Annotated in this window: 50 protein-coding genes, 2 tRNA genes and 1 other RNA gene; 40 read left to right on the plus strand and 13 right to left on the minus strand. The window is 58.3% G+C overall.

All coding sequences use genetic code 11. From position 1 onward, the window contains the following. Positions 1-640 precede the first annotated feature (640 nt). From wecC to F4V58_RS03250, 3 genes are all read left to right on the plus strand, one after another. Positions 641-1,894: a UDP-N-acetyl-D-mannosamine dehydrogenase gene (wecC, locus tag F4V58_RS03240; protein ID WP_075733311.1), complete on the plus strand. Its 1,254-nt coding sequence runs from the start codon at positions 641-643 to the stop codon at positions 1,892-1,894. 445 nt (positions 1,895-2,339) lie between these two features. Further along, positions 2,340-3,278: a hypothetical protein gene (locus F4V58_RS03245; RefSeq protein ID WP_150385695.1), complete on the plus strand. Its 939-nt coding sequence runs from the start codon at positions 2,340-2,342 to the stop codon at positions 3,276-3,278. Position 3,279: 1 nt separating this feature from the next. Next, positions 3,280-3,777, plus strand: a complete 498-nt coding sequence (locus F4V58_RS03250; protein ID WP_075733315.1) for a Panacea domain-containing protein — start codon at positions 3,280-3,282, stop codon at positions 3,775-3,777. A gap of 251 nt (positions 3,778-4,028) precedes the next feature. Here F4V58_RS03250 and F4V58_RS03255 read toward each other — a convergent pair whose 3' ends face one another. Beyond that, a complete protein-coding gene (locus F4V58_RS03255) occupies positions 4,029-4,739 on the minus strand; it encodes a hypothetical protein (RefSeq protein WP_245803026.1) in 711 nt (236 codons plus the stop codon). Positions 4,740-4,986: 247 nt separating this feature from the next. Between F4V58_RS03255 and F4V58_RS03260 the strand changes: the two genes are divergently transcribed. From F4V58_RS03260 to F4V58_RS03285, 6 genes are all read left to right on the plus strand, one after another. Continuing rightward, complete coding sequence (locus F4V58_RS03260) at positions 4,987-6,054, plus strand: hypothetical protein (protein WP_075733317.1); 1,068 nt, start codon at positions 4,987-4,989, stop codon at positions 6,052-6,054. 145 nt (positions 6,055-6,199) lie between these two features. After that, positions 6,200-6,276, plus strand: a tRNA-Ile gene (locus F4V58_RS03265). Positions 6,277-6,425: 149 nt separating this feature from the next. Then, positions 6,426-7,445, plus strand: coding sequence for a trimeric intracellular cation channel family protein (locus F4V58_RS03270; protein WP_075733319.1), 1,020 nt, complete (start codon positions 6,426-6,428; stop codon positions 7,443-7,445). A gap of 103 nt (positions 7,446-7,548) precedes the next feature. Beyond that, positions 7,549-7,821, plus strand: coding sequence for a hypothetical protein (locus F4V58_RS03275; protein WP_075733321.1), 273 nt, complete (start codon positions 7,549-7,551; stop codon positions 7,819-7,821). A 64-nt stretch (positions 7,822-7,885) separates the two neighbouring features. Beyond that, positions 7,886-9,433 (plus strand): SIR2 family protein, encoded by a 1,548-nt coding sequence (locus F4V58_RS03280; protein WP_075733323.1) that lies wholly within the window; start codon positions 7,886-7,888, stop codon positions 9,431-9,433. Positions 9,434-9,499: 66 nt separating this feature from the next. Further along, positions 9,500-10,300, plus strand: a complete 801-nt coding sequence (locus tag F4V58_RS03285; RefSeq protein WP_075733325.1) for a serine hydrolase domain-containing protein — start codon at positions 9,500-9,502, stop codon at positions 10,298-10,300. 27 nt (positions 10,301-10,327) lie between these two features. Here the strand turns inward: F4V58_RS03285 and F4V58_RS03290 are convergent, their stop codons facing one another. Continuing rightward, positions 10,328-11,236: a CE1 family esterase gene (locus F4V58_RS03290; protein WP_075733327.1), complete on the minus strand. Its 909-nt coding sequence runs from the start codon at positions 11,234-11,236 to the stop codon at positions 10,328-10,330. A gap of 281 nt (positions 11,237-11,517) precedes the next feature. On the opposite strand from F4V58_RS03290, the gene F4V58_RS03295 reads away from it, so the two are divergent. After that, complete coding sequence (locus F4V58_RS03295) at positions 11,518-11,913, plus strand: hypothetical protein (RefSeq protein WP_075733329.1); 396 nt, start codon at positions 11,518-11,520, stop codon at positions 11,911-11,913. Here F4V58_RS03295 and F4V58_RS03300 read toward each other — a convergent pair. Continuing rightward, the gene (locus F4V58_RS03300) at positions 11,883-12,182 is read right to left on the minus strand and encodes an acyl carrier protein (protein WP_075736454.1); all 300 of its coding nucleotides are present in this window, start codon (positions 12,180-12,182) and stop codon (positions 11,883-11,885) included. The genes F4V58_RS03295 and F4V58_RS03300 overlap by 31 nt on opposite strands. Before the next feature lie 18 nt (positions 12,183-12,200). On the opposite strand from F4V58_RS03300, the gene F4V58_RS03305 reads away from it, so the two are divergent. Further along, complete coding sequence (locus tag F4V58_RS03305) at positions 12,201-13,193, plus strand: alpha/beta fold hydrolase (protein ID WP_075733331.1); 993 nt, start codon at positions 12,201-12,203, stop codon at positions 13,191-13,193. A 182-nt stretch (positions 13,194-13,375) separates the two neighbouring features. On the opposite strand, the gene aceE is transcribed toward F4V58_RS03305, so the two are convergent. Continuing rightward, entirely contained in the window at positions 13,376-16,129 is a 2,754-nt protein-coding gene (gene aceE / locus F4V58_RS03310; RefSeq protein ID WP_075733333.1) for a pyruvate dehydrogenase (acetyl-transferring), homodimeric type, read from the minus strand. A 252-nt stretch (positions 16,130-16,381) separates the two neighbouring features. On the opposite strand from aceE, the gene F4V58_RS03315 reads away from it, so the two are divergent. The 3 genes from F4V58_RS03315 to F4V58_RS03325 all read left to right on the plus strand — a co-directional run bounded on the left by F4V58_RS03315 (position 16,382) and on the right by F4V58_RS03325 (position 19,019). After that, a complete protein-coding gene (locus F4V58_RS03315) occupies positions 16,382-16,792 on the plus strand; it encodes a DUF3052 domain-containing protein (protein WP_075733335.1) in 411 nt (136 codons plus the stop codon). 66 nt (positions 16,793-16,858) lie between these two features. Continuing rightward, a tRNA-Val gene (locus tag F4V58_RS03320) sits at positions 16,859-16,931 on the plus strand. 186 nt (positions 16,932-17,117) lie between these two features. Next, positions 17,118-19,019 carry a solute carrier family 23 protein gene (locus F4V58_RS03325; RefSeq protein WP_075733337.1) on the plus strand — a complete coding sequence of 634 codons (1,902 nt, stop codon included), beginning with the start codon at positions 17,118-17,120 and terminating at the stop codon, positions 19,017-19,019. Positions 19,020-19,277: 258 nt separating this feature from the next. Here F4V58_RS03325 and F4V58_RS03330 read toward each other — a convergent pair whose 3' ends face one another. Together F4V58_RS03330 and F4V58_RS03335 are read right to left on the minus strand one after the other, a co-directional pair. Next, positions 19,278-20,333, minus strand: a complete 1,056-nt coding sequence (locus tag F4V58_RS03330) for an SURF1 family cytochrome oxidase biogenesis protein (protein WP_075733339.1) — start codon at positions 20,331-20,333, stop codon at positions 19,278-19,280. Positions 20,334-20,337: 4 nt separating this feature from the next. After that, positions 20,338-20,832 (minus strand): low molecular weight protein-tyrosine-phosphatase, encoded by a 495-nt coding sequence (locus tag F4V58_RS03335; RefSeq protein WP_075736456.1) that lies wholly within the window; start codon positions 20,830-20,832, stop codon positions 20,338-20,340. 46 nt (positions 20,833-20,878) lie between these two features. On the opposite strand from F4V58_RS03335, the gene F4V58_RS03340 reads away from it, so the two are divergent. The 5 genes from F4V58_RS03340 (at position 20,879) to F4V58_RS03360 (ending at position 26,008) form a co-directional block, all read left to right on the plus strand. Beyond that, positions 20,879-22,018, plus strand: a complete 1,140-nt coding sequence (locus F4V58_RS03340) for a Nif3-like dinuclear metal center hexameric protein (RefSeq protein ID WP_075733341.1) — start codon at positions 20,879-20,881, stop codon at positions 22,016-22,018. Then, positions 22,019-22,726, plus strand: coding sequence for a zinc ribbon domain-containing protein (locus tag F4V58_RS03345; protein WP_075733343.1), 708 nt, complete (start codon positions 22,019-22,021; stop codon positions 22,724-22,726). A gap of 2 nt (positions 22,727-22,728) precedes the next feature. Beyond that, positions 22,729-23,991 (plus strand): bifunctional RNase H/acid phosphatase, encoded by a 1,263-nt coding sequence (locus F4V58_RS03350; RefSeq protein WP_075733345.1) that lies wholly within the window; start codon positions 22,729-22,731, stop codon positions 23,989-23,991. Between the two features lie 16 nt (positions 23,992-24,007). Beyond that, positions 24,008-24,404: RNase P RNA component class A (gene rnpB, locus F4V58_RS03355), an RNA gene on the plus strand. A 215-nt stretch (positions 24,405-24,619) separates the two neighbouring features. Continuing rightward, positions 24,620-26,008, plus strand: a complete 1,389-nt coding sequence (locus F4V58_RS03360; RefSeq protein ID WP_075733347.1) for an RNB domain-containing ribonuclease — start codon at positions 24,620-24,622, stop codon at positions 26,006-26,008. On the opposite strand, the gene F4V58_RS03365 is transcribed toward F4V58_RS03360, so the two are convergent. Continuing rightward, positions 26,005-27,303: a galactokinase family protein gene (locus F4V58_RS03365; RefSeq protein WP_249041140.1), complete on the minus strand. Its 1,299-nt coding sequence runs from the start codon at positions 27,301-27,303 to the stop codon at positions 26,005-26,007. The two genes, F4V58_RS03360 and F4V58_RS03365, sit on opposite strands and share 4 nt — an antisense overlap. 107 nt (positions 27,304-27,410) lie before the next feature. On the opposite strand from F4V58_RS03365, the gene F4V58_RS03370 reads away from it, so the two are divergent. Then, the gene (locus F4V58_RS03370) at positions 27,411-27,602 is read left to right on the plus strand and encodes a hypothetical protein (RefSeq protein ID WP_075733351.1); all 192 of its coding nucleotides are present in this window, start codon (positions 27,411-27,413) and stop codon (positions 27,600-27,602) included. 120 nt (positions 27,603-27,722) lie between these two features. Here the strand turns inward: F4V58_RS03370 and F4V58_RS03375 are convergent, their stop codons facing one another. Further along, positions 27,723-29,462 carry a CYTH and CHAD domain-containing protein gene (locus F4V58_RS03375; protein ID WP_075733353.1) on the minus strand — a complete coding sequence of 580 codons (1,740 nt, stop codon included), beginning with the start codon at positions 29,460-29,462 and terminating at the stop codon, positions 27,723-27,725. Positions 29,463-29,551: 89 nt separating this feature from the next. Continuing rightward, positions 29,552-30,541, minus strand: a complete 990-nt coding sequence (locus F4V58_RS03380) for a DUF2786 domain-containing protein (protein WP_075733355.1) — start codon at positions 30,539-30,541, stop codon at positions 29,552-29,554. Between the two features lie 330 nt (positions 30,542-30,871). Here F4V58_RS03380 and F4V58_RS03385 point away from each other — a divergent pair, with 330 nt between their 5' ends. The 6 genes from F4V58_RS03385 (at position 30,872) to F4V58_RS12455 (ending at position 37,759) form a co-directional block, all read left to right on the plus strand. Further along, positions 30,872-31,357 carry a TM2 domain-containing protein gene (locus F4V58_RS03385; RefSeq protein ID WP_084559666.1) on the plus strand — a complete coding sequence of 162 codons (486 nt, stop codon included), beginning with the start codon at positions 30,872-30,874 and terminating at the stop codon, positions 31,355-31,357. Between the two features lie 52 nt (positions 31,358-31,409). Then, positions 31,410-32,747: a glutamine synthetase family protein gene (locus tag F4V58_RS03390; RefSeq protein WP_075733356.1), complete on the plus strand. Its 1,338-nt coding sequence runs from the start codon at positions 31,410-31,412 to the stop codon at positions 32,745-32,747. A 5-nt stretch (positions 32,748-32,752) separates the two neighbouring features. Further along, positions 32,753-35,809, plus strand: a complete 3,057-nt coding sequence (locus F4V58_RS03395; protein WP_075733358.1) for a bifunctional [glutamine synthetase] adenylyltransferase/[glutamine synthetase]-adenylyl-L-tyrosine phosphorylase — start codon at positions 32,753-32,755, stop codon at positions 35,807-35,809. Positions 35,810-36,706: 897 nt separating this feature from the next. Beyond that, positions 36,707-37,072 carry a hypothetical protein gene (locus F4V58_RS03400; RefSeq protein ID WP_084559667.1) on the plus strand — a complete coding sequence of 122 codons (366 nt, stop codon included), beginning with the start codon at positions 36,707-36,709 and terminating at the stop codon, positions 37,070-37,072. Next, complete coding sequence (locus tag F4V58_RS03405) at positions 37,073-37,510, plus strand: hypothetical protein (RefSeq protein ID WP_075733362.1); 438 nt, start codon at positions 37,073-37,075, stop codon at positions 37,508-37,510. An 81-nt stretch (positions 37,511-37,591) separates the two neighbouring features. Further along, the gene (locus F4V58_RS12455) at positions 37,592-37,759 is read left to right on the plus strand and encodes a hypothetical protein (protein ID WP_157105755.1); all 168 of its coding nucleotides are present in this window, start codon (positions 37,592-37,594) and stop codon (positions 37,757-37,759) included. Here F4V58_RS12455 and F4V58_RS03410 read toward each other — a convergent pair. After that, positions 37,756-39,027, minus strand: coding sequence for an MFS transporter (locus tag F4V58_RS03410; protein ID WP_150385696.1), 1,272 nt, complete (start codon positions 39,025-39,027; stop codon positions 37,756-37,758). The two genes, F4V58_RS12455 and F4V58_RS03410, sit on opposite strands and share 4 nt — an antisense overlap. Positions 39,028-39,066: 39 nt before the next feature. On the opposite strand from F4V58_RS03410, the gene thrC reads away from it, so the two are divergent. The 6 genes from thrC (at position 39,067) to F4V58_RS03440 (ending at position 43,317) form a co-directional block, all read left to right on the plus strand. Further along, a complete protein-coding gene (gene thrC / locus F4V58_RS03415) occupies positions 39,067-40,500 on the plus strand; it encodes a threonine synthase (protein ID WP_075733364.1) in 1,434 nt (477 codons plus the stop codon). 7 nt (positions 40,501-40,507) lie between these two features. Beyond that, positions 40,508-40,696 (plus strand): hypothetical protein, encoded by a 189-nt coding sequence (locus tag F4V58_RS03420; protein ID WP_075733366.1) that lies wholly within the window; start codon positions 40,508-40,510, stop codon positions 40,694-40,696. 3 nt (positions 40,697-40,699) lie between these two features. Continuing rightward, on the plus strand, positions 40,700-41,233 hold the full coding sequence (locus tag F4V58_RS03425; RefSeq protein WP_075733368.1) for an NUDIX hydrolase: 534 nt from the start codon (positions 40,700-40,702) through the stop codon (positions 41,231-41,233). A gap of 270 nt (positions 41,234-41,503) precedes the next feature. Next, positions 41,504-41,836 carry a helix-turn-helix domain-containing protein gene (locus tag F4V58_RS03430; protein ID WP_075733370.1) on the plus strand — a complete coding sequence of 111 codons (333 nt, stop codon included), beginning with the start codon at positions 41,504-41,506 and terminating at the stop codon, positions 41,834-41,836. Positions 41,837-41,875: 39 nt separating this feature from the next. Continuing rightward, positions 41,876-42,697 (plus strand): ImmA/IrrE family metallo-endopeptidase, encoded by an 822-nt coding sequence (locus tag F4V58_RS03435; RefSeq protein WP_075733372.1) that lies wholly within the window; start codon positions 41,876-41,878, stop codon positions 42,695-42,697. Next, positions 42,694-43,317 carry a PIN domain-containing protein gene (locus F4V58_RS03440; protein ID WP_075733374.1) on the plus strand — a complete coding sequence of 208 codons (624 nt, stop codon included), beginning with the start codon at positions 42,694-42,696 and terminating at the stop codon, positions 43,315-43,317. The genes F4V58_RS03435 and F4V58_RS03440 overlap by 4 nt, the downstream gene beginning before the upstream one ends. Before the next feature lie 233 nt (positions 43,318-43,550). Here the strand turns inward: F4V58_RS03440 and F4V58_RS03445 are convergent, their stop codons facing one another. After that, a complete protein-coding gene (locus F4V58_RS03445) occupies positions 43,551-43,928 on the minus strand; it encodes a hypothetical protein (protein WP_075733376.1) in 378 nt (125 codons plus the stop codon). Positions 43,929-44,183: 255 nt separating this feature from the next. Continuing rightward, positions 44,184-45,467 carry a thymidine phosphorylase gene (locus F4V58_RS03450; protein WP_075733378.1) on the minus strand — a complete coding sequence of 428 codons (1,284 nt, stop codon included), beginning with the start codon at positions 45,465-45,467 and terminating at the stop codon, positions 44,184-44,186. 266 nt (positions 45,468-45,733) lie between these two features. On the opposite strand from F4V58_RS03450, the gene F4V58_RS03455 reads away from it, so the two are divergent. The 3 genes from F4V58_RS03455 to F4V58_RS03465 all read left to right on the plus strand — a co-directional run bounded on the left by F4V58_RS03455 (position 45,734) and on the right by F4V58_RS03465 (position 48,670). Further along, a complete protein-coding gene (locus tag F4V58_RS03455) occupies positions 45,734-46,150 on the plus strand; it encodes a cytidine deaminase (RefSeq protein WP_075733380.1) in 417 nt (138 codons plus the stop codon). 82 nt (positions 46,151-46,232) lie between these two features. After that, a complete protein-coding gene (locus F4V58_RS03460) occupies positions 46,233-47,447 on the plus strand; it encodes a NupC/NupG family nucleoside CNT transporter (protein ID WP_075733382.1) in 1,215 nt (404 codons plus the stop codon). 263 nt (positions 47,448-47,710) lie between these two features. Further along, a complete protein-coding gene (locus F4V58_RS03465; protein ID WP_150385697.1) occupies positions 47,711-48,670 on the plus strand; it encodes a hypothetical protein in 960 nt (319 codons plus the stop codon). 136 nt (positions 48,671-48,806) lie between these two features. Here the strand turns inward: F4V58_RS03465 and F4V58_RS03470 are convergent, their stop codons facing one another. Further along, complete coding sequence (locus tag F4V58_RS03470) at positions 48,807-49,784, minus strand: sugar-binding transcriptional regulator (RefSeq protein ID WP_075733386.1); 978 nt, start codon at positions 49,782-49,784, stop codon at positions 48,807-48,809. A 295-nt stretch (positions 49,785-50,079) separates the two neighbouring features. Between F4V58_RS03470 and F4V58_RS03475 the strand changes: the two genes are divergently transcribed. The 5 genes from F4V58_RS03475 (at position 50,080) to F4V58_RS12465 (ending at position 57,352) form a co-directional block, all read left to right on the plus strand. Further along, on the plus strand, positions 50,080-50,511 hold the full coding sequence (locus F4V58_RS03475) for a helix-turn-helix domain-containing protein (protein WP_075733388.1): 432 nt from the start codon (positions 50,080-50,082) through the stop codon (positions 50,509-50,511). A gap of 450 nt (positions 50,512-50,961) precedes the next feature. Then, positions 50,962-51,594 (plus strand): DUF3039 domain-containing protein, encoded by a 633-nt coding sequence (locus F4V58_RS12460; RefSeq protein ID WP_169833302.1) that lies wholly within the window; start codon positions 50,962-50,964, stop codon positions 51,592-51,594. Between the two features lie 172 nt (positions 51,595-51,766). Continuing rightward, the gene (locus F4V58_RS03485; RefSeq protein ID WP_075733392.1) at positions 51,767-54,694 is read left to right on the plus strand and encodes a DEAD/DEAH box helicase; all 2,928 of its coding nucleotides are present in this window, start codon (positions 51,767-51,769) and stop codon (positions 54,692-54,694) included. Positions 54,695-54,700: 6 nt separating this feature from the next. Continuing rightward, the gene (locus F4V58_RS03490; protein ID WP_075733394.1) at positions 54,701-55,822 is read left to right on the plus strand and encodes a restriction endonuclease subunit S; all 1,122 of its coding nucleotides are present in this window, start codon (positions 54,701-54,703) and stop codon (positions 55,820-55,822) included. 741 nt (positions 55,823-56,563) lie between these two features. Further along, positions 56,564-57,352: an RNase H family protein gene (locus F4V58_RS12465; RefSeq protein WP_169833304.1), complete on the plus strand. Its 789-nt coding sequence runs from the start codon at positions 56,564-56,566 to the stop codon at positions 57,350-57,352. The last annotated feature ends 69 nt before the right edge of the window (positions 57,353-57,421 follow it).

Here is a 57,421-nt window from a genome sequence, read left to right on the forward strand (position 1 = left end):
CTGACCCGAAATCGTGCCCCTGAATCGTGAGCAAGGTTGTGACACTGTTCGTGAGCAGAGCTATGACATCGTGTGTGAGCAAAGCTCTGACACATCACATTCCGGGTAGATGGTACCGTTCAAAAATTTTTATATAGCAACGACAAACTGCGGCCTGTGCACAGCTATTTCATAATGCATTCGATCCGCTAGAACCATAGTTCGCGTGTTACATGTGAAGGCCATGCAGGGTTGCTGATAACAACCACCGAGAACCTGCCTGGCATTATATGCAACGCCTATCTGGTTTAGGGCTGGACAGTGACGTAGCTAGATCCAAGAACCACACGATAGGCCTCTCGGTATGAAAAGGTCGCATTTAGCCCTTTTGGTCCGTCCCGGCCCAGGTATGGACTCCAGGATGCGCGGATCCGCCATTGTCAGAACCAAGGAAGTTAACTAACCCAGTTAGCCTGCCGGAAGTTTAATCAGCTTTTTAGCAGTACCATCTACCCGGTCCCGGCAGCGTTAGACAAAAGGGGAATCTGCCTAATGCTAAAGAACAGATTCTAAAACTCTTAGGGTGTATACTTACTGGCGTCCATGCGCCTCCTCGGAGCGGCTGCGCGTTAAAGTTAACCTAAATGAAAGATTTTTTCTGATGACTCAACTCCATGTCGCCTTTGTGGGGCTCGGCTATATTGGCCTCCCTACTGCCGTAGTTATGGCTAATTCCGGTGTGAACGTAACGGGCATCGACGTTAACGAACCTAATGTAGAGAGGATTAATCGGGGAGAAGTCACCATCGTAGAGCCCGGCCTCGAAGATGGGTTGAAGAAGGCGCTAGCGTCAGGGAACTTCCGTGCAACGACATCGCAGGTTCATGCGGACGTTTACATTATTGCCGTACCGACTCCCTTTACTGAGACATACGACGTCGACATGAAGTACATCTACTCGGCAGCTGAGGCTATCGCCCCTCAGCTTGAAGGTGGGGAGATTGTGATTTTGGAATCTACTTCTCCTCCGAAGACCACATTCAAGATGTCCAGGAAAATCCTTGATTTGCGTCCAGATTTAGCTGCAGATGGAGAGGCTAACCCCGAGGGGAAGCCAGTTGTCTACTTCGCGCACTGTCCTGAACGTATTTTACCGGGGCACGCCATGGAGGAGCTTCGGACGAATGACCGCATTATTGGCGGGCAGACCCCAGAGGCAACCAGGCGGGCAACGGAGGTATATGCCACGTTTTGCGAGGCCGAGCTTTTGCCAACCGATGATGTCACAGCAGAGATGGCGAAACTGACTGAGAATTCATTCCGTGATGTGAACATTGCTTTCGCGAACGAACTCTCCCTAATCGCTGACAAGCTAGGCATAGATGTTTGGGAGCTAATTAACCTCGCCAACCACCATCCGAGGGTGAACATCCTCCAGCCCGGCCCCGGTGTCGGGGGCCATTGCATCGCCGTTGATCCATGGTTCATTGTGGCCGCCGATCCGGAGAATTCGAAGCTTATTCACACGGCCCGAAAAGTTAATGATTCAAAGCCTGCGTGGGTGATTAACAAGGTTCGGGAGCAGCTTGAGGCAACCCCAGAATCCAAGGTGGCCATCCTGGGGCTAGCGTTTAAAGCCGACATCGACGATCTCCGCGAATCCCCGGCCCTCAACATCGCGGTGGACATCGCCGAAGAGTTGCCGGAGACGACCTTCTTCGCTGTAGAACCCAACGTGTCTGAACTTCCAGCACGCCTGAAAGGCTTTGACAACGTAGAGTTGAAAGAATATTTCAAGGCGATTGAAGAAGCTGACATACTCCTCCTGCTTGTCGACCATAAGGAATTTAAAGAGATTCCGAGAGATGTTCTCCAGGGCAAGCAGATCATTGATACGAAAGGTTTGTGGAAATAGAAATTAGCACCCCCTTTTCTAGGCTCTGAAAATGGGAAAGGGGGTCTTGATGCGCCGACTTTCCATCTTCGGAGTAGCTGGCTTCGACCCATCTTCGCTGGCAAGGCCATTAACGTGATCCGTAATTTACCGGTCCCGGTGCTGGCCTAGGAAGATCCCTAGTAGACTCCCGCCGCCGAAGCCTGCCTGAACTAGAATCCAGGCTATGCCTCTGCTCGGCCACTTCAGCGATTCCCCGTTGGGGATTTCCACCTGGGTGTTGGCGGAGTCTGCTGGCGGGGGTTGCGAGTGCAAGAAATCAAAATGTCAATCTTAGTGTTGAGGTATAGCAATGAGCGTGGACAACAGGATTAGTATCAAGTAAAATTAGTCGAAATCTTCGCTTGAATAGCGGAAAATGGTGGTGGAGAAAATGCCCCGCACTATCTGCCGGGACAGGGGGAACATGGCAGAAAAGCTAAGTGATGCACCGATTGGTGCTATTCGGCAAAATTTTGACTTCTTTCTGGGCGTGCTGGCGGGAACGCTCTCGCCTTTCGGAAGCATCTTGGTTGCGCCACAGCTAACTTTGATTGTGCAGCATCAGGATCCTGACAATTGGTTTCTCTTCGCAGGGGGAATTTGGCTAATGCTTTGTGGGTTGGCGGTAATTCCCTTATGGCTAGGAAAGCGTAAAAAGGACAAGGTTGAGAATGGGATTACCGGAAGGTTCGTAAACCACGTCGACGAGTGTGTTCGCGCGATGACGGACTATAGCCGCTCGGGAAAGAGTGCGTCCGACGCCGCGACCTTGTACCAGAAGTTAACTACGGAAGCCACGTATATTATCGGCCATCGAGCCAGAGTTTGTTTGTACTGGCGGAGGTCAGCGGAAGGGCGCTCACCGGACCGGTACGAGCTGGTACGTGAAAACGCTGGAGAGCGGAACCCTAGAGCGCGAGCGCGTTCCTATTTCAAGTTTGAAGACGGAGACCATGACAAGGGCGTCCGGGATTCAGAGAAGGCAGCCAACTTGAGCTTCCTGAATGCAATGGATGGAGCAGCGGAGCGGATCGTTGTCCAGAATGTTAAGAAGCCTCCATCGGGATTCAATGTCCATCCCAATCCTGCAAACGGATATCAATCCTTCATCTTGGTTCCAATCCGGTCAGTGGAAAAGAGCATTGCGGATCGGAGGACCGTGGGAGTTCTTACAGTTGATTTTCCTGGTAGGAAGATAATCACAGAAGAAATCGAATTAGTCACCGCTGCTATCGCTGAAATGTTCAGTGATAGTCTCCGTAGCTCCCAGGATTTCGCGTTCCGGCAGGTAGTCGAAGTGCCAAGGGAAAGTAAAAAGGCAGCCATGGTAGAGTTTTTAAAATCAGAAGGAGGGAGTGATTAAGATGGCCACCGCTGCAGCTGTTTCCAATTACATTCTGGGCAAACTTGCCCCAGGTCGAAGCCTCGACGTTGTTAAGCTTCAAAAGCTTCTTTACTTCTGTCAGGGATGGTCCCTGGCCATCTATGGTAAACCTCTTTTTCCGGAAGATTTTGAAGCCTGGCGGCGGGGCCCAGTTGTCAAGGAAATTTACAAACAACACCGCCAGATGTATCAGGTCCCGCAGGGCTTTCTCTTCGGAAATGCGTCCTGTGCAGAGGATTTGGAGGGGGAAACCACTAGTCTTACTGAAGAGGAGAGGAAGGTCGTTGAGCTAGTTGTCAACGATTACGGTTCACTCAATACTTTCGCGCTGGTTGACCTAAGTCATATTGAGGGTGGCCCCTGGAGCGCAGTACACCGTGCAGACGGGACGCCCGCGCAAATCTCCAAGGAAGCCATTAAAGCCTACTTTGACAAGGAACTAGCAAGGGTCCGGAGGACTGGGCAATTATTGCCGTGACGTAGGTGGGTCAACTAGGGACGGGCGAGTGCCGAAAGTTTAAAGTTATTTTCCGGTCTTATCGAACGCCATCTTAAAGTACACGCCCAGTGGCATTTCAAGTCGCGCGTTGATCCTGCGGATACCTAGGGCGGTCTGTGATTCTCATTACGGCGGTGGGGGCCGGTCAAGGCTCGAGAACAGGGAGGTTCGTAGGTGCCGCTGCGGGGGTGGCATCGGCATATCTTCTGCAGAGAAGGGCCGGGAGCCGGTTACTTGAAGCTAAATTCCACCTTCGCTTCTGGCTCGATTCCCTTGATTATGCCCTCGTAGAAGTCTTTGGCTTGGGCGCGCAGGATGTCCTCGTTGTCCAGGATGTGCTTTTTCTTGGTGTCCTCATCGAGGATCTTGTTGACTTGTTCCAGGGAGTCAATTTCTGGGGTTACCCAGCTAAGTAGGCCTTTGTCTTCAACAGCGACTTTGAAGGTTTCATCGGAATGCCCGATGAAGACAAACCGGGGGACCACCACCTTGTAGCTGTTATCGCCAGTTTCAATAAGCTTGACGTCCTGGCCATCAATTCCAATCTGAGCGCGGTAGTTGTACTGCACAAATTGAGTGCGGCTGCTACCCGGCAATTCCACGCCAAGAACCTCACGGGACTGAGATGCCTCATTAATACCCTGAATTCCAAGGGAGAGCAGGACTATCTTCTCCTCACGCTGGATAGACTCCACCGTCAAGGTGTTGTGCCGTTCAGCGATAACCTCAGTGGGTTTGTCCGGTATCACGGACACGAACAAGCCGCCAGCAGCGATAGCGCCGCCGATGACCGCAGAGACCAGCGCCGTTCCCCAGTGCCAGCCCGAGCGTTCAACAGGCACAGGAACCTGCATGGAGTACTGCTCCGGAACGTTGTGCGATGTTTCCGGGGTAGGGCGGAAAGTCTCATAAGGGCTCTGCGGTTTGGGCTGGTTATCCATGGGCTTCATTCTATTGCAAAGTCTTCTATTTCAGGCAAGAAAGCATTGCCTTTGAGGGGCATCTTAGAATGCCCACCTAACGGCAGATGACCGGGAGGGTGCCCGTGTAACGGAGTTGGAAAGAACAGTTGCAAAGTCCGCGCATAATCCCCAAGGGCCACGCGCCGGCGGGGATGCTTGTAAACTTTAAATATAGTTTGATAATCGCATCCGAAGCCGTACCCCGTTCCTTTAGGAGAGAAAAACAGTGGCCTCCACAGAGAAAGACCCGTCCAACGCCCCAGACGTCAATCCGCAGTTGGCGGCTGAGCCCTCCCCAGACTTTGAGGGCATTGCTGACAAAGACGCGCAATGGGAAGAACCAGGGGAGGGGTCAGAAGGAGATCCGGGGCGCGATAACCTGGCCTATGCGCGAACATTCCTTCAGCACACTCTGCGGTTTAAGAAGGCCCGTATTGACCGCGAGCAGTTCCTGCGCGCCGAACTCCGCAAGCGCGGTTGTTCAGATGCGCGGATAGCCAAAGCTATCTCCAGTACCCCCCTAGAAGCGGGAGTATCCCTAGCGACCCTCGATGAGATCGCCCAAGACGCAGCGGACTTTGAAATCAAGAAATCATCCGCAATCTCCCTTGGCTCGGGCCTTCCCGGCGGCTTGGCGTTATTTGTTTCCGTTCCAGCTGATATCACCCAGCAGTACATCTTCAACTTCCGGATAATGCAGAAAGTTGCCTATGCTTACGGTTGGCAGTCCTTCCTGGAGGACTCTAAGGACGTTGACGATGAGACACTGAATACGATGCTGATGTTCTTGTCCGTCATGCTGGGAATCACCGGGGCGAACCGTGCGTTGGGGCAGTTCTTGCTAAACACAGTAGGACCGGCGGTTGGGAAGAAGATCACTAATACGGCTCTGATGAAGACCGTCTGGTACCCGGTGCTTAAGCGGACGCTACGGTACGTGGGCGTGCAAATCACCAAGAATAGTTTGGGTAAAGCTGTAACAAAGGCCATCCCGGTGGCGGGCGGCGTTGTCTCCGGAGGGCTCACCTTTGTCTCCTTGAAACAGCAGTCTGCCCGGATTATTGAACAATTACGCGAGCTGCCCCCGCCAGGTATGGATGCTGAAGAGTACACGAGGCTCAAAGCGCAGGCGGAAGATTTTGAGCAGGATTCCGAGGAAAAGCAAAGCCGCCTGGTAGGTTCCGTGAAGAAAGCCTCAGCGGCTATCCAAGAAGGTTCCGCCGGTGTCACAGACAAAGCGCGTGGTATCCGCAACAGGTGGTCAAAGCGTTCTAAGGACCACCCAGAAAGTTAGCTTCCAGGGCACGCAGGAGTCCCAGCTCAAAGCGGGTAGGGAGGCCCTAAAGTAGTCCCAATTAGCACTCCCGGCTGTGCTACTAATAAGATGGGGAGCGCACTCCCGCTACGCGGGTAGAGCCACCCGTGCCAGGCACGGGGATGGGGCTGTAGCTCAGTCGGTTAGAGCCGTGGACTCATAATCCATTGGTCGCGGGTTCGAGCCCCGCCGGCCCCACCATATGAAGTCTCGAGACATCGTTCCGCCTGGTGTCTCGAGACTTTTCTTTATTAGGGGCGATGAAATGGTGGTGTCGTGCCAGGCTGGTATCGCGGGATAGCGCGGCCGTGAGTTCGCAAAGGCTGGCTTTGGCTTTACAATGGGGGACCATGATGGATGTTGACCCGCTGATTCAATCGCTCTACCGGTGGTCGGACGTATCTGGGGTGTTGTTGATGGGGATCATCGGCGGCACTATTGCGCGCAAGGCAGGATACGATATCGTCGGCTTTTTCTTTATTGCTATGTTCTCCGCCCTGGGCGGCGGCATGATCCGCGACGTGCTCATCAACCAAGGAACCGTGGCCGCCATGGCCACCCCCGAATACCTCTACCTCGCCTTCGCCGGCGCACTCATAGCCCGGTTCACCTACTTCAAAGGCAAGACCTGGGAGCACATTGAAGCTCACGGAGACGCCATAGTCTCCGCACTGTGGGCCTGCACCGGAACCGTCAAAGCGCTGACCTTCGGTTTGCCAGTCATCCCGTGCATCATGATGGGCGTATTCACCGCCACAGGTGGATCCATGATCCGCGACATCTGCATGGGCCGCGAACCAGCCGTCTTCGGTGGCAACCGCCCAGCCGTCATCCCCGCCGTGGCAGCAGGGCTAACAGTGCTCATAGCCGACCATTTTGGAATGCTGGTGTGGGGCATGCTCATCGGGCCAGTAGTCAGCACCTTCCTGACGCTACTGGGCTACTGGGCCGGATGGCGGCTGCCCACCCGGCAAGAATGGGCACCCGTTAACGACACCGCAGCGCAGGTGGCCGTGCTGGCAAAGAAAGCAGAAGGCAAATCCCGCGCAGTCGGACGCCGGCTGGAACCGCACAAGCTACGCTCCTGGCGGCACAAGCAGATGGAAAAAGCCCTGCAGCGCCGGATTGAGCAAGAAGTTCGCTCCGGAACCCGCCGCTCCGTAGCTACCGCGGACGCCACCGAAATCATGGAATCATTCCACGAAGACGTCAGCCAACTAGAAAACGAAGGCATTGGCGTAGATTTATCCGGTAACTCCTACGATCCGGAGAACAAGAAAAACCGCGAGACCCTAGACGCCATCCTGGCAGACGAAAAGCTCACCGATGAGCTAGTGGAGCGGTTGGTGCGGAAGAATCAGGAGAAGTAAGAAGATGAGGGGTTCTAGGCGCGGGTCTGGCATTTGCGCTACACTTGGCTCATCTGTACCCGTTGGCCCTGGAATCTATTGAAAAATATCGAAAGGAAGTAAAATGAGCACTGCTTTTGGTAACGAGCTCCTGGAGCAATATTTCGAGGATTTGTCGCCCCTGCTGACTGATGAAGAGAGGCAAAAGATCAAGGATTCTGTGGCGAAGAATAAGCTGGATGCCAAGCCAACCTTGCGGGAATTGTTGAGGGTGCATTGGAGGATTCTGTCCGATAAAGACGAGAATTTGGATTTCAAAACCCAGGTTGAACGATTGAAAAAGATAGAGGCGTTCTCAGACGGGCTTGTCAAAACTATTCGATTTGCTCGTCTCTAGAGCAAGACTTTGAAGGCAGCTTCTGCACCGGGGAGTGGGTGGCAGGGCTGAGTAGGGGGGAATTATGCAACGCTTGGGAAAGCTACTCGCGGATGAATGTTTCAAAAGTTACCTATTTCAGATCTTAGAGAGTAAGAATCTCGTTGTTTACGCAGGCGCGGGGTTGACATTCGACAAGACCGACCTGAATTGGGCAGGGTTAGCGCGGGCGCTACTGGCGGAAAAGCGACTGCATCCGATGGCGGTGGAGGAAATAGCCACGGGAAACGATGACTCGCTGGCAACTTCGATCGCCGCTGGACTCTACTACACTTCTGAATCAGCCACAGACGAAATTCACTACTCGGACGAGCTAAAAACGGTTCTACAGGACGCCCTCTACGACCCAAAGAAAGAATGGTCCCATGGAGAGTTAAGTGAGGCAGTTGCCGAGTTTGTCGTGATGCGGGAAGCGGCTGGTTTGAAAACCAAGGTTTTGACAACCAATTACGACACTTTTCTAGACAATGCTCTTGAGACGGCACGAAGAAACACTAGAAAATGGCTTCCTGGGACAACGGCGCGAAAAGATTTAGTTACCGTCAAGCACCTTCATGGTCGGGTTCCTGCTGATAATTCTGGTACATTCGTGGCGCCGGTTTTGTCTGAACTTGATTACGCAAAATCGAGGCAAGCCACCTTTGAGGCCATCACTAAGGAGTTAAGGTCACACGATTTTCTATTTGTGGGCTGCAGTGTACAGGATACCGCGTTGATTGAGGCCCTCTACGAACAAGCAAATAGTGGGGGTGAAAAGCATCAAATTTGGCTTCTTGAAAGGGCTCCTGAGGAAAGAATATCCGATCAAAGTGTGGGGGCAGAAGTGCGGGAATCGCTCGAAAAGCGCTTCAGCACTTTAGGTATTACACCTCTATTTTGCAGCTACTACTATGAAATTGGGCAGTTCTTTTGGGAGCTAGCCTCAGCCACCAGAGACCCCGACTCGGTGAACACGGAAGACTATCAATCCCCAATCGAAAGATTGTCGAGATGGTCTGATAATCGTAATATTTTTGAAGTCCCGTTTGACGTCCAGAAGGATGTTCAAGGCATGTTGCAAAAAATTGCCAGCAGAATCAGAGAAAATCTTGAAAAGGTTCTGGGCAACGAGCAGTCGAGCCCTCTCACGACAGGAAAGTTCAGTGTCAAGATTGAAATTTGGGCGTTGGATTTGGCAAAAAATTCGGTTGAGCCGTTGCGACTATGGGCATCCTCGGATGCCGTCTGGGACCATGCTGCCGGGACACGGGCGCGGCCAATCGCAGAGACCGACACTGATTATGCAGCTAGTCGTGCTTTCCGTGACGGCAGGCCGACCGTGGAAGAGATTTCCCCCAAAGATACCCGGAGTAGGTGGAGGACGCATGTAGCTTTCCCAAAAAGGAACAAACTATCGCAGAATCCGTCTAACGTGCCCATTGGATCTGTGGTTGTGTCGATAACCGACCACCTAGCTGATGAGTCCCTCAGTGCGGCCATGAAATCTAATCCGGTCCTGGCAAAGGATATCCTTCCTCGCATAAAAGATCTTGTAGAAATCATTCTGTTCACCGATTTGCTGGCTTACAAGTAGGCCCGTAGCCGTAATCAGGTGGATTGAAGGTGTTCGACCAGTCTGGACGCTGGTAAATTGGGGACAATGAAACCCTTTGAAAAAGTAGCTGATTTTCCCGTCCCGAATGTTGCCGCAGCATTGGTGAGCCCTGATGGGGTGCGGACGTTGGGGGAGGTGGACCGGCGCTTTGAGGTGGCATCGGTAACCAAGCCCGTTGTGGCTTACGCCGTCATGGTGGCGGTCGAAGAAGGCGCGGTGGAGCTAGACCAGCCGGCCGGGCCGGAGGGGTCTACCCTGCGGCACCTTCTGGCACACGCCTCCGGAGTGGGGTTTGATAGCCGCGAGCCGCAGAAAGGCGTAGGAGAGCGCCGGATTTATTCCTCCGCCGGCTACGAGTGGGCCGCTGAAACGGTTGAAGGCGCCACCGGCATCAAGTTCCCCGAGTACCTGCACCAAGCTGTATTCGAGCCCCTAGGCATGAATTCTAGCGCCTTGGAGGGCTCCGCCGGGCACGGGCTGCGCACCACCGTTTCAGACCTGGTGGCGTTCGCGAAAGAAGTGCAGAACCCCCAGCTGTTGCACCCCAGCACAGTCGCCGAAATGCGCACCTTACAATTCCCCGGACTGCGCGGAATTGTCCCCGGCTACGGCAACTTCAAAGACTGCGCGTGGGGGCTGGGCTTTGAAATCCGGGCCGGCAAAGATCATTGGATGGGCGAATTGCCTGCGGAAACGGTAGGGCACTTTGGAATGACGGGCACCTACCTGTGGATTGCGCCGGATGACACCCACGCCATGGTCATGCTGAGTGACAAGGACTTTGGGGACTGGGCCAAGCCACTGTGGGCGGAAACCAACACCGCTATCTGGCAGGCGCTGGGCTAGTGGCGCTGGGCTAGTGGGGGCGTTGTGTTAGTGGTGGTGGCGCTGGAAGAAGTCCCAGACGGTTTGGGAGGTGTTAGGCCGGCCGGGGAACCAGGTGTGGCCGCCGCCGCTGACGCGGATAAGCCGGGTTTCGGTGCAGCCGCGGTAGACAAAGGTGTCGTAGCCATCACCGGGCGTGTACGTGATGTTAGCTGCGCTGGTGTCGCAGCCATTCCGTTGCCCAAGCATGGCCCACGTGGCGCGGGTGTTGATGAAGCGCCCGCCACGGCCCATCCCGCTGGTGCGGTAGTTGATAATGGGGTCATCGGTGCCGTGGATGAGCAACGTGGGAACACGGGAGGTGCAACCGCGGAATACAGCTTCATAAGAAGCAGTGGCAACACCGGCAACCGCCGCGAAAATATCCGGGGATTGGCAGGCGTTGGACATGGCCATTGCGCCGCCGTTGGATAACCCGGCGGCATAGATCCGAGCGCGGTCAACGTGATAGCGGCCGGCAACATCTTCAAGAATGTTGCGAGTGAAGGTAACGTCCTCGCCGCGCCTGGTAGGGGCGTAAGACGGTCCCTCCCAGCCGTAGTTGCCCAGGTGGTTTTGCAACGGGAGGGGATAGATGACAATGGCGTGGCCGCCCGCAGTTGTGGCCAGTTTCATGTAAGAGGCGGCCTTTTCCGCGCTGTGCTCGTAGCCGCCGTAGGCAAAAATGACCGGGTAGGCGGTGGAGGGGTTGTAGTTACCAGGGATGTACGCGGTGTATGCCCGGGTGCCCAGTTGGTAGTCAATCTTGGTGGGGGCAGGGGCGTTGAAGATTCCGGCGGCGGAGGAAAGCTGGCCAAGGTTGGCGGATTGAGCCGCAGCCTCCGGAGTGGAGGCGGTGGAGCTAAATGCCAGGGCAGCGGATAGGACGGCCGCTGTGGCAAGAGTCTTGAAGTACATTGGAAGAACAGTACTGGACAGGTGGGGTGCGGCCGAGCAAATGTGATGATCTCGTTGCGCTGTAACAACCAGTCCGAAAATGCCACCGGCGTATGAAGTTTCAACTTCTGGTTGAGTAAATGGGGGGTTAAACCAGGTGTTTAGGGTTGCCGTTGGGGCACGTGGGGTAGAAAATGGTACAAGATACGCACGGTAATTGCACTGCTGTGATTCTGAATTTTAACCGCAAGAGTTCGTTGGGGAAGACGAAGCTCGTCTTATCTGGTTGAAACAAGGAGTTGATGGCGTTGCTGGGCACAAACGTGGCACCAAGCGTACACACTACCGGCGCCGCCGCACCCGCGGCCCAGCCGGCCTCATCCGGCGTGCTCACAATCGAGAGCATGCCGGCCCACCTGCGCAGCGTAGTGGAAGACCTGATGGTCAGCTACCTGCGCAGCGAATCCACCTGGGAAGTAAGCGGCCAAGACCCGCTAGAAGCCCAGTGGTGTACCCGTTGGTACAAAGACTGGCCTGGCCATGACCTGGCCGCCCTGGCCGCCGGGCGCAGCGCAGCGCGCCACGGAGTTGGCTGCCGGCAAGTCATCACGGGAACGCGGGAGGAACTAAAAGCCCTCGATGAGGCGGTTGCAGCTTTGGCACAAACTCACGGGTTCTCAGCGTGGGTGTCAATGTAGGCAACCACGTCACCCACCGTGTTAAAACCCTGCGCGGTGGCTTCATCAACGCGCACACCAAATTTCTGCTCAACGCGCACGGCAAGTTCAATAAGGTCCAAGGAAGTTACCCCAATATTGTCCAGACGGTCCTCCCTGGCGGGCTCATCCCCGCCGGTCACGGAGGAAATCAGGTGCGTTAGTTCCCCATAAGTGTCCTTGGGGGTGTCCTCCTTTTTTGGAGAAGAATTTAAATGAGCCCGGAGCTGTGCGGAGAGATCGTTTGCCATAAAGCTATTGTAGAAGTTATGCACTCTCAAGGACGGACTAAAGCCGTTATTACTTTTTGGACGTCAAGCCTGCGCCCTTCAAAACGCAGCGCCATGACGCCCCTACACACCCGCAACCGGGAACCCGGGCTAACGCAGCTGGACGTGGAGGACAAAAAAGACGGCATAGCCTACTTTGAGTCCGGGCCGGCGGACGCCCAAGTCACCGTGGTGTTCTTCCACGGCTATGGGCTGTCGTCTGAGAGCTTCTACGACCAGGTGAAATTCCTGCGCAAGGAATTTCCACAGGTGCGCGCCCTGCTCGTGGACGTGCGCGGACATGGGCTCTCCGACCAAGTACCCATTGACCAATACACGGTGGACGGCGCCGCTGAAGACGTCCTGAAAATAGTCGCCCACCGCGCCCAGTCTGGCAAGCTCCTGTTAGTAGGACATTCCCTGGGTGGCATGGTGGTCCAAAGCTTCATCCGCTGCGCGCCGCAGGACGTCTACGACCGGATAGACGGCGTGCTGCTCATATCCAGCGCCATGCAAGCCTTCGCCCATGGTGGCTTGGCCAGCTTCCTGCGCTCCGGCGTAGCCCGGTGGCTGTTTAACTCCGCACAGCGACTTCCCGGCAAAGTAAACCGTATCCGGTGGAACGTCGCGCGCGTTGTTGCCCCCGCCTTCGCCGCGCTGCTTACCGGCTTCCCGCAAATGGAGCGCCTGCAATTCCACGTAGACATGATTCTAGACACCCCAGTAACCGCCTTCGCCGGTTTCTTCGATGACCTAGTTCACCACGACGAATTCCTCTCCGCGCTGCGCCTCAAGAAACTGCGCGGGGTCATCATGGTGGGGTCCATGGACATTGTCACCCCCTTCTGGCAGTCGGAGATAATCCAAAAGCACTGGCCCAAGGCAGAACTACACGTGGTTGAACGCGCCGGGCACATGGTTATCCTCGAAGAACCCCAGGAAGTATCAGCGGCCCTAGGTGGCCTGCTCCGCGACGTCGTGGCGGAAGACTAGCCTGCGCGCCCAGTGGGGCGTTGGGCCGGTTGGCAGTATGGCCGGTTGGCGGTTCAGCGGTTGGCGGTTGGCGGTTCAGCGGTTGGTGGTTTGGCGGTTGGCGGTTTGTAGGCTTGAAAGAGGCGTGCAAAAGCCCCCACCGAAGTGGGGGCTGGTTGCGCGCCTTTAGGCGTTAGGGAAGGTTACTGGTCTTCGCTGTAATCCTCGGTGACGCTGGGGTCATCCAGGTCAAAGTCAGCGGCAGCCTTTTCCACTACGGAACGCTCAATCTTGCCATCGCGTGCCAAGCCGTCCAGGACAGCAACAACAATGGACTCAGCGTCATTGTTGAAGAAGCGGCGGGCGGCAGCGCGGGTATCGGAGAAGCCAAAGCCATCCGTGCCCAGCGTGATGTAGGTGCCCGGAACGAACGGGCGGATCTGCTCCTGCAGGTCGGTGGTGAAGTCGGAGACGCCCACAAACGGGCCTTCGAAGCCCTCAAGCTGAGCGGTAGCAAAAGCCTTCTCTGGCTCCTGGCCGTTCTGCAGGGCAGCCTTGGACTTGGCCGCGCCGTCGCGAGCAAGCTCAACCCAAGAGGTAACGGAGAACAACGACGCCTTAACGTCAAACTTCTCCGCCAAGATTTCCTGAGCACGCAGGCCCTGGTGTACGCCCACGCCCGAGCCAAGGATGTTCGCCGGGATGGAGCCCTTCTCAGCGGTGCTGTAGTGGTAAATACCGCGGTGCAGGCCCTCAACGTCCAGGTTCTCTGGCTCAGCAGGCTGATGCACGGGCTCGTTGTACACGGTGAGGTAGTAGATAACTGCCTCGTCGTTCTCACCGTACATACGGTCAATACCGCGCAGGGCCAGGTGAGCGATCTCGTAAGCGAAGGCAGGATCGTAGACAATCACGGCGGGGTTGGTGGAAGCCAACACCGGGGAATGTCCATCCATGTGCTGCAGGCCCTCACCGGTCAGCGTGGTACGGCCGGCGGTGGCACCAATCAGGAAGCCGCGGGCCATCTGGTCCGCTGCAGCCCAGAACGCGTCACCAGTGCGCTGGAAACCGAACATGGAGTAGAAGATGTACATCGGAATCATTGGCTCGCCCTGGGTGGCGTAGCTGGTGGCGGCGGCGGTAAAGGACGCGGCCGCACCCGCCTCAGTCAGGCCCTCAGCCAAAATCTGGCCATCGGTTGCCTCACGGTAGGACAGCATGAGGTCATGGTCCACCGGAGTGTAGTTCTGGCCAGAGGGGTTCCAAATCTTCAGAGTTGGGAACCAGGAGTCCAAACCAAAGGTACGCGCCTCATCCGGCATCATAGGAACAATGCGCTTGCCAATTTCCTTGTCACGCATGATCTCTTTGAAGGTACGGACCAAAGCCATGGTGGTGGCAACTTCATTCTTGCCAGAGCCCTTGCGCACGGAACGCAGCTTGTCAATAGAAGGTACCTCTAGCCGCTTGAAGTCCACGCGGCGCTCAGGCAGGAACCCGCCCAGCTCCTTACGGCGCTCCAGCATGTACTGGATTTCTGGCGCGTCCTTGCCAGGGTGGAAGTAAGGAGGATTGTAAGGATCCTTCTCCAAGACCTCATCAGAGATGTCAATCTCCTGCTTGTCGCGGAAGGTCTTCAGGTCCTCCAGTGAAATCTTCTTCATCTGGTGGGTAGCGTTGCGGCCCTCAAAGTTGTGGCCCAAGCCGTAGCCCTTGATGGTGTGAGCCAGGATGATGGTTGGCTTGCCAGAGCCACGGTTTTCCAGTGCCTTGGAGAAGGCAGCGTAGATCTTGCGGTAGTCATGGCCACCACGGCGCAGCGCCCAGATGTCAGCGTCAGACATATCTTCCACCAGCTTCAGCGTGCGCTCATCGCGGCCAAAGAAGTGCTCGCGGACGTAGGCACCATCATTTGCCTTGAAAGTCTGGTAGTCACCGTCCGGGGTGGTGTTCATAATGTGAACCAAGGCACCCTCATGGTCAGCTTCAAGGAGCTTGTCCCACTCACGGCCCCAGATGACCTTGATGACGTCCCAGCCAGCGCCGGTGAAGAAGGACTCCAGCTCCTGGATGATCTGCGTGTTGCCGCGAACCGGGCCGTCCAGGCGCTGCAAGTTGCAGTTAACAATGAAGGTCAGGTTATCCAGACCGTACAGCGGTGCCATCTGGATTAGGCCGCGTGATTCCGGCTCATCCATTTCGCCGTCACCCAAGAATGCCCAGACGTGCTGCTCTGAGGCGTCTTTGATACCGCGCATGGTGATGTACTTGTTGAAGCGTGCCTGGTAGATGGCGTTAATTGGGCCCAAGCCCATGGACACCGTGGGGAATTCCCAGAACCATTCCATGCCACGTGGGTGAGGATAAGACGGAATGCCGTTGCCCTCACCGCGGGAGTGCTCCTGGCGGAAGCCGTCCAGGTCCTCCTCACTCAAGCGGCCCTCAAGGAACGCGCGTGCGTAGATACCGGGGGAAGAGTGGCCCTGGAAGAACACCTGATCTCCGCCGGAGGGATGATCCTTGCCCTTGAAGAAGTGGTTGAAGCCCACCTCATAAAGTGGAGCGGAGCCGGCGTAGGAAGAAATGTGGCCGCCTACTCCAATCCCGGGGCGCTGGGCGCGGTGCACCATGATGGCGGCGTTCCAGCGAATCCAGCGACGGTAGCGCCTCTCAATGTCTTCATCTCCGGGGAATTCGGGTTCAAACTCCGTGGGGATGGTGTTAACAAAGTCGGTTGAGGTCAAAGAAGGCAGTGGAACGCGCTTTGCCGTTGCGCGCTCTAGCAGACGCAACATCAGGTAACGCGCACGCTCTGGAGAAGTTTCCTCCAGCAAGCCATCCAAGGACTCCATCCATTCGCGGGTTTCCTCTGGATCCGTGTCGTGCAAGTAAGACGCAACGCCGTCGCGGATCATGGGGAAGTTGGAGTCGCCCTTGAGCTCTTCCTGTTTTGCCATTAGTGGAACCTCCGAAAAATTCTGCGGCGAGTTCTCACCGCTGGTGGGGACAGTTTGTTTACTAGGATACGCCCTTGCGCAGTGATACCACCTTCATGGGGTTAAAGACTGCTAAAAAACCTGGAAGCAAGCCTAAAAAGAGCCGGTTTTCCTACGTCTGAGAGCCCGTTGTGCCGCCGGCGGACAACCGGATTACGGCAAGCCTAGGGGATATGGAGAATTTTGCGGCACTTCCCGGTAAAATGGCCTCTTATGACAACACAACAGGAGGATTACGCTCGCAGGCTGGGTATCACCGAAGGCCAGATCGTTTTGGAACAAGGCTGGGACGAAGACTGTGAAGCCGCAATCTCTGAATCCATTGAAGACGTCCTAGGAGACGACTTCCTCGAAGAAGAAACTGATGATTTAGTAGACGTCGTGCTGCTGTGGTGGCGCGAAAGTGACGGTGACTTGGTTGACGGGCTAGTAGATGCCGTCCGCCCACTGGGGGACAACGGCCGTGTGTGGCTGCTGACCCCCGGCACTGGACAAGCAGGGGAGTTGAGCCCGGGCGAAATTTCCGAGTCCGCTCAGCTTGCTGGTTTGGTGCAAACAACGGCTGACCGCCTGGGTAACTGGCAGGGATCTTGCCTGGTAGCTCGCGGTTACACCAAGAAGTAAAGGGCCAATTTTGCATTTTTCTCCGCTATCGGGCTAATATATTTCAAGTGCCACAGAGGCACGGATGCGGCTTTAGCTCAGCTGGGAGAGCAATTGGTTTACACCCAATAGGTCGGGGGTTCGAGCCCCTCAGGCCGCACAGAATTTAAAGCCCCGAAACACCATGAAAATGGCGTTTCGGGGCTTTTACGTGCGCGCCACCGCCGCCAGGGAGCGGTCCCGTACCAGCGCTATCGGCCGAGAAATCACGATTAAGTGTCGCTCAGCGGAGCGGACTAAACTGCAAGGCAAAGCCTTCTCTTAACTCTCTAAGGAGCACCTTGCAGTGACCGCACCCGCTATTCATCCCGTTGACCAAGTGCCCGGCGCCGGCAAACTTGCCGCGCTGGGCTTGCAGCATGTTTTGGCCTTCTACGCCGGGGCGGTTATCGTCCCCCTGCTTATCGCCGGCTCGCTGGGCCTGGACGCAGAAACCACCATTCACCTCATCAACGCTGACCTTTTGACCTGCGGTATCGCTACGCTGATCCAGTCGGTGGGTATCGGCAAGTATGTGGGCGTGCGCCTGCCCATCATCCAGGGCGTGACCACCACGGCTGTGGCACCCATTATTGCCATTGGCCTGGGGGTGGAGGATCCGGCGCTGGCGCTGCCCACTATCTACGGCGCGGTGATTGTTTCCGGGTTGTTTACCTTCTTTGCCACGCCGGTATTCGCGCGGTTTTTGAAGTTCTTCCCACCGGTGGTCACCGGTTCGGTGCTGCTGGTTATGGGTACCTCCTTGCTGGTGGTTTCCGCCAATGACTTCACCAACTACGCAGATGGCACGCCCGCAGTTAAAGACTTGGCCTATGCCGGCGGCACACTATTGGTCATCATCTTGGCCCAGCGTTTCTTCAAAGGTTTCTTGGGTACCTTGGCCATCCTCATGGGCCTGGTGGTAGGTACGGTCACAGCGCTTCTTCTTGGTGACGCCTCCTTGGACAAGGTGGCAGAAGCCGCCCCCGTGGGCATTACCACCCCTTTTTACTTTGGTATCCCGCGCTTTGACCTAGCGGCCATCTTTTCCATGATCATCGTCATGATTATCACCATGGTGGAAACCACCGGTGACGTTTTTGCCACCGGTGAGATTGTCAAAAAGCGCATCAAGCGCGAGGACATCAAGCGAGCGCTGCGCGCCGACGGAATCTCCACCTTCCTAGGCGGTGTCATGAACTCCTTCCCCTACACCTGCTTCGCCCAGAACGTGGGCCTGGTGCGCATCACTAACGTGAAATCGCGGTGGGTGGCAGCGGCAGCCGCAGGCTTCATGATCGTTTTGGGTCTGCTTCCCAAGGCAGGCGCTATCGTGGCCTCCATTCCGTCACCAGTGCTTGGCGGGGCGTCCTTAGCCATGTTCGCCGCCGTGGCATGGGTAGGCATGCAAACCATTGCCAAAGCGGATATGTCAGACAACCGCAACGCGGTCATTGTCTCCACCGCACTGGGATTAGCCATGTTGGTGACGTTCAAGCCGGAAATCGCGCTGGCTTTGCCGGAATGGTCCCGGATTTTCGTTTCTTCCGGCATGTCCATCGGCGCGATTGCCGCCATCGTGTTGAACTGGCTGTTCTTCCACGTCGGCAGCCAAAGCGGCGGAGATGTTGCCCGCACGGAGGCCGGAAGCATCAGCCTGGCGCAGCTCAATGAGATGGACCGTGAACAGTTCGTGGCCGCGCTGCGCCCGCTGTTTAACCGCGAGCTCTGGCCGCTGGAAAAGGCCTGGGAGGCCAGGCCTTTCGAGGACGTGTCCAAGCTGCGTGAGGCCGTGCAGGTGGCGGTGCTTACCGGGCCAGAAGAAGACAAACTAGCGCTCATCAACGACTACCCGGATATGGCCACTTTGCTCCTGGCTGACTCCACAGGCTCCCACGCAATCTCCGCAGACCGCGGCTCCATTGGTATAGGCGAGCTAGACGACGTGGAAACCTCCCGCGTCCTGGAACTTTCGGAGTCCTACCGCCAGCGCTTTGGGTTGCCCTTCGTGGCCTTCTTGGACACCACAGACACCGTGGAGTCCATCCTGGCCGCCGGCCGCCGCCGCCTGGCTAACTCCGAGGAACAAGAGCGCCGGGTACTGCTCACCGAAATCGTAGAAATTGCTGGGGACCGCTTTGACATCCTGTTGGCTGACGCCAACCCGGTGCGCTCCGCCTGGGACCGGAAATTCACTGAGGTCGACTAACCAGCCCCGCCTGCAAAAAGGGCAATCGGCGGAGGTTAACAAGAAATCGCGCTCAGCGGCACACTGACTTCCGCGGATTGCCCATCCGCCCGCCGGAACCACTCCTGAAACTCGCTAAATTCTTCCAAGCGTTTCCCGCAGCTTTGGCTTCCGGCACCGCAGGAGTTTTGGCCCGTCCTGGTTGGCCGGTTCCGGGAGGTCGCATACAGCCGGCCCTGCCGGGCATCGGCATGGTGGGCCAGGTCAGGGGAGTTAGGACTAGAAACGCTCCTTGCCGCGGCGGTTTAATTTATCGTAGAAATCCGGCTTCGCGTCACCGTAGCGGGCGCGGTGGCGCCGCGAACTAGGCTTTGGGCTAGACGGAGCGTCAGAGCCGGGACCGGGAACTGACGTGGGCTGGGGTTTAGGCCCCGCCTCGGGGGTTGCTTTTGGTGCCGGCTGCGGCTGTGGTTGTGGGGCTGCTTTGGGCTCTACTTGCGGCTGTGGTTGTGGGGTTGCTTTGGGCTCTACTTGGGGCCCTGCTTGCGGCTGTGGTTGTGGGGTTGCTTCGGGGGCGGCGCGGTTTAGCAGCTTTTCTTCCTCGCGGAAGCGGCGGCGCTCGCGGACCTCTGCCCAGGCAAAATACCCCAAGCCCAGGGGTGCCATAATGCCAAAGGCAATCCACTGGAATCCGTAGGAAAGGTGGGACCCGCGTTCAAGCTGGGGAACGGGGATGAAGTTCAACACGCCTGGCTGGTCGGAGTCGGAAATCTGTAGGTAATCAGCGCCCAGGTCAAGGCCGGTGACCTCGCCCACCTGGGGCGGGTTGATGGTATAGACCTGGTCGTAGCCGTCTTCAACAATGGGCTTGGAGGAAGGGTGCGGGCCCTCGTGGGTGCGTAGCATGGCCTCCACGGTGACCTCCCCGCTTGGGGCTGGCGGGATCTCAGGTACCGCGTTGCCCGCAGCCGCCGGCACCCAACCGCGGTTGACCAGCATGATGGTTCCGCTGTCATCTTTAAAAGGCACCAGGGATTGATAGGTGGGCCCGGAAGCCACGGGCCGTAGCCGCAGCAGGACCTCGGAGTCGGGCAGATAGCGGCCGTGCAGTGCCACGCGGGTCCACTCAGAAATAGCGGCGCCGTCTGGTCCTACGGCCTCATCCAAGGGGACGGGGCCAGCGTTGTAGGCGGCCTCAATGGCCTTGTTGCGTTCCACAATGTCATGGTCCTTCCCCAACTGCCAAGGCGCTAGGAGGGTGAAGGCAAAGTAGGAAAAGACCACCACGAAGATGGCCATCAGTACCCACTTGGGCTTGAGGAACGTCCTGAACACGGCCCTAGTGCCCCTGCGCGTGGTCGCGGATCCAGTCCATCAAACCAGGTATAGAGTCCTCAATATTGTGGCGGACGGTGGCAAAGTCTTCCTGGGAGCCGTAGTAGGGGTCCTCGACATCGGGGCTGGAAGCGTCCTCATCAAAAGACCTCATGAGCTTGACCTTGCTAGCGTCAATCCCCTTGGCAATCAGCTTGTCCCGGTGTCCGGAGTCCATGGCTACAAACAGGTCGGCGTCCATGTGTTCTTTGCCCAACTGGGCGGCCCGGTGCGCGCTGCCGTCGTGGCCGGCCTTGCGCAGCTCCGCAATGGCGCGCTCATCCGCGCCCTGGCCCACGTGCCAGCCGCCCAGGCCGCACGAGGACGTGCGAGCTAGGAGATCAAGCATGTCAGTTTCCATGGCGTCGCGCGCGATGACCTCGGCCATAGGGGAGCGGCAGATATTTCCGGTACAAACAAATACGATGTGCAGGCGTGAATCCTGATCGGTTGAAGTCATGCCGTCTACGATAGTGGCAGTATAGAAAAATAGGAAAGTGGTGCCCATGTCTGTCTCTACAGTTGACCAAGTTCGAAACGTGATTGAAAAAGCCTACCCGCCGCACCTGGCGGAAAGCTGGGATGCGGTGGGCCTTATTTGCGGCGACCCGCATGATGAGGTGAAAAAGGTGGCCTTCGCCCTGGATTGCACGCAGAGCGTGGCTGAGCGCGCCGTAGAGATTGGCGCAGACATGCTCGTAGTCCACCACCCGCTGCTCCTGCGCGGGGTGACCAGCGTGGCGGCGGACACGCCCAAAGGCAAGGTCATACACACACTCGTTAAGGGCGGGGTGGCGCTCATGGCCGCGCATACCAACGCGGACAAGGCCCGTCCGGGCGTCAATGACAAGCTGGCGGAATTAGTGGGTATACAACCCGGCCGTCCGATTGTCCCTGTAGACCCTGCAGTAACCCACAGATGGGGCGTGCACGTTCCTGCGGGCGCCGCCGCCAAGGTCAAGCAGGCCCTCTTTGACGCCGGTGCCGGCACAATCGGCGCGTATGAGGAATGTGCCTTTGAATTTTCGGGACAAGGGCAGTTCAAACCCGTGGAGGGTGCCAATCCAGCAGAAGGGCAGATAGGCCAGCTTGAGCACGTTGAGGAGCTGCGGGTGCAGTTTGTCGCACCCAGCCACCTGCGCAGCCGCCTGGAAGATGCCCTGCGCGCAGCCCACCCCTACGAGGAACCAGCCTTTGATGTGGTGGAGCTAGTTGGCGGCGGTGAGCTGGATGAAGCCCTGGGGCTTGGGCGCATCGGCAAGCTCGATGCCCCCATGACCCTTCGCGATTTCGCGCAACAAGTGGCCAACAACCTGCCGGAAACGGAGTGGGGGATCCGCGCGGCCGGGGACCCGGAGATGATGATTGAAACGGTGGCCGTGAGCTCCGGCGCAGGTGACGGGTTCTTAGGCAAGGCCGCCCAGCTGGGCGCAGATGTCTACGTCACCTCCGATTTGCGCCACCACCCGGTGGATGAAACACTGCGCGAACATACAATCGCGGTCATTGACACCGCCCACTGGGCCAGCGAATTTCCCTGGACTAGCCAAGCACGCGATATTGTAGAGAAAGAAACCGGGCTAGAAACTGAGATAATTGATATCCGCACGGATCCCTGGACTATCAGTGCGCACAAGGAGAACTAAATGAAACTGGACGTAGAACTGCAACAGAAGCTGTTGGAGCTGGCAAACATCGAGCGCTCGCTGGGCGTGGAGGTTTCCCAAGAACTTCCCGAGGCAAGGGAGCTGGTCCAGTTGGAAGCGCAACTAGACCGCACCCGCAAAGCCGCCGGCTCCGCGCGCATGGCCGTCGATGACATGGAGCTAGAAATCCTGCGCATTCAATCCGATGAACGCAAGCTGCGCGCCCGCGAGCGCGACGACAAGGCCCAGCTCACTGCCGCTACTGATCCCGATGTCCGCCGCGACCTAGAGCACGATCTCTACGCGGCCAAGTCCCGGATCGCGGACCTGATGAGCGAGCTACAAGAAGCGCACAACCAAATCCACGCGCTACGCAACAACGTGGAATCCCACGGCGCGCAGGTCTCCGAGCTCGAACGCAAAGTGGAGGCCGCTCGCCGCGAACTGGACTCCGCGCAGGCCGCCCATGAGGCCCGCCCGGACAGCTCCCAGCGGCTTGCTGAGCTCCGCGCGGAGCTACCCGCCGAGGTACTGGCGGAATACGACTCCGTGCGCCACGAAAACGGCGTGGGCGTAGCCCAATTTACTAACCGTGCGTGTGGGGGCTGCTACATCCAGCTGCCGCCCGCCTCGGTCAACCACATCCGTACTACCTCCGAAACCCTGCTGCCGCAGTGCCCCGACTGCGGCACCTACTTGGTGCGTTAGCAATGAAGCTGATTATCTACACCGACGGCGGTTCCCGCGGCAACCCGGGAATTTCCGGATCCGGCACGGTCATCTACGCCGCAGACGGCAAGACCATCCTCCACGAAATTGCCTACGTGGTGGGAAAGAAGGCCACCAACAACGTGGCCGAATACCACGGTTTGCTGCGCGGCCTTGAGGCGGCCCTGGAAATGGGCGCTGAACAGGTAGTGGTGTTCATGGACTCCAAGCTGGTCGTGGAGCAGGTCAGCGGGCGCTGGAAAGCCAAGCACCCGGCCATGCAAAAGCTGGCAGCCCAGGCCCAGGCCATGGTCCGCCAGATTGATAAATTTCAGATTTCCTGGGTGGCGCGCCGCTACAACAAGGTGGCAGACGCCCTGTCGAACGTAGCCATGGACGCCTGCGCCAGGGGCCACGGCGTGGGCTTTGTGGGCGGGAAGCCGGACTTCGCGCCCGCGCCCGAATCTGCTGCTGGTGATGGCGCTGGTGCTGCTGGAGCTGGCCAGGAAAAGGCGGGGGCAGAGACTAATAAAGCTAGGACCGGGCGGGCCGCAAATCCCAAGCAGGCCGGGCAGGCCGCAAAACCCGAGCAGGCCGAGGGGACCGATAAAGCCGCGAAGCCGTCCAAGCGCAATGACGAGTGGATGGGAAAGCGCGTTGACCCGGTGACCATGATCTTGCTGCGGCACGGAGAAACCGCGCTCAACGTGGGCAAGAAATGCGTGGGTTCCACGGACGCGGAGCTCACCGACACCGGCGTGGCGCAGGCGGAAGCCGCCGCCACGTTCCTGGCTAACCGCGACGTGGCCGCAGTGGTGTCCTCACCGCTGCAGCGCTGCGTTCACACAGCCCAGGCCGTGGCTACGGCCGTCGGCCTTGACGTTGAGGTAGAAGATGACCTGCGGGAGCTGGACTTCGGCGAGTGGGAGGGGCTTACCTCCCAACAAGCCGCGGCGCGTGACCCGGAGCTCTACGAGCAGTGGCTAGATGACTCCGCAGTGGAATGCCCCGGCGGGGAATCACTACTGGCGCTTGGCCGGCGCGTTCGCGCGGTGCGCGGGCGGCTGCAAAAGAAATACGCGGGCAAGACCATCGTGGTAGTCAGCCACGTGCATCCGATTAAGGCCATTGTGCGGCAGGCGCTGGACGCGGGGCCGGCATCGGCAAGAAAGATGCACCTAGACGTGGCCTCAATCTCCGAGGTGGAGTTCTACAAAGGCGGCTCGCTGGTACGCGGTATGAACCATGTGGGGCACTTGCGCTAGACTCAACAACTGCGAACGAGCCGGCCGGGTGAACGCGACGCTTTTTCAAACGGCAGTCCAAGTGGCTGCACGTGGGCGTCGAGGAAAGTCCGGACTCCACAGAGCACGGTGGTTGCTAACGGCAACCCAGGGTGACCTGCGGGATCAGTGCAACAGAAAGTAAACCGCCCGGCCTTTTAAGGTCAGGTAAGGGTGAAACGGTGCGGTAAGAGCGCACCAGCACCGCCAGTGATGGCGGTGGCTATGTAAACCCCACCGGGAGCAAGGCATCACGGCCCGTACCACGTGCGGGCCCGATCAAGCGCTAGTAGGCTGCTCGCCGAAGCTTGAAGGTAGCTGCTCGAGCCGCCATGCGCGGCCTAGATGGATGTTCACCGTTTAGACAGAATCCGGCTTATAAGCCGGCTCGTTCGCCCATTGTGCTTTGACGGGGCTGGGGATGGGTAGCGCCGTGTGGGGCGGCTGGGCTGGGGGTGGCGGTTCATTGGAAGATAAGTCCAAAAACCGGCCGGGAAAACCATTATCTACCAATGAACGGCCGTGTGGGCGCTGCGGCGGCGCGTGGGGGATTGTCCAGGCACAGGCCCGCAGCGGGGCCGGGAGGCCGCAAAGCCGTTACCATTGGGGCATGAAGCTATACGCAGCGCCGCTAGACTTTGACCCCATTGCCCAGGAACTTGGGATTGAACGGGGATTTTCTCCCCAACACCATCAGCTGGCACGGGAGGCCACAGATCGCTTTGCCGGCCAACGCGCAGACGCCCTAGACATCCCGCTGGTCACCATAGACCCGGAAGGATCACAAGACCTAGATCAAGCGGTCTGCATCAAACCCCAGGGGGATGGGTACGTGGTGTACTACGCAATCGCTGATGTAGCGGCCTTCATCGAGCCGGGTTCCCCGCTGGAAGATGAGGGCTTCAAACGCGGCCAAACCATCTACCTGCCCGATGAGCCGGCGCGGTTGCACCCGGAGGAAATTTCCGAGGACAAGGCCTCGCTCCTTCCCGGAGTTCCGCGCCCAGCGGTGTTATGGACTTTCCACCTGGACGCGGACGGAGAAGTGAAAAATTTCACGGTGGAGCGCGCACAGGTCAAATCCCGGGCCCAGCTCAACTACGCAGGCGTACACCAAGATCTGCTGCAAGGGCAGCTGCACCCATCCATAGCGCTGCTGCCCACGGTGGGCCAGCTGCGGCAGCAATCCAGCAGGCGGCGCGGGGCCATCAGCTTGCGTATGCCCGCCCAACGCGTCGCAGAAGACCCCCAAGGGCGCTTTGAACTGGTTACCGAACCGCGCCTGGAAGTGATGGATTACAACTCGGAGATCTCACTGCTGACCGGAATGTGCGCCGGCAACTTGATTGCTGGCCACGGCGTGGGTCTGCTGCGTACCCTCCCGGACGCGGATGAGGCGGCCAAGGCCACCTTCGTGGCTGAGGCTGCGGCCTTGGGCTACGAGGTCACACAGGCGGGTATCGGCGAGTTTCTGCGCACCGTTGCAGCCGACTCCCCACAGGGCATGGCCGTCATGCGCGAAGCCCTCTACCTGCTGCGCGGGGCGGGGTATGCCTGGCTGCCGGAGGATGAACCCGAAACCCGCGCCGGAATCGGCGGATATTACGCCCACGTCACCGCGCCGTTGCGCCGGCTGTGCGATCGCTTTGCCACGGAAGTCTGCCTCAGTATCACCGCCGGGCAACCCATCCCCGAGTGGGTGAGCGCCCGGGCGCAGGACCTCAAAGAAACCATGCACCGGACCACCGCGCTGGCCCACCACGCGGATAGAGCATGCCTGAACCTCACCATAGCCACGGTGCTAAAGCCGTGGGTGGGGCATAACTTCCCCGCAGTAATTCTTGACAGTACCGAGTCCAAGGCCAAAGCTCTCATCACCCAACCGCCGTTAGTGGCCGGGGTAATTGGCAGCCCGGAACCCGGGACAAACACCGCCGTGACGCTGGTACGCGCGGAGATTGAGAAGCGGGAAGTAGCCTTTGCCTGGCCGGCGGACTAAACGTGTGCGGCGGGCGCGCCGGGACGTAACTCAATCACGTCAAGGCCGTCCGCAGCCAGGTCCGCAGCGAAGTTCTTAGCCCGCGCCACGGGCACCAGCGCTACCACCGCGTTAGCCATTCCAGCGCACGCTGCATGCGCCGACACCGCGCCGCGCTTTAAAGCCAACTCACCCAGCGCGGAGGCCGAATCCAGGCCAAAAACCGCCTGGATATCGCGTTGGGAGTCCGCCAACGCGGTATAAAGCATCTGATCCTGGTTGGAACGCAGCGCCCGGGCCGCGGCCGCAGAGCGTTGGGTTTCTTCCTCGAAAAAGCGCAGCCAATTGTGCCCCTCGCTAATAGAAGGAACGCCTTTGTGGCCATTAACCTTGTGATAAGCCTTGAGCCAATCAAGGACTCGCTGCGAACAGTCTGGGAGCAAACGCAAGTTGTCAGTACCAAAAGCTTGGGAGGCATCCGCTATAAATTGCTGGCGCTGCCGGATTTCCGCGGATGAGTCCGGTGCAGCTCCCGGAACCGCAATGACAAAGCCAGCCAACCTCCGGCCCACGGGGTGCGGGGCGTGAGTTACCGAGCCATCCGCGTAGTCGATGACCGTGGCGTCAACCCCCGTCCCACGCAAAGCCGCCGTGTGGCGCGCTCGCAGCGCCGGCTCCTTTGCAAACAAGGTCATGACCTGGAAACAGGTGTCAGAAAGGCGCGTGCGCATGGGGGCGGCACGGTTGGACTCCGGTTCCCCGGCCAGCGCTAGGGAGATGGCAGCATCAGTCGCGGGGCCAACGCCCAGGCCCGCGTGGACGGGGATATCGCTAACAACCGCAACGGAATAACCCGTGGTCTCCCGCGAGAGCATCTGCCGGCCCACCATGGCCCACACCATGCCGGCCGCCCGCACACACAAATCTCCCGTGGGCGGCGGTGGAAGTACCGGTTTGCCGTCCTCGTCCGTCTTGGGCTGCTGCGCGGCCGCTAGCGCTGCAATCTCATCCAAGGACGTCTCCCGGACGGTGGTGCCATCCGGTTGCCTGACGGTGACCACAATCTTGTTGTCTACGCGCGGGCTCACAGCGGCCGCAACCTGCAGGTCACACAACCCCACCACGGTAACGCCGCCGTAGTAATCCGAGTGCTCCCCGGCAAGCACCCAGGTGCCGTTGGCGGTGGCAACCGCTTGCGCGGGGGTATTAAAGGTCTCCACGTGGAGCGCGCGGGCGCGTTTGGCGATAGGCGAGCTGGGGGCGGACCACAACGGCATGGTGAAATCAAGCTCCTTAGGAGATACGGAAAATAACAAGATAATTAACTGTGCTGATTCTACCGGGCGGGGGCCAAACCTACACGGTAGCCTGGGTGGGGAATATTTTTTAACCACCCACAAAACACTTAAGGACGGTACACATTATGGCAAAGCGCGATGAAAAATGGTTCTACAACCTTTCCACCGGTGAGGTCACCGAGGGACCCGAAAGCAGCTGGGCCAACCGCATGGGCCCTTACGACAGCCGCCAGGAAGCAGAAGACGCCCTGAAGATTGCCCAGGAACGCAACGAAGAAGCCGACGCCCAGGACGAAGAATGGGAAGACGAAGACTAGCCCGGAGTTCTAGCCCCGCCCGGGGCAAGCCCTGCTCCCTGATCCCCGTTTCCGCTGCACCAACACCGCGCACCCAGGTATCTTCTCCTGGCCGGCGCGGTGTTTTGCAGCGAAAGTGACCTACTTGGATGGCTTCCCGAGTGATTTCCGCAGAGGTTTGAAGGCGTGTTTGATACCCCGGTAAGTTCCGCGGTAGTCCTCTAGCGCCTCCAAACCAAGGGCGCGTTCGCTCTGGTAGAGCAGGCCGTAGCCAAAGGTGTCCTCACCCCGGCGGTGGGCCCGGCGGGCCAGCCTTAGCAGCTTATCCCGGGAGGTCACGGAGTCCTGGAAGTCTCCTAGGACGGTCTGCATCTTCTTGCACGCCTTATACAAAGCCTTGGTCTCCAGACGCGTGGACTTGCCGGCGGCCTCTGCAGCATAACGCAACTTCTTGGCGGCCTTGCGCATGTCATGGAAATACTCCTCCCGCTCCCGGAGGCTAAGGTCCTCATTGTCCCAGTTGCCCACCGCCTTCTTATGGCGCTCCACGAGCTTGGTATAAGCCTTTTCCAGGTGCGCGGCCATGACCTTATCCATCTGCGCCTGCGCGCGCTTGCGGGCCTTCTTGGCTGCTTTCTTGGCGGCCTTTCGGTCAGCTTTGTCCTCGTCCTCGGTGCTGGCTTCTGTGCTCGCTTGTGTACTGGCCTCGGTGCTGTCCTCGGTGCTGGCTTCTGTGCTCGCTTGTGTGCTGGCGTCGGTGTTTTCTGCCACTGGGGGATCCAGCAAGAGCTGATCGAGCATGTCCAGCAAGGTGAGGTAGCGCTGGGAATTCAGGGCGGCCACAACCCGGCGGTGGGCGCGGCGGTATTCCCGGCCCATGTCCTGCACGATGTGCTCGCGGGTTATATCGCTAAGCACCCCGGAGTCCTCACAGGCCACTAGGGCCTTCCAGCGTTCATCCACCACCTCGGCGTCGCGGGCGGACCCTAGGACACCCGCCAGGGCCTTGAGCTCACCCTCAATATGGGAGATTTCCGGGCCATCAACAATCCCGTGGAAAGTCTGCAGGTGACTGCGCAGCTCACGGGTGGCAACGCGCATCTGGTGGACCGCATCCCACTCATCCACGCGGACCTTGGGATCATATTCCACCAGCTTGTCCCTGTTAGCGCGCAGCGCCTTGACCACGGCAGCGGCCGGGGTGCCCGGTTCCACCAGGGACTCCTGCAGCGCAGGCGGTAGGGGAGCGTTATTTATGGATTTACCTAGCGCTGATGCCAGTTTGGATGGTGACTCTGAGGCCTGGGCGCCGGCTTCCCGCAGCACCGCAGCGGCGGACTCCAGGAGCTGGTTTCCTTTTTCCGTCCCGGCCACCGGGGCTTTGAGCTCTACCTCCCATTCCCGCCACTGGGTGTGCTCACCGCCCGGCAGGAAGGAGCGGGCGGTGACGTTGTCATCACACAATTCCAGCGCGGGAGTGCCGGAGGCATCAGCGAAGGTAATCTCCGTGCGCTGGTTATCAACCTGTGCAATGGGGTGCAGCGGGTGCGCGCGCACCAGATGGCGGATGTGCGCTAGAAGGACTTCCGGAACTTCGGTGTCATCTTCCGCAGCGCCTAGGTCTGCATGGATTTCGGTACGCCCCGCAGACGCGGGCATTTTAATGTGCCAGCCGGCATCATTGCCGCCGGTGCGCCGCCGCAGGGTTACCTTCGCGCGAGTTAGCCGCAGATCTTCCGTGTCAAAGTATACGGCGGAAAGCGTTTGTTCCTCACGGTCAGTTTCCTGGCCAATCCCGGCCGCCCCGGCAAGGCTGGGCAGATCCACACCTATGTCAACGGCAAATTTTTGCTCAATTTCGAGCTGGCTGGTGGTGGTCATATAGCGCTCCTTTTCCTGCGGCCGCCCCAGCAAGGGAAAGGCCGCGTGCTGCTACAACTTCATCTCCACACCAGCCTACCCGTTTAAAATCACGCGCTAAGCGCCTTTTGGGCGGGGCCTACCCCGAAGCTATCACCGCTGAAGTGGGAAGACTCAGCCGCCGCGCGACCATCCGAATACCCGCCGCCGTGGTTGGCCGAAAGCGACAAGGAGGAAAGGTGCGGGAAAAGCCTATCCCGGGTGCGGATGGCCTGGTCGCAGCGCTTGATGAGCACCGGGAGGTTGCCACCTTCTTCTTCCGCGCTGCTGTTGGCCTCGTGCAGCAGCTCGCTAACGCGGGAAGCGTAGGACAGCTGGAAGCTGCGGCGGTAGGAGGCCGTTTGCTGCGATAGACGGGCTTCCTCCGCGCCCTCGGAGTGCTCCATGTAGTACGCACACTGACGCTGCAGGCTGTCAAAAAGGTCTTCCACGTGGTCCAGGTCTTCGGACTGGCCAAAGATGGCCGTTATTCCGGAGTCGTGGAGCAGCAAGCACGTGACCCCGTTGGCGTCGCACACCGCGCCTAGGAGAGTGGCTTTGTGCTTGATGTAGGGCCCGGAGATGCGCACGCGCCGGGAAACCACGGCCGCTGTGCCGCCGCCGGTGGCCGCCACGCGGTAGTCCTGGCGCATCTTCTGCGCGCGGGCTATGAGGGCCTCCGCCTCCTTTTCAAACGTTGTGGACTCCGCCTTGGACAGTAGGGCCTCAATCTTGCGCCGGATCTTGGCTTCCTGCGAGTTCGGGTCCACCGGCATGTCCAGCACCACGCTATCGCGCAGCCGTGGCAGCCGGTGCAAGGTGTCAATCCAGCCCGCCACCAGGTTCTGGTTGTAGGCCGGGTCTTTGGGCGGCGGGAACATCAGCCACTCGTGCCGCAGGGGCTCGGAGGTAATGCGGGCGGGCACGCGCGGGGCGGCCCGGTAGATAATGGCGTGGGCCTTGGGTCCTAGAACGTGAAGTAGGTCTTTAGGCCCCCAGCCGCACCGGGCGGCGGTTACTAAAAGGTCAAGGGCGTGGGAGTTAGTACGGTTAAAAGTCATGGAAAATCCTTAGATATTAATTGAAATGAGTGGTTTTTCCATGCTGGCACCCGGGCGCGCCGGCGCGGGCGGGTGCTAGCCCTGGTCCGTACCCCCGGCATACTCTTGCCACCTGCGGGGATGGACGCGTGCCGTTGGTCTATTGGGATGGGCATACCGCGAATGGATACCGGGTGGCACCACGGCGGGGAACACCCGGTGTGCGTTAGAGCGTGCATAAAGAAAGGATTGATGTACTAGAGTGATTTAAGCCGGTGCATCATCGCAGATGCGTGACTAGGCTAACCGCTTTTATTTCTCTCCCTTTATATGATCGGATAAAACTCCCTTATGAACAATCAGCCCGGTGACGCGCAGCGCAGTTCCGCAGATGAATACCAAAATTTCCCGCAGGGGAACAATCCGTACGCGGCGGTTGAACCGCAGCGTGGGGAAAATCCCTGGGAGAACCCGCAACAGCACGGTGCGGCTTACCCGGCAGTAGCGCAGTACCAGCAGGGCGTGCAACCTCACTCCAATTACCAGCCGCCGCAGCAAGGCTTCGGTGTGCAACCCAGTGGGAAATCCTTCGTGGTGGCAGCCGTGCTGGCCTTTTTCCTGGGCGGGTTTGGCGTCCACAACTTCTTTGTTGGCTATAACGGCAGGGGAGTGGCCCAGCTGCTTCTCACCCTGTTCGGCAGTGCCACGGCGTTTCTTGTCATCGGAGTTCCATTCCTCATGGCCGTAGGTCTGTGGGTATTGATTGACTTTGTCATGATCCTCCTCGGCACGGGAGCTTATAGGCGTGACACCAACGGGGACATTATCAAGCGCTAGAAATAGCCAATAGTCTGCCAAGGCACCCGCGGATTTGGCTAAGGTTGACTGTATGAATAGCCAACACGAGTATGTCCTGCGCACCGTTGAAGAACGTGATATCCACTTCATTCGCCTGTGGTTTACCGATATTTTGGGAGCCCAGAAATCCGTAGTCATCTCCCCCTCGGAGCTGGAAAGTGCTTTTGAGGAGGGGATTGGCTTTGACGGGTCCTCGGTGGAGGGCATGTCGCGTATATCGGAGTCTGACACCATCGCGCTGCCGGACCCGTCCACGTTTCAAATCCTGCCCTTTGATAAAGATGACCCGCAGCTGCAAGCTGCGCGCATGTTCTGCGATATCGTGCAGCCGGACGGCAACGCCTCGCTGGTAGACCCACGGCAGATTCTTAGGCGGCATGTGGCGGAGGCGGCATCGGAGGGATTTACTGCCCAAGCCTCCCCGGAAATCGAATTTTTCCTACTCAAAGAGTACAAAGAAACCGGTTTGTTAGAACCCACAGACAACGGTGCCTACTTTGATCAGGCCAGCCAGAACTCCGCGCCGCGCTTTAGGTCTTATGCCATGCTGGCCTTAGAATCCATGGGAATTGCCACGGAGATGAGCCACCACGAAACCGCGCCCGGGCAACAAGAAATTGATCTTCGCCACGCGGATCTTCTCACCATGGCGGACCGGATTATCACCTTCCGCTACGTCATGAAGCGCGTGGCGCGGGACCAAGGCATTCACGCCACATTCATGCCCAAGCCTTTCCAGCTGTACTCCGGCAACGGCATGCACACGCACTTTTCCCTGTTTGAGGGAGAAACCAACGCCTTCCACGACCCGGATGATGAATTTGCGCTATCCACCACGGCCAAGCAGTTCATTGCCGGGGTCCTAGAGCACGCCAATGAGCTCACCGCTGTGACCAACCAATGGGCCAACTCCTATAAGCGCTTGATGTTTGGCAATGAGGCCCCCACTGCGGCCACCTGGGGCGTGTCCAACCGCTCTGCGTTGGTGCGCGTGCCCACCTACCGTCTGGAAAAGGCGGATTCGCGCCGGGTGGAAATCCGTTCCTTTGACTCCCTGGTCAACCCCTACCTGGGCTTTTCAGTGGTGCTCGCGGCCGGTCTGCGCGGCATCCGCGAAGGCTATGAGCTAGCGGACCCGGCTGAGGATGACGTCTACAACTTAAGCCACCGGGAACGCCGCGCAATGGGCTATAGGGACCTGCCAAAATCCCTGGACCAGGCGCTGCGAATTTTTGAAAAATCCGAGTTCATGGCAGACGTCCTGGGCGAGCACGTCTTTGAATTCTTCCTGCGCTCCAAGTGGGATGAGTGGCATGATTACCAGTCTCAAATCACCAACTTTGAGCGCCGGCTCAACCTGGACTTCTAAGACCCATGGCTACTTCTAGAAGCTCCGTTCCCTCCGCCGCCTCCCTGGGGCTGACCCGCCCCACTGCCACCCAAGACTTAGAGGCTTTGGGCTGGTTGACCGAAGAATCCGTGGATTTGCTGTGGCGCCTGGCCGCCGCCGGGGACGCGGACCAAGCCCTCAACCAGATGGTTAGGCTCAGCCAGGCCGCGCCCGACCTCCTGGACACAATGGCCCACGATGAGGCCTTAAGCGTACGCGTCCTGGCGCTGGTGGGCGGTTCCACCGCCCTGGGGGACCACCTGGCCGCCAACCCAGACAGCTGGCGGGAGCTGGCCAAGCCCCTGCCGGAACCGGAGGAATTCTTCCACGCCATGTTGAGCGCCGTGGACGCCGAACCGGCGGGCGGGGAGGGGGACCCGGCATCGGCGGCGTTGGACTGCCCTGGCACCTACCGCGCGGGCACCGCGGACGCGCAGCAGGCCCTCAAATCCACTTACCGTACGTTAATGATGCGCCTGGCCGCGCACGACCTGGCCGGCACGTTCTACTCCCGTAAAGGACTTAGCGCCCCGCAGCCAGAGGTCTCCTACACCCAAGTCACGGACCTGACCACCGCGCTTGCCGATGCCGCCTTAACTGCGGCCCTTGCCGTGGCCGTGCGCAAAGTCTACGGGGAGGCCGAACTGGACGGGCAGCTGGCAGTAATAGCGATGGGCAAGTGCGGTGCGCGGGAACTCAACTACATCTCTGATGTGGATGTCATCTTTGTGGGCTCGGAAGCAACGCCTAAGATTACGCGGCTGGCCAGTGAGTTTAACCGGATTGGTAGTACGTGTTTCTTCGAGGTAGACCCCAACCTGCGCCCGGAGGGTAAATCCGGGGCGCTGGTGCGCACGCTGGACTCGCACCTGAAGTACTACCAACGCTGGGCAGAAACCTGGGAGTTCCAAGCCCTGCTCAAGGCCCGCCCGCAGACCGGTTACCTGCCCCTGGGTGCCGAATACGTGGAATCTACGCGGCCTATGGTCTGGGCGGCCTCCCAGCGGGAATCCTTTGTTGAAGACGTCCAAGCCATGCGCCGGCGGGTGCTGGACAATGTGCCCGCTGACCTCCAGCTACGCGAGCTCAAACTGGGCAAAGGTGGCCTGCGGGACGTGGAGTTTGCGGTGCAGCTTTTGCAGATGGTCCACGGCCGGCATGATGAGTCCTTGCGGGTGCGCGGCACCGTGGAGGCGCTCAACGCACTGGTGGACGCCGGCTACGTGGGCAGGGAGGACGGCTCCCAGCTCATCGAGGCATACGAGCTCCTGCGGCTGTTGGAGCACCGGCTGCAATTAGAGCGTTTCCGGCGCACCCACCTGTTCCCCGCAGCGGACAACGAACGCGCCTGGCACCTGCTGGCCATCCGCTCCGGGTTCCGGGCGCATGAGCAAAATTCCGCCTCGCAGATGCTGGAGCGCCGCCTGCGCCAGCGCCGCGTTTTTGTCCAGGAGCTGCACTCGCGCCTGTTCTACCGCCCGCTGCTCAATTCCGTTGTGGACATGGACTCCGGCACGCTTGCCCTTAGCGCCGATGCCGCCAAGCTCCAGCTGGCAGCCTTGGGCTACAAGTACCCAGACCGGGCGTTTGAGCACCTTTCCTCACTGGCTTCCGGTACCTCGCGCAAAGCCCGGATCCAGCTCATTTTGCTACCAACTCTGATGAGCTGGCTGGCTTCCACCGCTGACCCGGACGCCGGACTGCTGAACTACCGCCGGCTTTCCGAGGCCGCCTTTGGGGCGGAATGGTTCCTCCGCAAACTGCGCGATGAGGGCATAGTGGGCCAAAGGCTCATGCACATCCTGGGCACCTCCCCATACGCCGCAGAACTTATCATCGCCGCCCCTGAAGTGGTCAAGCAATTCTCAGACGGTGCCACCGGGCCAAAGCTCCTAGAATCTGAGCCGGAGCGGGTATCTAACGCGCTGGTAAACGCCACCAAGCGCCACCAAGACCCGGACAAGGCCGTGGCAGTGGCGCGTTCGCTACGCCGGGTGGAACTGGCCCGGATTGCCAGCGCCTGCTTGCTGGGGCTGATGGACGTGCGCCAAGTGTGCTTTGAGTTATCTACCATCTGGAACGCGGTACTTGAAGCCGCCCTGCGCGCCGAAATCCGCGGATGGCAGCTAGGCCAGCCCGCGGAAGCGCCTAACCCGCTGGCGCGCATAGCAATCATTGGCATGGGCCGCCTGGGTGGCATGGAGCTAGGCTTTGGCTCTGATGCCGATGTTATTGTGGTAGCCGAGCCCGCCCCAGGCACCGAGGAACACCAGGCCATGGCCTGGGCCAAACGCATAGTGGACGGCTTGCGCCGGCGCCTGGCCAAACCCTCCGGGGATCCGCCCCTGGAAGTGGACCTGGGCCTGCGCCCGGAGGGCCGCTCCGGCGCAATCGTGCGCACCCTGGCCTCCTATGAAAGCTACTACTCCCGGTGGGGCGAATCTTGGGAGATGCAAGCCCTGCTGCGCGCCGCGTTCGTTGCCGGCGACGCCCAAGTGGGGCAGGAGTTTATGGCTATGATCGACAAATTCCGGTACCCGGAAGGCGGCGCTGGCCCCAAAACGATCCGGGACATCCGCCGCATGAAAGCGCGCGTGGATAACGAGCGCCTGCCGCGCGGCGCGGACCGCAACACCCACACCAAACTGGGGCGCGGCGCGCTCACCGACATCGAATGGACGGTCCAGCTGCTGACCATGATGCACGCCCACGAGCACCCGGCGCTGCGCGACCCCTCCACCCTGGGGACCCTGGCCACTTTGGAAGAAACCTCGCTTCTGGATTCTTCCCAGGTTGAGGCCCTGCGCACCTCGTGGATCATGGCCACCGAGGCCCGCAACGCGCTGGTGCTGGTGCGCGGCAAGCGCGTGGACCAGCTCCCGCAACCGGGGCCGCAGCTGGCCCAGGTGGCCGGGGCCACCGGCTGGCCACCCCAGGACAACCAGCAGTTCTTGGACGCCTACCTCAAGGCCACCCGCCGCGCCCGCCGCGTAGTAGACGAGGTCTTTTGGGGTGAAGTTGAGTCCATGGAGCACGACTAACCCGCCGGCGCGCCCCGGTCCTGTCCGCCCTTTTCAGGCTCCGGGCTGCCATTCATTGGAAGATAATGTTTCTGGAGGTGGGATTTCTGCCTTTTCTACCAGTGAGCGGCCATGCCGGTGGTCGTTCATTGGTAGATAATGTTTCTGGAGGCGGGGTTTGTGCCTTTTCTACCAATGAGTGGCCATGCCGGTGGTCGTTCATTGGTAGGTATTGTTTTTGGAGGTGGGGTTTGTGCCTTTTCTACCAGTGAGCGGCCATGCCGGTGGTCGTTCATTGGTAGATATTGTTTTTGGAGGTGGGGTTTCTGCCTTTTCTACCAATGAGCGCCGCCCAGGCGTTTGCAAGTTCCTCGCTTTCTGAAGCATCTCCGCACGGGGTACGGTTCCCCGTGGGCGCGTCGAAAGTCATCGGAGAGCACATGAGCAATCTCATTAAATAATGTGAACCAAAAAGTGTCCTCACGCTTGCCTTTGTCGGTTACAGCAATGAAGGGCTTGTCATCCTCGGAAAAACTGGCACCGGAGATCCGTGCTCCGGTGATATCCGGTTCGGCCAAAAATCCCAACCCCAACGGAATTCAGCAGCTGTTCCACCTCGGTTACAGTGCGTTCAACAGTCACTCTGCTTAACGCCCTGAGCGGAGGAATCAAGCATTCTAAGGCCTCATGGCCGAATTCAGTGTGAACAAGCAGGTCTATGGCCCGAGCTTTAACAATCTCGTACCAGGCCCACGCATGCCCAGGTTTGACTGCGTACGCCGCGATTTGTAGATGAGCAAGCACGGGAGCCGAAATTTCGATAGTCTCCACCTGGGAAGGAAACTGGCGGTTTCCTGGCAATTACTGGGCTGGGGGTGTCTGTGGCCCGGGGCGGGCATAGAATGGGGCCACAATGTAATGGAGAAAAATCTTTGTCCTGCGCACCTGCGCGCCGGGCCATTTTGGAGGGAAGAAGTTTTGGCACTTTCGCTGCGGCTTGATTTGGAAAAGGCCACCATCGCGGACCTGGAGGCGCTGCTAGCGGCGGCGCGTTCGGGCGGGGCTGACGGCGGTTCAGAGGTTTCCTTGGACGGAACCCAGCTGGTGATTGACGCGGATACCGCCGGAGCCCCCCGGCCTGCCCAGCCGGCCACCGCCCGGGAGCCTGAGTCCCCGGCTTCTAAAAGTGATTCCTTCCGGGACGCGGTGGCCCCGGTGGGTGACGCCGCCATCCGGACGGTCATTGACATCTTGTCCGGCCGCCAGAACCCGCAGGGGCGCTAGATGGAACCGAAGGCCATCGCGGGCTGGGTAGTAGGCGCTTTAGCGCTGGCGTTTTTGTTGAGTGCGGGCTATTTCCTTATGAACCGGGGCCCGGAGATTGAAAACCCGGTCACGGTAGCGCAGGCTGTCGCGGCACGCACCGGAGGAACGCCGGGGGAGCAGGGTTCTAGTTCGCGGCCTGGGGACCAGACCGTGATGGAGGAGCTGCTTTCTACCATCGGCCTGCCGGATGAGGCGGTAAAGAATTACGACCTCTCGGGCGTTCACTTTGATGAAGCCAAGCGTGCTGCGCTAATTGGCACGCTAGAAAGGTCTATCGATGAGGGCATGATGAGCGTGAGTGAGGCCCGCGCGGTGCTGAAGGCCTTCGATCTTGGCATCGTGGATACTGAGGTGCGGAACCTGGTCTTCGAGGACAGCTCTAGAAAGCGCCCTTAGAGCAAAGGTTTATAACTTTATTGGTAACGTCACAGGTTCAACCCCGGCTGCCCACAGGTTCCGGGGGCTAGAATAAGCCTTATGAGAGTGAAATATCACCTGTCCACAGTCGGTGGGTTTGCCCTTGCCATGGTAATTGCCCTGGTAGGTGGCACCGGGGCCGCGTCCGTGGTCAACACCTTCCCGGTGGAAAGTACCGTGTCCGCCACGCCACCCCCGGCCCAACCGGGCGGGGTGGAAAAGGGCTAACCCACCACTTGCGGCTTCACGCGGCGCACAGGCGCTTTGAAAAAGTGCGTGATGATAATGCCGGTGACGCTAATTACCCACAACAGGGCGCAATAACCGGCAGCGTGCCGGAAGGCGCCCCATTCCAGGGAGTCCGCCAAAAGCAGCCCCATGAGTTGGGCGCCCAACATGCCGGCTATGAAACCACCCATGTTGGCCAGGCCGGTGGCCGTGGCCACCACGTTTCCAGGCAGCCGTTCCCGGATCATGTCAAAGCCGTAGTTGGACACCGGCTGGGTGGCGGCCATAATTACGGCCATTACGCTGATTGCCAGAAATCCGCGGGGGTTAGGGCTCCAGAAAAACCAGATCCATCCCGCTAGCTGCAATCCGATGAAAACCAGTGTGGCCCAATCGCGGTAGCCGGACATGCGCGCGGAGAGCTTTCCGTGCAGCGGTCCCACAACTAGCAACGCCACGCTGGTCAGCGTGAGCACCGTCCCTGCCTGTGCGCCGGATAAACCCATAGCCTGGGTCATGAGGGGAACGCCCCACATCAGGGCAAACATGATGACGGTGAGCATCCCGCAGAAGTGGATGAAAAACGCGTTCCATACCGTGGCAGACCGCACCACCAGGGATAGCCGTGAGCGCAGGGGCTGTGCAGCGGCGGGTACGGCACCAGCGGGCGCGTCCGCAACTGCTAAGGAGGCTAGGACCGCAATGAGCACGCCCGCCGCGCCCAGGGAGATGAACGAGAATTGCCATCCGGCAAAGCCCAGCAGCCACATGAAGGGGAAAGCGGAGATGAACTGGCCAAGCTGTCCGGCCATGGCGGTAACTTGGGTGAACATGGGGGCGCGGTGCATGGGGAACCAGTAGGGCAGTATGCGCATGACTGCAAGGAAGGCGGTGGCGTCGCCCGCACCAATGAGTACGCGCGCCGCGATGGCCACGCCGTAGACGTGCGTGAACCCCAGCAGAATTTGGCCGATACCCATCACTAGCGCCCCGGTTATCAGCATGGCGCGCGGGCCAAACTTGTCTATGGCTACGCCGGTGGGGATTTGCGCGAGCGCGTAGGTGCCCACCTGGATGGAGGTAAAAACCGCAATGGCGGCGCTGTTGACGGCAAAGCGGTCCATGGCGTCCACACTGGCCACGCCAAATGAGGTCCGCCCGGCCACGGCCACGATGTAGACGGCCAGGCTGGCTAGCCACACAACCAGGGCTTTTGTGGTTACTACCTCGCGCGGGTTGGGGCTTAGGTGAATATTTTTTCCGGGCACGGGTGTAGAGTTTAGTCCCCAAACACTAAGCTGTTAGAGGTGAACTACCTATCTACGCGTGATGAAACCCGCACCCCCGCAACTTTTACCGATATTCTGCTTGGCGGCCTGGCACCGGACGGCGGGCTCTACCTGCCGGAATCTTATCCGGAGTTGAGTACTCAAACCCTGGATTCCTGGCGTGGCCTTGACTACCCGGACTTGGCTGCGGAAATTCTCAAGCTGTTTATAGATGATATCCCTGCGGATGACATTGAGGCTATAGCGCACCGCGCCTACACCCACCCTAAGTTTGCGTCCCCGGAGATAGTCCCGGTTACGGAGTTGGGGGAGGGCCTTTATATCGGGCACCTTTCTGAAGGCCCCACGGCTGCTTTTAAGGACATGGCCATGCAGCTTTTGGGTGAGTTGTTTGAGTATGAGCTGGCGCGCCGGGGTGAGACGCTTAACATTTTGGGCGCTACCTCGGGAGATACTGGGTCCTCGGCGGAGTATGCCATGCGTGGCCGGGACGGCATCCGCGTGTTTATGCTCACGCCCGCTGGCCGGATGACGCCTTTCCAGCAGGCGCAGATGTTTGGGCTGGATGACCCAAACATTTTCAACATCGCGCTAGACGGCGTCTTCGATGACTGCCAGGACGTGGTCAAGGCCGTTTCTTCCGATGCCTCCTTTAAGTCCCAGCACAAAATCGGTGCGGTCAATTCCATCAACTGGGCCCGGCTGATGGCCCAGATTGTCTATTACGTCAACTGCTACCTTAAGGTCACCGACAGCAGCGAGGAGAAGGTGTCCTTTTCCGTGCCTACCGGAAACTTTGGGGATATCTGCGCCGGTCATATCGCGCGTCAGATGGGTTTGCCCATTGACAAGCTCATCGTGGCAACTAACGAAAATGATGTGTTGGATGAGTTCTTCCGTACTGGTAGCTACCGGCCGCGGGGTTCAGCGGAAACGCACAAGACATCCTCGCCGTCCATGGATATCTCCCGGGCTTCGAACTTTGAGCGCTTTGTCCATGATCTCTTGGGTCGTGACCCCCAGCGCACCGCTGACCTGTTTGGCGTGAAGATTAAGCAGGGCGGGTTCCTGGTGGACGCCGCGGAGCTTAGCCGCGCCACGGAGGATTTTGGTTTCTTGTCCGGGTCTTCCACGCACGCGGACCGGCTGGCCACCATCCGGGATATCCAGGAACGCTTTGGCTACCTGGCTGACCCACATACCGCTGATGGCCTCAAGGTGGCCCAAGCGGTGCGGGAAGAATACGGGGTTGAAACTCCTATCATCTGCCTGGAGACCGCGTTGCCGGTGAAGTTCGCGGAGACCATTGAAGAGGCTCTGGGGGCGGCGCCGGAGATGCCGGAGCGTTTTGCCGGCATTATGGACCAGGACCGCCACGTAGCGGATCTCCCCAATGACGCCGGGGCGGTCAAAGACTTTATTTCCACATCCATCAACAAGACTGAGGTTTAATAACACCATGGGACAAGAACACTTTGCCGGACCTGAATACTTCACCGAGTTTGACCCGAAGAAGTTCATCCGCGATATGCAGATCTTGAAAGAGGATGAGGCCGCGGGTAAAAACACTATGGATGAGGCGCGGGCCGAAACCCAGGCGGAAACCCAGGCTCGGGACGTAGACTCCGCACCAGAAGGGGACCGCTAACAGGTGTCTACTCCTGAATACATCACCGCTTTGCGGGAAAAGGTGGGCCACCAGCAGTTGTTCTTGCCTTCCGTGACGGCCGTTATCGTCCGGGACGTGCCCATGGGTGCCTCGGTCTGGGAGGTACCCAGCACATTGTTGGCCCGGCGTGCGGATACCGGGGACTGGGCGCCCGTGGCGGGAATCTGTGAGCCGGGGGAGGACCTGGCCGCCACCGCCATTCGGGAGGTTAAAGAAGAGGTGGGCTTAGATGCCCGCGTGGAGGCTCTGTTGGGAGCCGGCAAGGTGGGGCCGGTTACCTATGCCAATGGTGATGAGTGCATGTTCATGGACACTACTTTGCGCTTGAGTGTGGACCCGGCAGCCGAGCCAGTGGTCAGTGATGAGGAGAACCTGGAGGCCGGCTGGTTTTCTGTGGCGCACCTGCCGCGTTCGCTTTCCGCGCGGCACCGCCTGGTCATTGCGGACGGCGTGGCGCAGCTCAAGCACCCCACCGGTTTCAAACCCCGGGTGGGCTACGTCAAGCGCACTCGCTAGTACCCACGCCCCAGCTCCGCGCCCCTAGCTTTTCGCCGCTCCGCGCAGCCAGCTCCGGGCCGCCAGCTCCGCGCCCCTAGCTTTTCGCCGCTCCGCGCAGCCAGCTCCGGGCCGCCAGCTCCGGGACCGTGTCGATCCCGCACCCCAGCTCCGGGACCGTGTTGAGGCCGCACCCCAGCTCCGCAGGCGGCGTCTGCCGCCCCTGGGTTTGCTGTGCTACTGTAGGCTAAATCAGGTAAAAAACAATGATTCAGGCAGTGAAGGGGTGTCATGTCGCGCACGGAACACGCGAAGCGCATTGCCAATGCTCTTGTGCAGGTCAATATGTCACAGAGGCAGTTGGCTGAGCTCAGTGGGATCTCCCAGTCCACGATCAGCCGGATCATCGCTGGAGATAGGCAGGTTACGGCACCAGAGCTCATGCTCTTTGCGCACGCTATGGGACTTACCCTCCGGCAACTATTGGGAACGGATGTGGCTTCGCGTATCAAGCTGTCCGCACGCTCCACCAATGGCGCTGCCATGGAGACTATGCGTGCCCGCCTAATCTATCTAGCGGAAATCGATTTGTTTTTAGAAGACCAAGGGATACCGTCCCAATAAAATCTGGCGTGCTGTGGAACAAGAAAAAGGAGGAACGCTGTGAGTAATGAAGCCGAAGGTCGGGCCTTGGCAGCGAAGTTCCGCAAGGAGCACGGTTTGGGCTCTCGCCCAATCGGGGACTTGGTGGCGGTCGTGGAACAAGCAACCGGTGCCATGGTGGATATATTCGACGCCCCCAGGGATGAACACGGCCTTTCCATTCTGGACCCGAAAACCGGGAAGGTGTTTATTGCCGTGGCACGCACTCCACACCCCATGCGGCAGCGAAGCTCCTTGGCACACGAGTTGGGACATGTCCTGTCTCACGATTTCGCAGATGAGATAGCATGTGGCAGGAACGCCGCAGAAATAAGGGCGGACGCATTTGCGCGGCATCTTTTGATCCCGCAAGAGGGCCTCAAGGAAATGGCGCCGCCGCCCGGAACAGATATCACTGCTACGTTATCGAAAATCGTACAGAGGTTCCTAGTTTCGCCGAAGATAGCCCTCATTGCTATGCGGGATTTTGGCATCGTAGACGCGTCGCAGTGCCAGGCATTGGGCGATCTAGTAACCACTCCAAGCCTTGCCCTCCGCTACGGCTGGGACGCCGAATATAGGGCACTAGCTAATGAATCCAATTCCCGGAGGGCACCCCAGCAGCTGTTGTCCCGTGCCGTTGCCGGTTATCAGTGCGGGGTGGTATCACCTGTAACCATCGGCGCATTGCGTGGCGTCTCCCCGCAGCGCGCTGAGCAGGATCTCCGCGAGGCTGGGGTAGTACCCCACGAGGAAACTCCACCGCCGTTGAACTGGGAAGATATGAGTTCGGGTTCGCCCTGGGCTAACGACGTCAGGGCTGGGGCAGCTGGCCACGCATGAAATCTCGTACCTCCAACATCGTGGACGCCGGCCCGGCACTGAACTTTATGTCGATTAACCAGGAGCGTCTACTAGTTGAGGTACTTGGGGATCTGTGCGCGCCGGAGGTGGTCTACAAAGAGGTGGTAGGCAAGTCGAAGACCGACGCGAGGTTTTCCCCTGCTCAGAAAGTATTGGATAAGCTTGTCAATGCCGGCCGGTTTACTATCCTATCTGACGCGCCCTTGCCTGAAATCCTGGAAGTCTTAGAGAGACTGAATGATTTGCCCCCGATGGACCAGCTCGCTAGTCCGAAAGATCTGGGGGAGAAGATGGCTATCGCCCACGCAGTAACAAGAGCGGAGGCAGGTGGCAACTGCCTACTTTTAATTGACGATGGCGGGGGTCGCGCGTTGGCCAAAAAAGAGATCGGGCGTCTTGGCCGCGGAAAACTCATGGGGAATAAACGTTCCGGGCAAATTTGGCTAGTTTCCACAGAGGATATTCTTGCCCGGGCGGTACACCTGGGACTGATTGCCACCATGGATGCGCTAAAGAAACTCTATGGCAGGATGCGCGCCTTGGATGATGGTCTGGTGCCGTTCTCCGATAGCCGCCTTTCAGGGATAAAGTTCATTTGAATTGACCGAGTTCTGATTGGTAGTAGTCTCTAGCGCCATGGGGCGAAAACCACCCCCGTGACAATGGACGTGCCAGGCACAAGCTTTGCCGGTGGTACTTCTCCGGCGCCGGCGGGAACTTCCAGGCAAACCCGTGCGTACGACGAGGAGCGTCGAGCAGGGGAAGCGGGGAGAATAAGATAAGAAATACCGGGACCTAAACTTTGGTCCCGGCCCTTTGCTTGAGGGTTTAGCTAGCTGGGGATGATGTGGGCATCCTTGGCCCACGTGTAGAGCCCGCCCAGCAGGATTACGGCCACAGAGGTGCCCCAGAGGATGTCAAAGGTAGTACCGAATTTGTAGTCGTTGACGTAGTCGTTTTTCACCGAGCTGCCCAGTGCGGCTGCGTCATTAGGGCTGTGTGTAGCCGCCCAGCCGAGCAAGGCAGGGGAGACCTCCCCATTCTGGAACTTTTTCAGCGCCCAGTCTTGGTAGTAGTAATCGTCGTCCCGGACCTCGGAGGAGGTTTCGGGCATGCGATACCCGCCGGCCAAAGCCGGTGCGGTGGACAGGGGCAAAGTCAGAGACAGGGCCGTGGCAGCCGCTACTAAGGCGGTTCCAAAACGGGACATGGGGGCTCCTTTGAGAGATTTCTTAAGCGGACGGTTGTCCAGCCAATAGCTATTATAGTTTTGCATTAAAACTAGGCAAAATCTATGGGTCTGGTGAACTGGAGAACCGGCATTTCCGCAGTTAAAGGCGAAGTCCTACGGGCTAGGGAAACGTAAAAAATCAGGCCCGGGGAATCTCCCCAGGCCTGTATTTTTTGTTTCTAGTCCGGTGCGCTGGAGGCGTGCTCTACGGCCCAGCCCGGAGATCTTCCTGGCTTAGACAATCTTGTCCAGGATAATCTTGCGCTCCGCTGGCTTTTCATCGCCAATCTTGAGCCCGGTGTTGATGGATTCAAGAGCGCGCTCAAAGCGGTCCGGGGTCTCGGTGTGCAGAGTGAGCAGCTTCTGGCCCTTGGTGACTTTCTCACCCAGCCCGGCGTGGATTTCAATGCCGGCGGTCAGCTGCACCGGGTCCTCCTTGCGGGCGCGGCCTGCCCCCAGGCGCCAGGATCCCACACCCAGCGCTAGGGCGTCGAGCTCGCTGACAAAGCCGTCGCGGTCTGCGAACACTTCGTGGGTGTGCGGTGCGCGCGCCAACTTGGCATCGGGATCACCGCCCTGGGCCTTAATCATCTTGCGCCAGGAGTCCATGGCGCGGCCGTCTTTGAGCGCTTCCTCGACATCGGCGTCGTGGACGCCGGCCATCTCCAGCATGTGGCGGGCTAGCTCGCAGGTGATTTCTACCAGGTCTGCCGGGCCACCGCCTTGGAGGACCTCAATGCTTTCCTCAACCTCCAGGCCGTTGCCAATCTTGCGGCCCAGCGGGACATTCATGTCAGTCAGCAGCGCGCGGGTGTCCACACCGGCGTCGCGGCCCAGCTGCACCATGGTCTCAGCCAGCTGGCGGGCCTTGTCAAACTCCTTCATGAAAGCGCCGGTGCCCACCTTGACGTCCAAGACTAGGGAGGAGGTGCCCTCGGCAATCTTCTTGCTCATGATGGAAGAGGCAATCAGCGGGATGCAGTCCACGGTGGCGGTGATATCGCGCAACGCGTAAATTTTCTTATCCGCAGGTGCCAGGCCCGCGCCGGCGGCGGCCACCACGGCACCGGAGTCTTCCAGGATCTTCATCATCAGGTCATTGGGGACATCGGCCTTCCATCCGGGGATGGCTTCCAGTTTGTCTAGCGTTCCGCCGGTGTGGCCTAGGCCGCGGCCGGAAAGCTGTGGCACGGCCACGCCGTAGGAAGATACCAGCGGGCCCAGTGGGAGAGTGACCTTATCACCCACGCCGCCGGTGGAGTGCTTGTCCGTGGTGGGCTTGCTCAGCGAGTCAAAGTTCATGGTCTCACCGGAGTCAATCATGGCTTGGGTCCAGTCCACGATTTCGCGGCGGTCCATGTCCCGGATGAAGATAGCCATGTTGAGCGCGGCCATTTGTTCATCTCCAACAACGCCGCGGGTGTAGGCGTCAATGACCCAGCGGATCTCATCCGTGCTGAGCTCCCCGCCGTCACGCTTGGTGCGGATTATGTCTACAACGTCAAACTTTTCAGCCATGTGCTGTCCCTTCTGAAGTGATTCTTGGTTCATAAAGTGATGCAAGACACCCGAAAAGGAAAAGCCGGATCAAGTCTCTTGCTTTCAACTTAGCCCCAGATTATCATTATTTCCAGAACAATTGTCAAGGTAAATGTTTCCATATGTTCACGCTCATCGGTGGGGCGTAACCTGCTTTCGCGGGCCACGGTTCTGCCCTTTGGGTGAGGCCATGTCCTTGACGGTTCTCTCTTGTCAACTCACCTATAGAGAAAGAGTCTGCGGGTATGAAAACTTCCCCACTCGAGCTTCTGGAAGCGGCCCGTGATGCCGCGGGCCACGCCTACGCGCCGTATAGCCAATTTCCCGTTGGTGCCGTCATTGAAATGCAAGATGGCACGCGTTATGACGGGTGCAACGTGGAAAACGCTAGTTACGGGCTCACGTTGTGTGCTGAGCGAAATGCCATCACCACCATGATTGCCCAGACCACCGGCACCAACCCGGCCGCGCGCCGGATAAAGCGGGTGGCAATCGTTGGGCTTAAGGCCAAGCCTTGCTGGCCGTGCGGCGCTTGCCGCCAGGTGTTGCGGGAGTTTGGCACCCAAGAAGTCATTGTGGAAGGCGATGGGGGAGAGCCCCTAGTCACAAGCTTTGAGGAGCTGCTCCCGCATTCCTTTGGCCCGGAAGACTTGGGCTCCTAAGCCGGTGCCCAGCGCAGGCTAAAACCCACACAAAATCTGCCGCAGGTTAAAGCGCGGTAAAAATAACAGAAAGAAATTTAACATGGAACGTTTTCAAGGACTCATTGGCATTGTCCTGATCCTGGCTCTCCTTTTGAGCTTGTCAAACGCCAAGCGTCACATTAACTGGCGCACCCTGGGCGTAGGCCTGGGACTCCAGGTTCTCTTTGCCCTCCTGGTGCTGAAATGGGAGCCCGGTTTCCATGGCCTCAAGGCTGTGGCCGGCGCGTTGGAAAAGCTCATTGACTTCACCAATGAAGGCACCTCCTTTGTCTTCGGTGGGCTGTTTGGCGAAGACAATGGATTTATCTTTGCGCTCAACGTGCTGCCGGTGATTATCTTCCTGGGCGCTATTATTGGCGCGCTGTACTACCTGCGTGTCTTGCAGTGGTTTGTGGAGATTGTGGGCACCGCGCTCAACAAGGTTATGGGCACCTCCAAGGTGGAGTCCGTGTGGGCGTCCACGGTTATCTTCCTGGGGCAGTCTGAGGCCCCGCTGGTTATCCGCCCCTGGTTGCCGCATCTGACCCGCAGTGAGCTGTTCGCTTGTATGACCGGTGGCTTTGCCTCCGTGGCCGGTTCCACGCTGGTGGGCTACTCGCTGCTGGGTGCGCCGCTGCCGTACCTGTTGGCGGCATCGGTTATGAACGCCCCTGGCTCCTTGTTGGTGGCTAAGGCGCTCATGCCAGAGACCGAGGAATCCAAGGTCAACGCCAATGTCCGCAACATGCGCGATGAGCAGTCCCGCAACCTGATTGACGCCATTGGTACCGGCGCTATGTCCGGCGGCCGTATTGCGGTTACCGTGGCCTGCCTCCTGGTGGCTTTCATTGCTGGTATTGCTATGCTCTCTGCGCTGCTGGGCGGTATTGGCAACATGTTCGGCCAAGAGGGCTGGTCCCTGGAGGGTCTGTTTGGCATCTTGTTCTCTCCTTTGGCGTGGGCCATTGGTGTGCCTTGGGATGAGGCCGGCCTGGTGGGTAACTTCATTGGGCAAAAGACCATTATCAATGAGTTCGTGGGCTACACCTCCTTCTCTGAGCACGTTGACACCCTGAGTGATAAGTCCATCATGCTGACCTCTTTCGCGCTGGCTGGCTTTGCCAACCTGTCTTCCATTGCTATCCAGATTGGTTCCATTGGTGCCCTCGTGCCGGAGCGCCGCTCTGAGGTTGCTTCTTTGGGTATGAAGGCCCTGTTTGGCGGGTTCTGCACCAACATGCTCAACGCGGCAATTGTGGGCGTGGTGGTCTTCTAGGGCTGCCCGCAACTTCCGCATTAGCTGGTCACCTTCGGGTGGCCAGTTTTTTAATCCTCGCCAAAACTAGACAAAGCTGTCTATTTTGTGTTAGGTTGGTTACCGATCCAGAAACCAATAATTCCAGGGCCTCGACCCATTGGTTGGCAACCGTTGCTCGCTCAAGAAAATCCACGCGGTGCCCATCGAGTGAAAAAGATCAGCCTGGCCCACGCACCCGTGCGCCTTGAACCGACGAGTATTTTTGGAAAGGTATCCATCTCATGGAACCCCATATGCAGGTCTGCTTTGACTATGCCCCCGGCCATAAAGCCCACCACACCTTAATCAGCCTGGCCAAGCGCCAGGACGCCTTTGCTGATGTTGCCGATGCCGCCATCACAGCAGGCCGCGTCACCTTCCGCGACGCAGAAGGCAAGGTGCACGAGCGCTATCTTCACGATGCCCCCGTGGCCGCCGCCTTCCAGCAACTCCTGGCCGGCACGCAGCCCGCGTCACCGGCTATCCAGTGGGCCCCATCCTTCGGGCTGCTGGCAGTGGGGGACCACGACGCTGCCACTGAAGCCGGCCAGCGGTATTTCCACGTGGCAAAGTACCCCGACTGCGTGCCGGCCCCAGCACCCAGTCGCTGCGGCGCGAACTCCGCCGGCCACCGCCCGTTCTTTGTCAAGCAGCTCCACGTCTTCAACCGGGGTCTGGACGGCTATGAGACGGTGGAGTTCCTCTTCCGTGAAGGCCGCGCCTTTAGCTTCTATTCACCCACGAAGGGACAGGTCACCGGCTGGGGCCACGATGAGCAGATGCTAGACCACGCCGTGCGCACCCTGCGTGATAGCGATATGGAGCTGCGCTTTTGGCCCGTGGCGCGGGATTTGGCCGTCATCAAAGGCGGCGGCGGGATGATGCTGAGCCTGGCTGAGTCTGATGCTCCTTGCAACCTCTACGAACAGCGCGCTGCGGCGGGCACCCGCACCGCCCACGGGATCCAGGCGGAGATCCCTAACAGCCAAGCCGGTGGCAGCCCCATCCCCATCTGCGTGGAGGACGTGGGCGACAATGAGCGCAGCCCCATGGCCGGGGTTCACGAATACCTGGCCATGCTCCGGAAACAGTGGGCCGAGGAGGCTGCTGCGGAAGCGGCCGCTAAAGCAGAAGAACGAGCAAAGAACGCCGCCATGGCAAAAGCTGTAAGGGACGCCTTCAGAAAGGACAGGGGAGAATAACCATCAGCCGGCAACAAACCACGAACCGCCAGCGGGCCGCTAGCTGGCAGCACCAGCACACCACTAGCCAGCAACCGCCAACGGGCCGCTAGCCGACAGCACCGGCAAGGCTCCAAACACCAGGCCAGCCGGGGCTCTAGCTGGCCGCCTCCGGATGGTTGCTCAGGGAATGCTGCTCCACCAGCTTAGACGCGGTGGCGTTGTCAATGACCAGGTGCGTGGCCAGGCCCATTTTCAGGGCGGTGTCTATGGCCTGTGCCTTTTCCAGCCCGCCGGCTACTAGGAGCTTGGTGGGCCGGGTGCTAAGTTCCTCAAGGCTAATCCCCACGGTGCGCTCGTCTACGCTGGGCACCGCCACCTCCCCGGTGGCGGTGAAAAACCGCGAGCACGCGTCTCCCACCGCGCGGCCGGTGATGAGCTCAAACTCATCATCGCTGAGGTAGCCCATATTAAGGGGCAGGGAATCCGGATTTACTGAACCCACGGTGAACACGACCACGTCCGTTTGCCGGCCCATTTCTAACACGCTGGCAATATGCCGGTCGCTTTCCACCGTCTGTTTGACCTCCACGTTGTCAAAGATGACCGGGAGGGGGAGCGTGCGGGCAAAGGCGTCAAAGGCCGCGCAGAAACGGTTGATGGTTTCCAAATCATTGGTCGAGCGCTTGGTGTAGCTCAGCCCGCCCTTGAGCTGCACAATCTCCACGCCCGTGTGGCTTCTGTGCTTGAGCGCCTTGGCCACGGCATACATTGTTGCGCCCCAACTCACGCCCACCAGAAATCCGTCCTCCACCAAGTCCTCCAGGACCAGGGCACCAATGCGCCCTAGCTCTTTGGTCACCGCCTCTGGGTTCTTGGCGGTGGTCTGGGAAATCCGGACGTTGGCCAGGCCATAAGACCCGTAGATGTCTAGTAGTGACTCCGTAAGCGAGCTTCCTTGCTCCCGCGGGTCACGTACCTCAATGACCACAAAGCCGCGTTCTTTGGCATAAGCCAAAAGTTTGGCCACCGTAGGCCTGGAAACGCCAATCTCAGCGGCAACCTCAGCCTGACTCATACCGCTTTCGTAGTAGAGCTTTGCCGCTTGGAGGGACTGTTCGTCTTTAAGCTGCATGTAGATAACTCTAACACTCGGAGTAAATCAGAGCCGCTAAACAGACTTGCGGGCGGAGACGGGCTAGCTTTCTGCGGAGGTGGAATTGTTGCTAAACCTAGCGCGTTGAGATAGCCTGCCAAGTAAAGTGCGTGACATCTGTGACAGTTAAATTAGTTGTATTGGCCAGATCGTTTTCCGTCTAACTTCTTCTCCCAGATTCCGGAGAAATTCTCCTGTTGGAAGTTCCAGAAGCTAGAGCGGATAAAGAGGTGTTGAAGTATCGCAGAAATCAACCAAGGGATAGGAAAATTTTATGAAAACTATTTACACCGATTCTCCTAGTACGGAAAACCGTAGTCACGCTCTAACTGCTGAAGGTTTTTCCGAATTAAAATCACTAATTGAAGATAATGTTGTTGAGGATGCCAATCTTCGCAATTTTCTCAAAACCTTTCTCGACTGCGTCAATAGCGGCAATGACATTGTTGCTATTCCGGCTGATGAGGCTGTTTCCCCAAATAAGGCAGCGGGTATACTCTCGATGAGTCGCACTCATCTGTACAAACTGCTTGATCGTGGAGAGATTCCATTTCACCGCGTCGGACGTGATCGCAGGATTTTCCTTAAAGATATCAACGAGTACGTTGCGCGCCGTGAGGGATACCGGAAACAACTTGCTGAAGATTTCGCTAGGCTAGATGCTCTCCAGGCCGAAGCGATCGATGAGCTAGCGGAAAGTTTCTAAAATGCCACTGATCCGATGACAAGTTATTATTGAGAGATGATGAATGATCCGGACAGGCAGGCGCGGCCGACACTGCGCATGCTCCAAGAAGATCTTACTTCGGGGTGGAGGGACCCCCGGATAGAGCGAATCATAGCTGCGGGGGATTACACTTCGCTTCACCCTCTGACCGAGCTCGCTCACCCACTGATTCAAAAAGCAGGGGGCTGCTTTGGCCCTAACCGCCAAGATGATAACCCGGTGGGGCCAATCTTAGGGTTGAATGAGTTTCGGTTATGGGAGATCAAAACAAGCCATTGGCGAGGAGCGGTCTGGATAGATCCCTCTAGTGGAGTCTGTTGGTTGATTGCTGGGGGGTTGGCTAAAGGACAGCACCTCGACTTTGACGATTTCTATCAGAGACTAAGCCGCGCCGACCGCCGGACTATTCAGTCCTGGAAACCTACCGAGGTGGACTGGATTCTCTGGAAGCGCGAGAAAGCAGCACGGGCCCTCTCGAAGGTATATTTGGAAATTCAGAGGTCTGTTGTAGAAATGCTGAGGTCTCTACGGAAGGGTTCCTTGGTGGCTAGTGAGGTTTCGGCTGGATTCCTGATCGAAGATCCCCGAAACCCTGGCCAGCCGTACATTAAAGTACGCGTTGAACTGGAAAAAGCGGTGGTGAGCGGGGGCCTAGACGATTTATCCGTGGAAATCGATCCAGTGGGCACCCCTCCGCGGGATAGTCTTTTTCGTAGGATAGAGCAACAGGTTTTGGTTTCGCTCCAGCCCCGCCAGCAGAGCTGGGACCCGTTTGGGGAAGGTCTCTTTTATACATGCGTAGGGGAGGAGTTCCTGGACCAGAGAATAAAAGCACTGGATCAGCTGGTATCGGATGAAGCTATCGAGAACTCGTTGCCCGGCGACTTTCGGCACTACATTCACAAAAATAGTGTGTTCAGCAATACCGTAAATGGAGTGGCGTCAAAGTCTATGTGCGGGGTCTACTTTGTCCCGAATCAAGATCATGAAAAACTCCAAACGTGTCCGCGGTGTATGGAGGAATACCAGGCGTTACCAGCGGTGCCACCGTCCAACCCCTAAAATCCCCAAAACTTTAGTCCCTGCGATTTCAGCGACTCAGTAAAATTCGAGAAATCCGGCCACTGCAGCTGGCAGAAACGTGGTCGCTGCGCTCCACTTCTGAGATTTGGCTTTCGGAGCCTTCCGGTGTGACCTTCAATTCGCGGAGCCAAAACTGTGGTAAGAATAGTTTATGGAACCTGCCCGGAACTCATTGGATTTAACTGACCGCGCTAAGGAAGTGTGCGCCTACTTGCTGGCGGTCGCGCAGGAGCTTGGTAAAAAGAGATGGGATGAGCCGTGGCACCCGGAGGATAATCGGCAGCCATGGTCGCTGGCCAGCTTCTTCGGATCTGAATTCGAGAACGCAGCTGCATCCGACGGCTACAGTAATATCCTGGCTGCATTCTTAGGCCTCGGCGAGCTGCCCGACTGCCCACAACCCGACGCCGAAACAATAGAGGCTATCAAGGCCGCGCTGAAACGGTGGGGTGACGAAAGCGGCAGGCCCCTAAATCACATGCAACAGTGGGCAGCTAGGCGCGCGCTCTTCCGTCCCTTTTCCATTATCAAGGGACCTCCCGGGACGGGAAAGACTGAGGTCATCTCCGCCATTGTCGCATCCGCGCTGGAATTGGGGCAGAGCGTGGCAGTAGTGTCCGCCAACAACGAAGCCATCAGAAATGTGGTGGCAAAGTTTGAGCAAGCCTTTTCTGAAGGTGAAGTCGATAGCTCCAAGCAAGGCATGGCCTACCAAACCGCGTTGAGGATGGCTCGTCTTGGCTCCGGTTCCGTTCGTAAAAAATGGAAGCCCATCAAGGAAGGGCGCGCGAACTTCACATTCAACGGCGAAAAAGCTAACAACGTCCCTTTCGCGGATTTCGTGAACCCCATCGATGGCTATCCTTTCGTCGCCTGCACGGTGCATTCTCTGAATAACTGCTTCAAGGAGGGCCAGAAAGCCAAGTATGACCTACTGATAATGGATGAGTCCTCTCAGGCGTTACCCCTGCTAGGGGCGGTTGCCTTGAGTAGTGCCCACCGGGCTGTGATAGTTGGAGATGAAAAACAGCTGGCACCAATTATAAATTCGAATTTCTTGAAGTGGTCTAAAAAGTCTTTGGCCCCCAGTGGTCCCTTGTGGGATCTTGTTCAAGATTATGACTTCCTCAAGGAAGAGGAATTCCGGCACCTCGACATAACGCGGCGGGACTATAGTTTTCTGGAATCGTGTTACGAGGTGTTTGACCGGGAGCGCAGCGAGCGTGGAAAATCTGACCCGGACGGCGAGTTGACTAAAATAACCACCCCTTTGACCGAACACTACCGCTGCCACCCGGAGATAATCGGTTTCTGTAACAAGGAGATTTATCACGGGCAGCTGGTGCCGCAGAGGGAACCGGCGCCGGAGGAACCTAAGTTTCCCATTGGATTCCGCTGGTACGTGGGAAAATTCACTGAGCGCTCCTATCTTGAAACCCCAAAGCTCGGCGAAGATGGACAGTTCCAGGGCAGTGGGCATGTATCGAATGTCAATCCTAAGCAGGTGACTGTATTCGCCAAAGAAGAAATACCGATAATCAAGCGAAGGCTCCAGACGGATAGCAATACCTCGGTGTGCATCCTGTCACCTTTCAAGGCCCAGCTCGATCAAATCAAAATTCTGCTCGAAGATGAATTAAAGGATGTCGAGGTAAAAGAAGATCAACTTCCCGGTATGGGGTCCTCTGCGAAAGGAGCAGTTGTAGCCCCCGTCAAGACCCTGACCATTCACAAGTCCCAGGGCAAGGACTTTGACTTGGTTTATTTGCTGCCAGTCGATGATGGCGTATGGGAGTGGCCTTGGTCGCAGGGAGAGCGACTAATCAACGTAGCTGTATCAAGGGCTAAAAAGGAGCTCCGCGTGGTGGCTTCTACTCAGCTGATGGGGGAGGCTCTACAGATACAAATCGCTGGTTTTAAGACCCCCACGGATAAGGACCTCAGCAGAGAAGATCTTGTATTTGATGGCCAGTTATTTATCCGCCGGCTGGCAGATTACGTAGACTCCGGAGGAAATATCGGGGAGCCGGAGTTTGGCTTTGTGGAGTCGAAAGTAAAATCGATTTTCGACTGCACCCCGTTCTATCAGAGCCAAGATTCATGCTCACTGCTTACCTCCAACTTCGATTTTTCGGCTCCGGAGAGTATCACCGTTGAAATGCTTGCTCGGGTAGCGGAGGCTTATGGGCTTAGGCTTATCTGTCACGTGAAATTCGAAGATATAGTCCTCAATTCTGGGGATGAACCAAAAACTCTGGGACAGAGGGCAAAGGCATTTAGCAAGAAAATCCTCGCTGACCGCAGAGCGAAGATGGATTTCATGCATTTTGACGCGTTGTTAGTCGACGCTCGGAATAACATTATCCTGGCTGTGGAAACTGACGGAAAGCCACATCGTTACAGTTCGCCGAGGGATGGTACGCCGAAACTTTACCCAGCCAAAGAAGTACTACTCGATACGGCAAAGGATGAGTTCATCACCAAAGAACTGGGTGGTCGAATCGCGCACCTAGGAAAGGACTCCTTGGTATCGAGGCTGAATCATTCGATAATTTCTCAGCGTGAAGATGCTCGAGCATGGTTGGGTCTACCCAAAGAAGATTCATCTAAAGGAATGCCGGGACATGTAGCTACCCCGGAGGATTTGGAAGAGGTTAGCGGCCCGGTCTTGCTCCGCATCCCGACAGACGGTAGCACATTTGCTGAGACCCTTGAGTTGAGGAAAGCCTGTGGTTTAGAAGCCGATGCAGCGCCACCGACCCTCGAGGACTACGTGGGGTATTGCAAGGAAAACCTCGATGAGGATAATTGCTGGAAGTTCGTTGGCGGGAGATTGGCGAGGAAAGTGTTGACCGATCACAGGGAGATCCCGTACAACCGAGATTCCTTTCAGGCTTTGTCCGGCGAGCTAAAGCCCTTGGACGAGAATAACCCGGTCGAGCACCTACCCACTGACAAAGGTGAGAATCAGGGGATTTACGTCACCTACGCGGAGGTGGAAAAACCGGAGATATTCTTCACTGGCCGAGGTGTACGATTCTGGTTGAATGAGCTTGAGCGTAAAGGCATTTTAAAGTAGTCTCCCATGACCCCTTCCATCCCAACTCTGCCCCTTGACCAGGTTGCGCGGCTTACTGGTGGCTACGCGTTTAGGAGTGCAAACTATGTGCCTGCAGGTATGCGGGTGATCCGTATTTCTGATGTCCAGCAGGGGTGGCTCAGTGACAAACACCGGCGTTTTTATGACGCCAATTCTGGGGAGTCTTTTGCCAACGCAACGTTGCAGGCAGGCGATTGCGTGATGACGCTGACAGGCTACGTGGGGCGGGTGGCTTTCATTGAGCCGGATACCTTGCCGGCGGCGGCTAACCAGCGGGTGCTGCGTATCGCGCCGGGCCCGGAGGTGGAACCGCGTTACCTGTTCCATGTTCTTAACCATCCGGTACTGCGTGAGCGGGTTATTTCCTTGTCCGGCGGAAGCGCGCAGCGCAACGTCAGCGTCAAGGCGGTTGCGGGGCTGAAGATTCCGGTTCCATCGCTAGTTCTCCAGCGGCGGCGGGCTGCTGAGCTAGACGAGCTGGACCGGGTGCATGGGCAGTACCGCCAGGCGGTGGAGGAGGAATCCCGTCTGCTGGAGCAGCAAGCATGGCAGGCGGGGCGGCAGTGGCTGGGTTGCTTGGATGGCACCCCTACCCAGCCGCTTGGCCAGGTTGCCCGGTTGCGTAGGGGGCAAAGTATCACCAGGTCCCGGGTTCGCCCGGGCCCGGTTCCGGTGGTGGCGGGCGGTTTGCGGCCGGCGTATTTCCATGATGAGCCCAACCGTGAAGGACCTACAATTGTAGTGGCGGGCTCGGGTGCCAACGCCGGGCACGTCAGCTGGTGGGAAGAGCCAATTTTTGTCTCAGATGCCTTTTCCGTTGAGCCGGATCCCGGCCGTCTGGATCCGCGCTTTTGCTACCACTTCCTAAAGATCAACCAACAGCGGCTGTACGAAAGAAAGGGAGGCGCGGGAGTGCCGCACCTCTACCCGCGCGATGTCGCCGGGTTGGCGGTGCCGGTGCCGGATTTGGGTACGCAGCGCCGGGTTGCTGCTGATGTGGACTCCCTTAGTGATCTCAGCGGTGGGCTGCGGGAAAAATTGTGCGCGGAGTTAGACTTGCTGGACCGTATGCTGGTTATTCACCGCAGGTGCATACTTGGTCTATAGAGTCGGCAGAACAAGCCGTTGTCTGGCAATTGCTTACTGGAATGGGAAGCGCTAATTAAATAACAGTGAACGTGTCCGGTTTTAGTTATAGAATTTTACGGACGGTTGTTGTGGAAGCGGGATAGTGGAGACGGTGAAGGAGGGGTAGTGATGGCACCACCAGCACCTACTCCTGCGGATATCGCGGCAACAGCCAAAAGGCGCAAAGCGCAGCGGGATGTTTTAGAACAGCGCCACATTCAAAGAAAGCAACAGGCAGAGTGCCTGGCTGTTGGATTGATCCAGGAGTATCTCCTGGAGGAATTCCGCCTGCACGGCACGGATACTTTCCTTGCGCCGGAGGTGCAGTCAGAATTGTGTAGGCGTTGGCCGGCTGCTAGACCGTTAATTTCGGCGTACTTTTGTGATACTCCGGCGCAGGCTGCGGCGGTGGTGGGGCGCGGCCCTGAACCTGCTGTGTTGACGGTCGTCACCTGGTTTCGGCCCAGTCGTTTATACGCAGAGAACAGGGTTTTCAGGTTCTATACGGAGGTTCGTAATCACCAGACGGGGGCTGTTTGTAAGGGCAAGGGAACAACCCAGGAGGTGGCGGAGGTTGCTGCGTTGACAAAGGCGGTCAAGTCGGTGAAGTTGCTGCAGCCTTTTTCCGTCCGTCACGGGCAGTCCCAGGGGGTAGCCGGGCGGGCGTGTTTTTGCCAGACGTGCCGGAGCATTCCGCTTCTGGTTGACAGGCAATGTTTCGTGCCGCTTAAGAGTGGGCGCTACTTGGATGAATATCTCAACCACGTGGCGGAGGTTTCTGCACAGCTGCGGGTTTCATCTTTACCCGGGGTGGTGATGGTGGGCCAGCAGCGTGACCCCGGGGTGGCTGTCAAGGGACCCATTGGCGGCTTACTTGACGGGGTTGTTGCGCAAGACGCGCGGAAGGCCGTTGGGTCGTTGAATACGCGGTTTGGGCAGCAGAAGGTAGATGTTTATACTGACGCTTCCTGTTCGCGCTCCGGTGCCGTAGCCACAGCGGCAGGGGTTTCTGCGGATGGAAATTACTTTGCTTTCAAGGTTGAGCAGCCTGATTCGGGTTTGCTCACCACCAACTACTGTGAGGCTATAGGGGTGATGGCAGCTGTGCAGACGTGGTGGGGTTTGGGCCGGAGGTTGATTATTCATACAGATTCCCAGGCTATCGTTTCTGGGGTGCGGAAGTACCTGGCGGGCAAGGACCTGACGTTGCACCAGGAAACGCAGGGCGTGGTGCGGCAAATCGCGGAGTTAACAAAGATCTACGCCGCGCTGGGTGGCAGCATTAAGTTCAAGTGGGTGCCTGGTCACGCGGGGGTTCACCTCAATGAGATTGCGGATAGGTTGGCCCGCGCTGCCCGGCACACTAACCATCCGGTGGTGGGCAAGGACGCAAAGAACACCATTTTTGCCAATATTATTGCCGATGCCCAGAGCCCACCGCCGCAGTCAAAGCCCACGGTATCTGGTCAAGCTCGGTTGATGGATAAGATATCTGGCACGGCGGGCTAAGGGCTGCGAAACTTCCCGGAGCGAGAAATCTGCCAACGTTGTGCCGGTGTACCAGGGTCTCAGTGCTGA

Origin of the sequence: Corynebacterium phocae, assembly GCF_008693075.1 — a bacterium.
GTDB classification, from domain to species: domain Bacteria; phylum Actinomycetota; class Actinomycetes; order Mycobacteriales; family Mycobacteriaceae; genus Corynebacterium; species Corynebacterium phocae.

Excerpts from the sequence above, each read along its gene's own strand:
- wecC (WP_075733311.1), top strand. The coding sequence starts at position 641 with ATGACTCAACTCCATGTCGCCTTTGTGGGGCTCGGCTATATTGGCCTC.
- F4V58_RS03245 (WP_150385695.1), top strand. The coding sequence starts at position 2,340 with ATGGCAGAAAAGCTAAGTGATGCACCGATTGGTGCTATTCGGCAAAAT.
- F4V58_RS03250 (WP_075733315.1), top strand. The coding sequence starts at position 3,280 with ATGGCCACCGCTGCAGCTGTTTCCAATTACATTCTGGGCAAACTTGCC.
- F4V58_RS03255 (WP_245803026.1), bottom strand. The coding sequence starts at position 4,739 with ATGGATAACCAGCCCAAACCGCAGAGCCCTTATGAGACTTTCCGCCCT.
- F4V58_RS03270 (WP_075733319.1), top strand. The coding sequence starts at position 6,426 with ATGATGGATGTTGACCCGCTGATTCAATCGCTCTACCGGTGGTCGGAC.
- F4V58_RS03275 (WP_075733321.1), top strand. The coding sequence starts at position 7,549 with ATGAGCACTGCTTTTGGTAACGAGCTCCTGGAGCAATATTTCGAGGAT.
- F4V58_RS03280 (WP_075733323.1), top strand. The coding sequence starts at position 7,886 with ATGCAACGCTTGGGAAAGCTACTCGCGGATGAATGTTTCAAAAGTTAC.
- F4V58_RS03285 (WP_075733325.1), top strand. The coding sequence starts at position 9,500 with ATGAAACCCTTTGAAAAAGTAGCTGATTTTCCCGTCCCGAATGTTGCC.
- F4V58_RS03290 (WP_075733327.1), bottom strand. The coding sequence starts at position 11,236 with ATGTACTTCAAGACTCTTGCCACAGCGGCCGTCCTATCCGCTGCCCTG.
- F4V58_RS03295 (WP_075733329.1), top strand. The coding sequence starts at position 11,518 with ATGGCGTTGCTGGGCACAAACGTGGCACCAAGCGTACACACTACCGGC.
- F4V58_RS03300 (WP_075736454.1), bottom strand. The coding sequence starts at position 12,182 with ATGGCAAACGATCTCTCCGCACAGCTCCGGGCTCATTTAAATTCTTCT.
- F4V58_RS03305 (WP_075733331.1), top strand. The coding sequence starts at position 12,201 with ATGCACTCTCAAGGACGGACTAAAGCCGTTATTACTTTTTGGACGTCA.
- aceE (WP_075733333.1), bottom strand. The coding sequence starts at position 16,129 with ATGGCAAAACAGGAAGAGCTCAAGGGCGACTCCAACTTCCCCATGATC.
- F4V58_RS03315 (WP_075733335.1), top strand. The coding sequence starts at position 16,382 with ATGACAACACAACAGGAGGATTACGCTCGCAGGCTGGGTATCACCGAA.
- F4V58_RS03335 (WP_075736456.1), bottom strand. The coding sequence starts at position 20,832 with ATGACTTCAACCGATCAGGATTCACGCCTGCACATCGTATTTGTTTGT.
- F4V58_RS03340 (WP_075733341.1), top strand. The coding sequence starts at position 20,879 with ATGTCTGTCTCTACAGTTGACCAAGTTCGAAACGTGATTGAAAAAGCC.
- F4V58_RS03345 (WP_075733343.1), top strand. The coding sequence starts at position 22,019 with ATGAAACTGGACGTAGAACTGCAACAGAAGCTGTTGGAGCTGGCAAAC.
- F4V58_RS03350 (WP_075733345.1), top strand. The coding sequence starts at position 22,729 with ATGAAGCTGATTATCTACACCGACGGCGGTTCCCGCGGCAACCCGGGA.
- F4V58_RS03360 (WP_075733347.1), top strand. The coding sequence starts at position 24,620 with ATGAAGCTATACGCAGCGCCGCTAGACTTTGACCCCATTGCCCAGGAA.
- F4V58_RS03370 (WP_075733351.1), top strand. The coding sequence starts at position 27,411 with ATGGCAAAGCGCGATGAAAAATGGTTCTACAACCTTTCCACCGGTGAG.
- F4V58_RS03375 (WP_075733353.1), bottom strand. The coding sequence starts at position 29,462 with ATGACCACCACCAGCCAGCTCGAAATTGAGCAAAAATTTGCCGTTGAC.
- F4V58_RS03380 (WP_075733355.1), bottom strand. The coding sequence starts at position 30,541 with ATGACTTTTAACCGTACTAACTCCCACGCCCTTGACCTTTTAGTAACC.
- F4V58_RS03385 (WP_084559666.1), top strand. The coding sequence starts at position 30,872 with ATGAACAATCAGCCCGGTGACGCGCAGCGCAGTTCCGCAGATGAATAC.
- F4V58_RS03390 (WP_075733356.1), top strand. The coding sequence starts at position 31,410 with ATGAATAGCCAACACGAGTATGTCCTGCGCACCGTTGAAGAACGTGAT.
- F4V58_RS03395 (WP_075733358.1), top strand. The coding sequence starts at position 32,753 with ATGGCTACTTCTAGAAGCTCCGTTCCCTCCGCCGCCTCCCTGGGGCTG.
- F4V58_RS03400 (WP_084559667.1), top strand. The coding sequence starts at position 36,707 with ATGGAGAAAAATCTTTGTCCTGCGCACCTGCGCGCCGGGCCATTTTGG.
- F4V58_RS03405 (WP_075733362.1), top strand. The coding sequence starts at position 37,073 with ATGGAACCGAAGGCCATCGCGGGCTGGGTAGTAGGCGCTTTAGCGCTG.
- F4V58_RS12455 (WP_157105755.1), top strand. The coding sequence starts at position 37,592 with ATGAGAGTGAAATATCACCTGTCCACAGTCGGTGGGTTTGCCCTTGCC.
- F4V58_RS03420 (WP_075733366.1), top strand. The coding sequence starts at position 40,508 with ATGGGACAAGAACACTTTGCCGGACCTGAATACTTCACCGAGTTTGAC.
- F4V58_RS03430 (WP_075733370.1), top strand. The coding sequence starts at position 41,504 with ATGTCGCGCACGGAACACGCGAAGCGCATTGCCAATGCTCTTGTGCAG.
- F4V58_RS03440 (WP_075733374.1), top strand. The coding sequence starts at position 42,694 with ATGAAATCTCGTACCTCCAACATCGTGGACGCCGGCCCGGCACTGAAC.
- F4V58_RS03445 (WP_075733376.1), bottom strand. The coding sequence starts at position 43,928 with ATGTCCCGTTTTGGAACCGCCTTAGTAGCGGCTGCCACGGCCCTGTCT.
- F4V58_RS03450 (WP_075733378.1), bottom strand. The coding sequence starts at position 45,467 with ATGGCTGAAAAGTTTGACGTTGTAGACATAATCCGCACCAAGCGTGAC.
- F4V58_RS03455 (WP_075733380.1), top strand. The coding sequence starts at position 45,734 with ATGAAAACTTCCCCACTCGAGCTTCTGGAAGCGGCCCGTGATGCCGCG.
- F4V58_RS03460 (WP_075733382.1), top strand. The coding sequence starts at position 46,233 with ATGGAACGTTTTCAAGGACTCATTGGCATTGTCCTGATCCTGGCTCTC.
- F4V58_RS03465 (WP_150385697.1), top strand. The coding sequence starts at position 47,711 with ATGGAACCCCATATGCAGGTCTGCTTTGACTATGCCCCCGGCCATAAA.
- F4V58_RS03470 (WP_075733386.1), bottom strand. The coding sequence starts at position 49,784 with ATGCAGCTTAAAGACGAACAGTCCCTCCAAGCGGCAAAGCTCTACTAC.
- F4V58_RS03475 (WP_075733388.1), top strand. The coding sequence starts at position 50,080 with ATGAAAACTATTTACACCGATTCTCCTAGTACGGAAAACCGTAGTCAC.
- F4V58_RS03485 (WP_075733392.1), top strand. The coding sequence starts at position 51,767 with ATGGAACCTGCCCGGAACTCATTGGATTTAACTGACCGCGCTAAGGAA.
- F4V58_RS03490 (WP_075733394.1), top strand. The coding sequence starts at position 54,701 with ATGACCCCTTCCATCCCAACTCTGCCCCTTGACCAGGTTGCGCGGCTT.